Source organism: Yoonia sp. I 8.24, from assembly GCF_022096995.1.
Taxonomy (GTDB): domain Bacteria; phylum Pseudomonadota; class Alphaproteobacteria; order Rhodobacterales; family Rhodobacteraceae; genus Yoonia.
Genome location: NZ_JACXGQ010000005.1, coordinates 1 through 57,671 on the forward strand (window position 1 = coordinate 1; position 57,671 = coordinate 57,671).

The window sequence follows — 57,671 nt, forward strand, 5'->3', positions numbered from 1 at the left end:
TCAGGGTCGTCTTGCCGTGGTCAACGTGGCCAATTGTACCAATGTTAACGTGCGGTTTTGTACGTTCAAACTTTTCCTTAGCCATGATGGCCTCCTTGGATATTCAAATTATTGTATGCCCCGGGCGCAAACCCGGGGCGCCTAACCCAAAAGGGTTAGGCGTATTTCTTTTGGATCTCGTCAGACAGGTTCTGCGGCACCGCTTCGTAGTGCCCGAACTGCATCGTAAAGTTGGCGCGGCCCGAAGACATAGAGCGCAACGTGTTGATGTAGCCGAACATGTTTGCCAGTGGCACAAAGCAGTCAATCGCAATCGCGTTGCCGCGTGTGTCTTGACCCTGAACCATGCCCCGACGTGATGTCAGGTCACCGATGATACCACCTGTATATTCTTCAGGTGTAATCACTTCGACTTTCATGATTGGCTCAAGCAGTTTCGCGCCAGCTTTGCGCATCCCTTCACGCATACACATACGTGCAGCGATTTCGAATGCGAGGATGCTGGAGTCAACATCGTGGAATTTACCGTCAAGCAGTTCCACCTTAAAGTCGATCACAGGGAAGCCAGCCAAGGGGCCGCTGTCCATGACAGATTTGATGCCTTTTTCAACACCGGGGATGTATTCCTTAGGAACGGCACCACCAACGATCTTAGATTCAAACGAGAAGCCTTCACCAGGTTCCGTCGGCATGATGCTCAACTTCACTTCACCGAACTGACCAGAACCACCGGACTGTTTCTTATGAGTGTAGCTGTGCTCAACCGCGTGACCAATGGTTTCACGGTAGGCCACTTGTGGTGCGCCAATGTTCGCCTCAACTTTAAATTCACGACGCATACGGTCGACAAGAATATCAAGGTGAAGTTCGCCCATGCCTTTCATGATGGTCTGACCAGATTCGAGGTCAGTTTCCACGCGGAAAGACGGATCTTCGGCGGACAAGCGTTGGAGAGCAAGGCCCATCTTTTCTTGGTCGCCTTTGGTTTTAGGCTCAACGGCGATCTCGATCACAGGATCGGGGAACGTCATTGTTTCAAGAACAACAGGTTCAGCGATAGAACAAAGCGTATCACCGGTAGTTGTATCTTTCAGACCACCAAGCGCGATAATGTCACCAGAGAATGCTTCGCTGATTTCATCACGGTCGTTAGAGTGCATGATCATCATGCGGCCAACGCGCTCTTTTTTGCCTTTGGTCGAGTTCAGGAAGTTGTCGCCTTTTTCCAATTTACCGGAGTAGATCCGTGTAAATGTCAGCGAGCCCACGAATGGGTCATTCCAGATTTTGAACGCAAGCGCAGAGAACGCCATGTCATCATCCGCACGGCGTGCGATGTCACGAACCTCGTCTTCGTCGCCGGGTTTAAAGCCCATGTAGTCAACAACGTCGAGCGGGCTTGGCAGATAGTCAACAACAGCGTTCAACAGTGGCTGAACACCTTTGTTTTTAAACGCTGAACCACCCAAAACCGGCACGAATGACATAGACAAGCAACCCTTGCGGATCAGCGTGCGCAGTGTTGGAACGTCAGGCTCGTTGCCTTCGAGGTATTCCATCATCGCGTCGTCGTCCATTTCGACGGCGGCTTCGATCAGCTTACCGCGCCATTCGTTTGCCATGTCTTGCAGGCTTTCACGAATAGGGGCTTTGATCCAAGATGCACCAAGGTCTTCACCCTGCCACAGCCATTCTTCCATAGTGACGAGGTCAAGCTGGCCTTCGAGCTCAGTCTCGGCACCAATTGGGATCGCAACCGGAATAGCGCGCGCACCAGTACGGTCTTCAACCATGTGAACACAGTTAAAGAAGTCCGCGCCGATTTTGTCCATTTTATTGACAAAAACCATACGCGGCACTTTGTAGCGGTCAGCCTGACGCCAAACAGTTTCTGTTTGCGGCTCAACACCAGCGTTGGCGTCAAGAACACAGACAGCACCATCAAGAACCGCAAGCGAACGCTCAACTTCAATTGTGAAGTCAACGTGGCCGGGGGTGTCAATGATGTTCAAGCGGTGCTTAGGGCTGTCAGCAGTTTCACCGTCTTCAGTGCGTTCCCAGAATGTGGTTGTCGCAGCAGAGGTAATGGTAATTCCGCGCTCTTGCTCTTGTTCCATGTGGTCCATGGTTGCAGCGCCATCGTGCACTTCGCCGATGTTATGTTCTTTACCTGTATAGTACAGGATACGTTCGGAACATGTGGTTTTACCGGCATCAATATGCGCCATGATACCAAAGTTCCGGTATAGATCGAGAGGATACTCGCGTGCCATTTCAGGTGCTTCCTATTACCAGCGGTAGTGGCTGAATGCTTTGTTCGCATCGGCCATTTTATGGGTGTCTTCGCGCTTCTTGACGGCTGTACCGCGACCATTCACGGCATCGACCAGCTCGCCTGCAAGGCGTTCTTCCATTGTGTTTTCGTTGCGTGATTTCGCAGCTTTGATCAACCAACGGATGGCCAATGCTTCACGGCGCTCTGGGCGCACTTCAACGGGAACTTGGTATGTCGCACCACCGACGCGGCGCGAACGCACTTCGACGGATGGTTTGATGTTTTCAAGCGCTTCGTGGAACACTTCCACTGGGGCTTTTTTCAGCTTGTCTTCAACGCGATCGAATGCGTTGTAAACGATGCGTTCAGCTACAGATTTCTTACCATCAATCATGAGGTTGTTCATGAATTTGGTCAGGATGATATCGCCAAACTTTGCGTCTGGCAGTACTTCGCGTTTTTCAGCGGCGTGACGACGTGACATCTATAGTATTCCTTACTTAGGACGCTTCGCGCCGTACTTCGAACGGCGTTGCTTACGGTCTTTGACACCTTGGGTATCAAGCACACCGCGCAGAATGTGGTAACGCACACCTGGCAAATCTTTTACACGGCCGCCGCGGATCAGAACCACTGAGTGTTCCTGAAGGTTGTGGCTTTCACCGGGGATGTAAGAGATGACTTCGAAACCGTTTGTCAGGCGCACTTTGGCAACCTTACGCATCGCAGAGTTTGGTTTCTTTGGTGTCGTTGTATAAACGCGCGTACAGACGCCGCGCTTTTGCGGGCAGCCTTCCATATGCAGCGATTTGGATCGTGTAACTTTTGGCTGGCGCGGCTTGCGGATCAGCTGCTGAATCGTTGGCATCGTTTGATGTTCCCATCTATTCACATGTGTGCCCCCTTGTGAGAGGCGGTTTCAAAATACTTTTCGTCTTCGAAAAGCACAAAAATTCCGCAGTCGAACCCTTACCGGAGGTTCGGTGCGGTTGGGCTACAGAGGAACAAAACAATAGGCGTTCGGTTCTTGACCACTCAACTTAGATATCGGGACAAAAAAGGGTATTCCCCTGGCCCGGATGTGCGGCGTATAGGCGGAGTCGCTGAAGCTGTCAACAGGCGCAAACCCAGTGTTAACGCGGTGATACCACAGGGTTACGGGGCACATGCAATCGGCTTTCGCGGTAAAGCGTGAACAGCCCCGTTGCCACCACGACAGCCGCGCCGATCAACGTCAGCATATTGGGCCATTCACCAAAGACCACGACACCCAAAATCAGGGCAACAACGAGACTGGTATAGCGGAACGGAGCCACAAAACTAATCTCACCCCAGCGCATTGCTGTGACAGAAAAGATGTAGCCGCAGATCAAAAACCCGGTCGCGCCAAACAATTGCAAAGATGCTTTTGGTGACAGGGCAACGGGTTCAATAAACAGGGTACCAACGGCGCCGAGCATGGTCACACCTACCGCTGCAATCAGCGCGACAAACACCGATGGCACATCACGCGACATGCGCCGCACCACAATATCGCGCAGCGTGACGCAGGCCACGGCGCAAAGCGCATACAGACTATAGTGGTTAAAATCAGCGCCGCCCGGCTGGATAATCAGTAAAACGCCCGCAAATCCCACGCTAATCGCGGCCATCCTGCGCCATCCCAAGGGTTCATGCAAAAAGACCATCGCGCTCAGGCTCACTGCCAGCGGCAACGATTGTAAAATCGCGCTGACATTGGCAATTGGCATGTTGAACAGTGCTGTCAAAAAGAAATACGTGCCGCCAACCTCGCCCAGAGTGCGCACAATGATCAACCCCCAATCCCGGCGCGGCAGGTTAAACCGCAATTGGCCCAACAGCTTGCACATGATCGCTAAACAAATAATCGCGCCAATGCCCCGGATGAGCACCGCCTCAAACAGTGGCACCTCATCCGCCAAGGACTTCATAAACGCGTCATTGAGCGTATAGGCACACATCCCCCCCATCATGAGACCCGCGCCGCGTAGGTTTTCTGAAAAGGGTGTCATTCCTAAATGCTTATCACAACTGTTAGCGGCTCAGGTACATAAACAGACTGAATCCATCCGAAATGCGGCACGCCTAGTCTCTTGGTGTTAATCTTTGATCACCCACTATTCTTTGCGTTCAAAGCAGCCTTGATTTGCAACCGAATTCTGCGCGGTGCTTCTCGTAAGGCTTTGCGCAAACGGTGCCGAGAATAGTTTTTTTACCCGTTATTATTCGCTCTAGTATGAGGTCTAAGGGAATGGTTGGGTGAACGACCGACTGGTTTGCCTCCGCGGTCGGCATCGCTTCGTAGAGATGTGGCGGGTTTGTTTTAAAATAGTTCGGAGAAAACAGGTCTGGTAATGAGTGGAACAAGTCTTCGAACGATAGAACGTTGGAAATCAGCGCTCCCGCCATGACAGCTTCGTCGTTAATACGGCAATGACCTGCACGTTGCGCCTGCGTACGCAACGAAAGCATTTTATCAATGACATGATCACGGATGCAGGTAGCCGCAAAAATGCATCCGCAGTGTGACGTAATTCCGAGATGTTCAAGATCTTTGGAATAGATCTTCGGGGCGTCGGTGTGCCCCAGCGAACAAGCAAGTGCATCAGCGTCGCTCTGCGACGCAAGCCCTTGCGCCGCGTCAAGGGTCACGAAGACATCGCTTTCGATCAAGACATACCAACTTGCGTCGGGTGCTTCCGCGCGTGCCGCATAGTAACAAAAATCACCGCACAGCCAGCCCCAGTCTTTCGGCAAAGATACGATCTCCCAAGATCACACCAACGCCTCAGTCAACGATATTTTTTGGTAGCCTTCTGTCGGAATTGGACCTTACCGTTCATCAGCGATCATGATTACCTCCGAGCCAAAGCCTTCGGTCAATGTAGAAGCAAGCTGCGCAACTTGCGGTGTGAACGCATGAGTGCGGATGAATACAGCAATCTTGTTGTTACGCATATCTTCACCTCCAGATGTGTCGGTGCAGTCGTATTCAGACGTTATGCTTCGTACCAGATGACGCGTTGAACCGCCCTACAAAAAAGGCCCCCGCGATGAACGGGGGCCTTTTCTATTTTTCTGTTGCGCTGCTTACGCGTCGTCGCCTTCTGGCGTTGCGAATACGTCGTCTTCGCTTGGCGCAGTCGGGGCTGCAAGCGCTGCTGCTTGCTCTGCCTCGATCCGCCGCGCTTCGAGCACGACGTTATCGCGATCAACCGCAACTTTGCGCATTTGCTGCGTCGCGCCGCCGGTACCTGCTGGGATCAAACGACCCACGATGACGTTTTCCTTGAGACCGATCAGTTTGTCACGTTTGCCCTGAACCGAAGATTCGGTCAGCACGCGTGTGGTTTCCTGGAACGACGCCGCAGAGATGAACGACCGGGTTTGCAGCGATGCCTTGGTGATCCCCAAGAGGATCGGCTCACCGGTTGCCGGACGGTCACCGCGCTTTTCAGCTTTGGCGTTTGCCTCATCGAATTCTGCCTTGTCGACGTTTTCGCCTTTGAGCAGAACAGTGTCACCGCTGTCTTGGATTTCCCATTTCTGGAGCATCTGACGCACGATAACTTCGATGTGCTTATCGTTGATCTTAACACCCTGCAGACGATAAACGTCTTGGACTTCGTCGATCATATAGTCAGCCAAGGCTTCGACACCCATTACCGCAAGAATATCGTGCGGCGCAGGGTTACCATCCATGATGTAATCGCCCTTTTGGACAAAATCACCTTCCACAACCGGGATGTGCTTACCCTTAGGCACCATGTATTCGACCTTGATGTCTGCATCATCAGCAGATTCAATCGCGATGCGGCGTTTGTTCTTATAGTCCTTACCAAAGCGCACGTAGCCATCGATTTCAGCGATGATTGCGTGGTCTTTTGGACGGCGGGCTTCGAACAGTTCAGCCACACGTGGCAGACCACCGGTAATGTCCTTGGTTTTCGCACCTTCACGTGGAATGCGCGCAACAACGTCACCAGCTTTGACTTCTTCGCCGTCTTCAACAGACAGAACCGCATCAACAGACATGCCATAGGAAACAGGGTTGCCGTCATCTTTTGAGATGACTTCGCCATCTTCACCGACAACGATGATCTTTGGTGCAAGCTCATTACCTTTAGGTGCAGCACGCCAGTCAGCAACAATACGCTGGGTCATACCCGTCGCATCATCGGTATCTTCGCGTACGGCAATCCCGTTCACCAGGTCGACGTATTTCGCCTTACCGGATTTTTCAGCAATGATCGGCAGCGTATATGGATCCCATTCGAACAGCTTGTCGCCGCGCAAAATATCCTGCCCGTCCGTGACAAAGACCTTAGAGCCATACCCAACCTTATGGTTGGCAAGCTCTGCGCCTTCGGCATCGGTGATCGACAGGGTCATATTCCGTCCCATCACTACCATTTCGCCGGCGGCATTTTCGAGCAACGTGGCGTTGTCGAACCGAACTTTACCTGGCTGTGACGCCTCTTGGAACGATTGTTGGCCACCTTGAGCAACACCACCAATGTGGAACGTCCGCATGGTCAGCTGTGTACCAGGCTCACCAATCGACTGCGCCGCGATGATGCCGACGGCCTCACCGATGTTGACGCGTGTACCGCGTGCAAGGTCACGACCATAGCACATTGCACAAACGCCATCTTCGGCTTCACAGGTCAGCGGGCTGCGGATACGCATTTTAGCGATGCCGGCGATGTCGATCATGTCAGCCTTGCGTTCGTCGATGAGTTCACCAGCTTCGACGATAACTTCGTCTGTGCCCGGCTTGAGAACATCATCAGCAGAGACACGACCAAGAACACGTTCAGCCAAGGACGATACGACCTCACCATCGTTGACGGCGGCTTCGGCGGTGATCGCGCGTTCAGTGCCACAATCAATTTCGCGGACGATGCAATCTTGGGCAACATCAACCAAACGACGTGTCAGGTAACCAGAGTTCGCAGTTTTCAAAGCGGTATCTGACAGACCCTTACGGGCACCGTGCGTCGAGTTAAAGTACTCGAGAACGGTCAGACCTTCTTTAAAGTTCGAGATGATCGGTGTTTCGATGATTTCGCCGTTTGGCTTTGCCATCAAACCGCGCATACCGCCCAGCTGTTTCATCTGCGTGACCGAGCCACGCGCACCAGAGTGGGCCATCATGTAAACAGAGTTCGGCTCGTTTTCAGCGCCAGCCGTATCGTGGCCAGAATCCGAAATTGTTGACATCATCGCATCGGTGACTTTGTCGTTACACTTTGACCATGCATCAACAACTTTGTTGTACTTTTCGCCCTGTGTAATCAGGCCGTCCATGTACTGCTGTTCAAAGTCTTTCACGAGATCGCGTGTTTCTTCGACCAACGGCCACTTGGTGTCAGGCACAACCATGTCGTCCTTACCGAACGAGATGCCAGCCTTAAACGCTTCGCGAAAGCCCATGGTCATGATCTGGTCACAGAAGATAACCGATTCCTTCTGACCACAGTAGCGGTAGACGGTATCAATGATCTGCTGCACTTCTTTCTTACGCAGCAAACGGTTGACCAAAGCAAATGGTGCTTTTGCGTTCATCGGCAGAAGACCACCAAGACGCATCCGGCCCGGTGTTGTTTCGAAGCGAACCATCACTTCGTTACCTTCTTCGTCGATTTGCGGCATACGCGCGCTGATTTTGGCATGCAGATGCACTTCACCAGCGTTCAAAGCATGTTCGACTTCTTCGATGTCTTTGAACTCCATACCTTCGCCCTTCATGCCTTCGCGCATGATGGTCGTGTAGTAGAGACCCAAAATCATATCCTGTGACGGCACGATAATCGGTGCACCGTTGGCAGGGGACAGAACGTTGTTTGTCGACATCATCAAGACGCGGGCTTCAAGCTGCGCCTCAAGTGAAAGTGGCACGTGAACCGCCATTTGGTCGCCGTCAAAGTCAGCGTTAAACGCAGAACAAACAAGCGGGTGTAGCTGAATGGCCTTACCTTCGATCAAAGTGGGTTCGAACGCCTGAATGCCCAAACGGTGCAGCGTTGGCGCACGGTTGAGGAACACAGGGTGTTCGCGGATCACCTCGTCCAAGATATCCCAGACTTCGGGACGCTCTTTTTCGACCAGCTTTTTCGCCTGTTTCACTGTTGACGACAGACCTTTGGCTTCGAGACGCGAATAGATGAACGGCTTGAACAGTTCGAGAGCCATCTTTTTCGGCAAACCACATTGGTGCAGCTTCAGCTCGGGACCCGTCACAATGACCGACCGGCCAGAGAAGTCGACGCGTTTCCCCAAAAGGTTTTGACGGAAGCGACCTTGCTTACCTTTCAGCATGTCGGACAGTGATTTCAACGGACGCTTGTTGGCGCCAGTGATCACGCGGCCACGACGGCCGTTGTCGAACAGCGCATCCACAGATTCCTGCAACATCCGCTTTTCGTTACGAACGATGATGTCAGGTGCGCGCAATTCGATCAGACGCTTCAAACGGTTGTTCCGGTTGATCACGCGGCGATACAGATCGTTCAGATCAGAGGTCGCAAAACGACCGCCGTCCAGCGGCACCAGCGGGCGCAGCTCTGGCGGGATCACAGGAATCACGGTCATGACCATCCATTCCGGACGGTTGCCAGATTCGAGGAAGCTTTCGACGATCTTCAAACGCTTGATGATCTTCTTGGGCTTCAATTCGCCAGTGGCTTCTTTGAGGTCCGCACGCAGCTGTTCCGCTTCACCGTCCAGATCAATCTGGGACAGCATTTCGCGGATCGCTTCAGCACCGATGTTGGCTTGGAACGCGTCCATGCCGTACAGATCCTGCGCGTCGTTGTATTCTTCTTCGGTCATCAACTGGCCATAGGTCAGGTCAGTCAGGCCGGGCTCGATCACAACGTAGTTTTCAAAGTACAGGATGCGCTCAAGATCACGCAATGTCATGTCGAGCATCAGACCGATGCGAGATGGCAGTGATTTCAAGAACCAGATGTGCGCAACGGGCGCAGCCAGTTCGATGTGACCCATACGTTCGCGACGTACTTTTTGCAGCGTGACTTCGACGCCACATTTTTCGCAGACCACGCCGCGATATTTCATGCGCTTATATTTGCCGCACAGGCATTCGTAATCTTTGATCGGGCCAAAGATACGCGCGCAGAACAGACCGTCACGCTCTGGCTTGAACGTCCGGTAGTTGATGGTTTCGGGCTTCTTAATCTCACCGAACGACCATGAAAGGATGCGTTCCGGAGATGCCAAAGACACCTTGATTTCGTCAAACGTTTTCGCCGGTGTGAGCGGGTTAAACGGGTTGTTTGTCAGTTCCTGGTTCATCTTCAATTCCTTGAATTGGGTGCGTTAGAGGGTGGGGGAGTAAGGCGCGCGGCCCTACTCCTCATCCTCCGCATCCAGGAGTTCCATGTTGAGGCCGAGGCCCCGGACTTCTTTCACGAGCACGTTGAACGACTCTGGGACGCCTGCCTCAAAGTTGTCTTCGCCTTTGACGATGCTTTCGTAGACTTTCGTCCGGCCAGCAACATCATCAGACTTGACTGTCAGCATCTCTTGCAGCGTGTAAGCCGCGCCATATGCTTCAAGCGCCCAGACTTCCATTTCCCCGAAACGCTGACCACCAAACTGGGCTTTACCACCCAGCGGCTGTTGCGTGACAAGGCTGTAAGGCCCGGTAGACCGTGCGTGGATCTTGTCGTCGACCAAGTGGTGCAGTTTCAGCAGGTATTTCACACCCACAGTAACCTTACGGCTAAACTGTTCACCGGTACGGCCATCAAACAGAACCGATTGACCAGATGTATCGAACCCTGCGCGTGTCAGCGCATCGTTCACATCCAGTTCTTTCGCACCGTCAAAGACAGGTGTCGCAATCGGCACACCGCGGACAACGTTGCCAGCAGCTTCGACAATTTGACCCTCGTCCATGCCTTCGATGCCTTCGTCATAGACGTTATCGCCATAGACGATTTTCATCGCATCGCGCACAGGTGTCAGATCACCAGAGCGACGGTATTCACCAAGCGCATCATCAATCTGGATACCCAGACCGCGTGCGGCCCAGCCCATGTGACACTCAAGAATCTGACCGACGTTCATCCGTGAAGGCACACCCAGCGGGTTCAGACAGAAATCAACCGGCGTACCATCGGCAAGGAACGGCATGTCTTCCATTGGTACAACCTTGGAAATAACACCTTTGTTCCCGTGACGACCCGCCATCTTATCGCCCGGTTGCAGCTTACGCTTCACCGCGACGAAGACTTTGACCATCTTCATCACACCCGGTGGCAAATCATCGCCACGGCGGACTTTTTCGACTTTGTCTTCGAACCGTGCGTCCATTGCCTTCTTCTGGATTTCATACTGTTCGTTCAGGGCTTCGACCACCTGTGCGTCAGCTTCATCCTTCAGGGCAACCTGCCACCATTGACCACGGCTCAGATCGGCCAAGGATTCTTCGGTCACAATTGAGTTCGGCTTAAAGCCACGTGGACCTTTGACAGCTTCTTTGCCAATGATCATCGACTTCAGGCGCGCATAGATGTTCCGGTCAAGGATGACCATTTCATCGTCACGGTCACGTGCCAGACGTTCGACTTCTTCACGCTCAATTTGCAGCGCACGTTCGTCTTTTTCCACTCCGTGGCGGTTAAAGACGCGTACTTCAACAACAGTCCCGAAATCACCTGGCTTCACGCGCAGTGATGTATCACGCACGTCGGATGCTTTCTCACCAAAGATGGCGCGCAGAAGCTTTTCTTCTGGTGTCATCGGGCTTTCGCCTTTTGGTGTGATCTTACCAACCAGAATGTCACCCGGCTCTACTTCGGCGCCGATGTACACGATGCCAGCCTCGTCGAGGTTACGCAGCGCTTCTTCACCAACGTTCGGAATATCGCGTGTGATTTCTTCTGGCCCAAGCTTTGTATCACGGGCGGCGACTTCGAATTCTTCGATGTGGATCGAAGTGAAGACGTCATCACGTGTAATCCGCTCTGAAATCAGGATCGAATCTTCGTAGTTGTAGCCGTTCCAAGGCATAAACGCGACGACCACGTTTTTACCCAACGCCAATTCACCGATGTCCGTAGATGGACCATCGGCAATAACTTCGCCTTTCAGAACCGTATCACCAACCTTCACCAGCGGACGCTGGTTGATGCAGGTATTTTGGTTAGAACGTTGGAATTTACGCATGCGGTAAATGTCTACGCCTGCGTCGCCCAGTTCCAGATCATGCGTCGCACGAATAACGATACGCTGCGCATCAACTTGGTCGATGATACCCGCGCGTTTCGCCATGATCGCCGCACCTGAATCGCGTGCAACCACTTCTTCGATACCAGTACCCACCAATGGGGCCTCGGCCTGAAGCAATGGCACAGCCTGACGCATCATGTTCGATCCCATCAGGGCCCGGTTCGCATCGTCGTTTTCAAGGAATGGGATCAAAGAGGCCGCAACAGAGACCAGCTGCTTTGGTGACACGTCGATCAAGTCAACGTTTTCACGTGGGGCAAGCGTGTAGTCACCGTTCATACGCGTCGATACGAGATCGTTGTTGAACCCGCCATCTTCGTTCAAGTTCGCGTTGGCCTGCGCAACAGTGTGGCGCATTTCTTCGGTCGCGGACATGTATTGCACATCATCCGTCACCTTGCCGTCGACAACCTTGCGGTATGGTGTTTCGATAAAGCCGTATTTGTTCACACGCGCAAATGTCGCGAGTGAGTTGATCAGACCAATGTTCGGCCCTTCGGGCGTTTCAATCGGACACATACGACCGTAGTGGGTTGGGTGAACGTCACGGACTTCAAAGCCAGCACGTTCACGGGTCAAACCGCCGGGCCCAAGCGCAGACAGACGACGCTTGTGCGTGACTTCTGACAGTGGGTTAGTTTGGTCCATGAACTGTGACAATTGGCTAGAGCCAAAGAATTCACGCACAGCGGCAGCCGCAGGTTTCGCGTTGATCAAATCTTGTGGCATCACCGTGTCGATTTCGACAGATGACATACGTTCTTTGATCGCGCGCTCCATGCGAAGCAAACCAACACGGTATTGGTTTTCCATCAGCTCGCCAACAGAACGCACACGACGGTTGCCGAGGTGGTCAATATCGTCCACGTCGCCTTTGCCATCGCGCAGTTCAACCAGCGCTTTGATACAAGACACAATATCTTCTTTGCGCAGGGTGCGCATGGTGTCTTCGGCATCCAGATCAAGACGCATGTTCATCTTCACACGACCAACAGCAGATAGGTCGTAGCGCTCTGAATCAAAGAACAACGTGTCGAACAGGGATGATGCTGATTCAACGGTCGGTGGCTCACCCGGACGCATCACGCGGTAGATATCCATGAGCGCAGTTTCGCGGTTCATGTTTTTATCAGACGCCATCGTGTTACGCATGTAAGCGCCAACATTGACGTTATCGATATCAAGCACGGGGATCGTGGTGATGCCCGCATCAACCAGATCTTTCAATGTGCCGCCAATAACGTCGCCCGCTTTGTCAACTTCGACAGTCAACTCATCACCGGCTTCGACGTAAATCGCACCCGTTTCTTCGTTGATGATGTCCGTCGACACGAACTTGCCGATGATGTTTTCGTAAGGGACCAGCAGATCAGTAACTTCGCCAGCGTCGATCAGTTTTTTGACTGAACGTGGAGTAACTTTTTCACCAGCTTTTGCGATCACTTCGCCCGTTTTCGCATCAACAAGATCAAACGCAGGGCGGGTGCCGCGCACACGCTCTGGGAAGAACTTTGTCTGCCACGCCATCGCTTTGGCATCGAGGTGATATTCGACGGTGTCGTAATAGGCATCCATGATGCCTTCTTGGTCCAGACCCAGCGCATAGAGCAGGGTTGTCACAGGCAGTTTGCGGCGACGGTCAATCCGGCAGAACACAAGGTCCTTGGCGTCGAATTCAAAGTCAAGCCAGCTGCCGCGGTATGGGATAATGCGGCAAGCAAACAGCAGTTTACCTGATGAATGGGTTTTCCCTTTGTCGTGATCAAAGAACACGCCGGGCGAACGGTGCATTTGGGACACGATCACGCGCTCTGTGCCGTTCACGACAAATGTGCCGTTCGGGGTCATCAAAGGCATATCGCCCATGAACACGTCTTGTTCTTTGATATCTTTGACAGACTTGTTGCCTGTGTCTTCGTCCACATCAAACACGATCAAACGCAGCGTCACCTTCAATGGGGCGCTATACGTCATGTCGCGCTGCATGCACTCTTCGACATCGTATTTTGGCTTTTCAAGTTCGTATTTCACGAACTCAAGCAAAGCGGTTTCGTTGAAATCTTTGATCGGGAACACCGACTGGAAGACACCTTTGATGCCTTCACCGTCAAGCGGTGTGTCACTGTCGCCAGAGCGCAGGAATAGATCGTAAGAAGATTTCTGAACCTCAATGAGGTTCGGCATTTCAAGCACTTCACGGATTTTGCCGTAGTACTTGCGCAGGCGTTTCTGACCAAGGAAAGTAGAAGCCATAAGCGGTGTCACCTTTTGTTTGTCTCTCGAATGCTGCATCGCCCGGGCCGCGACACATCACCCATTTGACCGGGGGTTTGATGTCTATTCGTGGCTGCCGTCCCACCGGCACCCTCCCGACATCTCAAACCTACCCAAGGGGTCGGTCAGCGTTGGCCGACCTCTAAGACAGGTTCGGCTGGACGCGCATTTCTGCGCGCCCAGCCATAATTATAGGGCAAGGGAACCCTTGCCTAGAACAGGCTTAGGCCAGTTCAACCTCAGCGCCAACAGCTTCAAGCTTCGCTTTGACTTCTTCAGCTTCAGACTTAGCAACGCCTTCTTTGATCTTGCCGCCAGCTTCAACCAAGTCTTTGGCTTCTTTCAGGCCAAGACCTGTCAGGCCGCGAACTTCTTTGATCACGTTGATTTTAGAAGCGCCGGCGTTCTTCAGAACGACGTCGAATTCAGTTTTCTCAGCAGCAGCTTCGCCACCAGCGTCTGCGCCACCAGCAACCATTACGGCGCCACCAGCAGCTGGCTCGATGCCGTACTCGTCTTTGAGGATAGTTTTCAGTTCTTGTGCTTCGAGAAGGGTAAGACCAACAATCTCTTCAGCTAGTTTTTTCAGATCAGCCATTTTATGCTTTCCGTTCGTTTTAAGTGTGTTCCAACGTCAGGGCATCGCCCCAAGTCAATTCAGATGCTTTATGCAGCTTTCTCTTCGATAGTAGAGAGAACGCTTGCGATGTTCGAAGCAGGCGCGCCAATGGCCCCAGCGATGTTCGAAGCAGGTGCACCAATGCAGCCAGCGATAGAAGCAATAAGCTCCTCGCGAGACGGCATACCGGCAACGGCTTTAACACCAGCAGGATCAAGAGCTGTGTCACCCATAGCACCACCAAGAACAACAAGCTTGTCGTTCTCTTTGGTGTATTTATCCACGACCTTCGCAGCAGCGACAGGGTCTTCGGAATAGGCGATTACAGTCATACCCTCGAGGTATTCCGCGATGCTTGCGCATGGCTTACCCTCAAGAGCGATTTTGGCGAGCTTGTTCTTGGCAACGCGTACGGAACCGCCCGCTTCACGCATGTTCGCGCGCAGGTCCTGCATTTCAGCAACTGTCATGCCTTCGTAGTGGGCAACCACTACGACGCCAGAGCTTTCAAAGATCTGGCCGAGATCGTCGACCAGCTGTTCTTTTTGTGCTCTATCCACAGTTTTACTCCAAGTTTGGCGCTGGATTAGGCCCAGCACCGGCTCTAATTTTGTCACACGGCAAGCCGCCCGACAGTCTACAGTCCATGTAAACGGGGCGCTCAAATTGCCGAGGCGAGCCTCAAAAATCTGATCTATCCCGCCTCAGGCAGGAATTAGCGGCAAAACTGCCAACCCACCGTCTCGGACGAAACAAAACAGCGCGCGACGAATCGCACGCTGGTTTGCAAAAGTGTTTCTATGATGCGCAAAGCCGAATGCCAACCCCAAAATGCACGCCACTCTCCCTCACAGTGTTTTGCAAAATATTTCACTAGGGATCGCCCAGAAATACCCTAAGTTGTAACTACTAACACACAACACGGAGCCCCCCGATGACTTTAATCACACGCCGCACCGCCCTATTTTCAGGCGCCGCTGTCCCATTTGCGATTGCCGCAGCCCCGCAGATGGCCGCAGCCGCCGGTCACAGCGCAGCACAAAATGCCGTTCAAAACACATTTGATCTTGGCGAATTCCAAGTATCTACGCTTCTGGCAGGCACACGCGCTGTCGAAGATGTTCAAACAATCTTCGGTATGAACGTATCCGAAGAAGAGTTTGCGGCAGTCAGCGCCGAGAACTTTATCCCTTCCGACAAGGCGCAGTTCTTCTTTACGCCCACAGTGGTGCGCGCCGCTGGCGAAGTTGTCCTATTTGACACTGGCCTATCCGCTGCGGGGACAACAGCCGCACTTGCGGCCGCAGGTATCGCGCCAACAGAAGTGACCATCGTTGTCATTACCCACATGCACGGCGACCATATCGGCGGTTTGACCGACGAAAACGGTGCAGAGACATATCCGAATGCCCGCTATGTCACCGGTCAGGTCGAATATGATCATTGGGCCGCCGCCGGTAACGAAGGGTTTGATGCAAAGATGCGGCCACTTGCGGAAAAAACCAGCTTTATCGGTGACGGTGCATCTGTGGTTTCAGGCATCACCAGCGTTGCGGCCTATGGGCACACACCCGGTCATATGGGCTACATGCTTGAAAGCAATGGCGAGCAAGTCATGCTGATGGTTGATGCTGCGAACCACTATGTTTGGTCTCTGGCCTACCCCGAATGGGAAGTCCGCTTTGACGCTGACAAAGAAGCCGCCGCCAACACGCGTAAGCAAATTCTTGGCATGGCTGCCGCGGACCGGTTCCCGCTTATCGGGTATCATATGCCGTTCCCCGGCATGGGCTATGTTGAAGAAGTAGACGCAGGGCGCTTCCGCTATGTCCCCGCATCTTACCAGCACATCCTGTAGGAAACTCTGAACCTTGAGAAATGCAAAAGGCGCGCCCAAATGGACGCGCCTTTTTTCGTACAAACGTCAAACTTGCGACTTAGGCGTTGCCTGTCGCACTTTCTACGCTGATCGACACGCCTGGGCCCATTGTAGAGCTGACAGCGATCTTTTTCATGTATGTGCCTTTGGCGCCAGTTGGGCGGGCTTTGCTGACCGCTTCAACGAATGCCAGCATGTTTTCTTCCAATTGCTTGGCAGAGAAAGATGCTTTGCCGATACCAGCGTGAACAACACCAGCTTTTTCAGCTTTGAACTGCACTTCGCCGCCTTTGGCAGCTTCAACAGCGGCTTTAACGTCCATTGTTACAGTACCAACGCGTGGGTTTGGCATCAGGTTGCGTGGGCCAAGAACTTTACCCAGACGACCAACAACACCCATCATGTCAGGTGTGGCGATGCAACGATCAAAGTCGATTGTGCCGCCTTGAACAGTTTCCATCAGATCTTCTGCACCGATGATGTCTGCGCCAGCTGCTTTTGCTTCGTCTGCTTTTTCGCCACGTGCGAAAACCGCAACGCGTACAGTTTTACCAGTGCCGTTTGGCAGGTTCACTGTGCCGCGCACCATTTGGTCAGCGTGACGTGGGTCAACACCAAGCTGCATTGCGATTTCGACAGTTTCGTCGAATTTCGCTTTTGCGTTGTCTTTGACCAGCGCGACAGCCTCGGTGACTGTGACGTTTTGCTTGCCTTCGAATGCTGCGCGGGCGGCTGTTGTGCGCTTACCGAATTTTGCCATTACTTGACCTCCACACCCATAGAGCGGGCAGAACCCGCGATGATCAGCATTGCGCCTTCGATGGACGTCGCGTTGAGGTCCTTCATTTTGGCTTCTGCGATTTCACGTACTTGCTTACCTGTGATCGAACCAGCAACTGCTTTACCCGGTGTTTGTGAACCAGACTTCAGTTTTGCGGCTTTCTTGATGTAATAGGACGCAGGTGGCGTCTTGATTTCCATCGAGAATGATTTGTCCGCGTAATACGTGATCACGGTCGGGCAAGGGGCACCGTTTTCCATGTCAGCTGTTTTCGCGTTAAACGCTTTACAGAATTCCATGATGTTGATGCCGCGCTGACCCAATGCGGGGCCGACGGGTGGGGATGGGTTTGCTGCGCCTGCAGGAACCTGCAGTTTCAGTTGTCCAACAACTTTTTTGGCCATGGGGCCTCTCCTTATTCCAACTCCCGGTACGGCGCGCCGCCCGAGACCTAATGTTGTGCGGTCAGGCCAGATCACGCGCGCGCGTCTCGCCTCCCACGGGGAATCCTCCCTATACGGGTGGATTGGGCGTGCAGGTAGTGGACTAAATCAATCTATGCAAGCCTTTTGCGCATTTTTCGACCGATAGGAGAATTCTCTTCGTCAGAAACCGTCATAATCCACGTATAAGATGACAAGCGCCGAAAGAGAGCTAATCTTTCGGGTAGGCAACCTAAGAGTTCAGGCAGCACCAATGAAATATTCACGCGCGCAAATCGTCTATCACTGGTTAACGGCGCTACTGATTCTCGCAATGGTATTGACTGGGCTCGCGTTTCGCTTTGACTGGACGGGGGCGTGGGTCATCCGGGCGCACCAAGTGATCGGGCAAAGCCTTATCTTGGTTCTAGGATTACGAATCGCATCAAGGGTTATGCACCGCGCGCACCACCCAAGCGCCCACAAGCTTTGGGAGCGGATTACGTCCCACGCCACGCATGCGGCCCTTTATCTCTGTATGATCGCGCTTGTCGTTACCGGCTATGTGTCCGCATCTGGCTTAAACACCCCCTATTTGCTTTGGCCCGTTGATCAAACCTTCGCCCGCTCGGACATGGGCGAGACGCTGTTAGATTGGCATTATTCCCTAAAGTGGATGCTTTTAGCTCTTGTCACGTTGCATATCCTAGGCGCGCTCAAACACCTGCTCTGGGACAAAGACGATACTTTCACACACATGACACCCATATCCCGAAAGGACTAAATACGATGCATAAAATGACCCGTCGCCAGGTAATCGCCATGATCCCAAGCAGCACGGTTCTTCTTTGCCCGGCTATCTTGAACGCGCAAACGAATATCGATGCCGATTGGGCGGACATTGCAACTACGGCCCCCATCGGTGAAAATTACCTTATCGAGGTTCCAGCAGGCCCCGCCGAGGTTGACGTGACCGCGCTTTTGCCCGGTGAGGTCACAGTGATCGCCCGACCAACCGATGACGAAACTTACGGATCAACGGGTATGATCCAATATATCGCGGTGCATCGCCGCACAGATGAACAAATTGCCTTTGGCGCGGCCAACGACCGTGCAGGCACAGTTCAAAACCCGGCCTATTTTGTCGCAAATCTTGTTTGCACACACCGCGGTAAAGCCATCGGTATCACGGGCAACCCAGATGCACCCTTTGCCTGCACGGATCGGGGCGACCGTCATAGTTCAGTTTATGACGCGGCGGGGTTTGGCGTTTCGGGCGCGTCCGAGGATGAATACCTTTCGATCCCCGACTATACACTTACGGTTACAGATGGCGCCGTCGTGATCCAACTGACTTAAACGAAAAAAGGGGGCGCATCAGCACCCCCTTCACAATCTCTTATCCGCAGTTGAATTACTGCTTAGTAACCTGCGTGAATTCCAGTTCGACTGGGGTCGCGCGACCAAAGATCGATACGGTCACTTTCAGGCGCTGGTTCTCGTCGTCGACTTCTTCAACCATACCGTCGAAGTCTTCGAACGGACCTTCGTTGACTTTGACTTTCTCGCCAATGTCGAAGTGGATCAATGTACGTGGGGCGTCTTCGCCCTCTTGAACGCGGCCCAAGATCGCTTGCACTTCGGCGTCACGCATTGGCATCGGGCGACCTTGCGGCCCCAAGAAACCAGTGACGCGGTTGATAGAGTTAATCAGGTGATACCCTTCATCCGACATTTCCATGTGGACAAGCACGTAACCGGGCATAAAACGACGCTCGGTCGTGACTTTCTTGTTGCGACGAATTTCGATGACTTCTTCGGTTGGCACCAATACTTCGCCGATTTGCTCGGTAAGGCCTTGCTCTTCCGCTTTAGTCATAATCGCCTCAGCGATTTTCTTCTCGAAGTTTGAGAGAACGCTTACGGAGTACCAACGTTTCGCCATGTGTCAAAGCACCTTGTCGTCGCAGGCCCAGATGGGCCGCATGTTCAAATTTATCGCGGCGGATCATCCGCCAGTCCCGAAAATAAAAGCGGCGTGAAGCTCGATTCGCCGCACGCCAATTTCAGGGGTTTGTGGCTCTTACCGCTGACACCCGCTATTTTCAAGAGGTGCCGCGTAATTTCCACGCATGATTAGCTGCCAAAGTAATCCAACACGCCCGTCAATCCGGCACGGATCGCCATATCAACAAGCGAGAAAAAGATCGCGGCAAGCGCTGCAAGGATAAATACCATGATCGTGGTCAATACGACCTCGCGGCGGGTTGGCCATACGACCTTTGAGACCTCTGAGCGGACCTCTTGGAAAAACTTGACGGGGTTGGCGATGGCCATGACATATCGTCCTTTGTGGAAACACCCTGCGACATACGGCCTTCGAGGCATGATTTCAAGCCCGCAACCGGATCAATCCGCCGCAGGCGACAAGAGGGTCACACCGGGCATTTCACTGATTGCATCAACCTGCGCGCGGTAGGCCATATCGGCAAAGTCGTGTTCGCGATCCGAAAACCCATCAAAGCGGGCGAACCCGTTTTCAACAGGAAATGCATTGGCGGCGTCTTTGGCCAGTTCACCCTGCATTCCGGCGTCATTCTGGGCGAGAATTTGCGCGACCGCCTGCGCTGACAGACGTGGGTTCACATGGTGCGCGACAGGGGTGATCTGCGTGCCCAGCATCGCAAGGCAGATGTCATCGAACAGCGCTGAGTAGTCTTCGTAAGCCCAAACGACCAAACGCCCCACACCAGGCGTTTCGCGCAAACGTGTCACCAGATCGGCCCAATCGCCACGCGTCATTGGGACCATTGCTTTGAAGTCCTCAAAATCGATGATTTTGTTGCCCCGTAAAAGCTGCGAATAGACCGAATTGATCATCGCGGTCGGGTTACGGACACTGAGAAACAGATCAATTGGTTTGCCCAGCGCCCGTGACAGCCGCGCGATTTTAATATTTGCATTCGGGTAACCAAATTCGATATCTTGGCTGATCGTATGGGCAAGCGTGCCGATAAAATTCTCTTCGCTAAACACAATCCGATCCGCGCCTTTACGCATCAGCGCGAGCTGATCTTGAGGCGGGCGCTTGGCACGGCGCTCTCGCAGCCCAAACAATGCCGAAAGCGTGCGCCCTGGCAGACGAAAATGATCGGGCCCGTAGTAGCGCACTCCTTGCTCTACCAATGCATCCGACGCCCGCAACAGTGACCGCTGCAAGTGCGAGGTCGCGGTCTTGTGCGCCCCAATATGGAACGCGATGCGAAAATCATCTGATGACATGGTGTTTTTGATCCTCCGGCACGGCGGCGCTGATCTGGTCTGGCAGGGGCATGGAGACTCGAACTCCAGACCTACGGTTTTGGAGACCGTCGCTCTACCAACTGAGCTATACCCCTAGGACCGGGTGTCGGACTAGTCCGAAATTCACCCCGGATCAAGAGGCAACCCGCACCAGACTTGTCTTCACGTGCAGAAATGTGGAAACAACACAGAGTAATCAGCGAAAAAGGCCGCGCACCCGGTGTCACTACGTCGAAAGATCGAAAAGTCAAACTGGCTTGCCGCGCGGATCGCGACCTTGGCGGGGTGGTATTTGGGGCGCTGTAACAGGCGGATTTCTTGGAAAACCGAAGGTCTGTCAGAATTACAGGCCGCATTGGCCGATGGCCCCGTTCTTTTGGTGATGTGGCACAGCAGATCAATCATGGGGGCGCTGCATTGGCCCGTTGCAGACGGCCCGCTCTCAAGTTTGCACGACAGTTCGCCCGTTGGGCGGGTTTCAGGCGCGCTCCAACGCCGGGTCGGGCTACAACCGATCCGCATGTCGCGCAAAAAAGCGAATCGCGCTGCATCGCGCATGGTGCTCAAGCGCGTCAAAGAGGGTGTCAGCATCGGGATGACCGGGGATGGCCCGCTTGGCCCCGCGCTTTCGGTCAAAGATGCCTCGCTCGATTGGGCGCGCGCCACGGGCATGCCTGTGTTTTGCTATGCGTTTTCTGTCACAAAAGGACGGCGCCTGAAATCATGGGACCAAATGCTTGTCCCTCACCCCAGTGGCAAAGGTGCCTATGTCTTTGCGCAGCTTGACGGAAAAGCTTCGCGCAAAATGACGCCCGAAGAAATTGAAGTGTTGCGCGCCCAGATGCACCAGTTGATGGTCGACACAACCGCGCGCGCGGATAGGTTAGTCGGACTGGACCCCGGGCCCTAGACGCCCCAGCTCTGCGGCCATATCGCGAGCGATGTCCTGCGCCTGACCGGGAGCACGCGCCGCAAGTACGCGCAGCCCCAAAAGGTCTGACTGATAGCGCCGCGCCAGTGTTTCAGGATCATAGTGCACGGCGACGTCACCGTTCACCTGCGCTGACCGGAACAAATCCGCGAATTTTTTTTCAATCATCACCAAAAGATCGTTCGCGACCTCAGCCAAAGCATGATCTTGACCTTTCAACTCTAGAAAGGTTTTGGCCAACATACAGGCATGACCTCCCATTGTGGGATCTTCGACCAAAATGCGCGGATAGGCCTGAAGTGCGCCCAATGGCCCGCGCTCAACGCAAAGCGCGTCTATTTTTTCAGCCCCTTCTTGCGCGTATTTGTTCAAAGTCAGCTTGTATAGCGCCTCCTTCGATCCAAATGCGGCATAAAAGCTGCCCGGGCGGGTGTCCAACGCGGCCTCAAGATCCTTGAGCGACGTGCCTGCCCATCCGCGTTTCCAAAACACTGTCTTGGCGCGTTTGATCAGATCTTCACGGTCGTAGGTTGCAGTGCGGGCCATAGCGAATCTCATTTTTGAGTGATTGTTCATTTATATACTTGAATGATCACTCAAAAAAGACCAACACTCAGGAATCATCAACTGAAAGCGAAAATAATGACTGATTTCCCATCTCACGACCTCGACAGCGCACCAGCTGAATCAAAGCCACTACTTGAAAAGTCGCAAAAAGCGTTCGGTCGCCTGCCTGGCCTGCACAAAGTGATGGCGGAAAGCCCACAGATGCTCGAAGGCTACCAAGTTCTGCACCACCTGTTCACACAAACTGCATTTGATGCCGATGAAATGACCGTGGTTTGGCAGACAATTAACGTCGAAAACGAGTGTCATTACTGCGTGCCAGCGCACACGGGCATTGCGAAAATGATGAAAATTGACGACGCGCTATCTACGGCCCTGCGCGAAGAAGCTCCGCTCGCGGATCCGAAACTCGAAGCACTGCGCACATTCACCCTGCGCATGTTGCGCGGTCGCGGCAATGTTTCAGACGCCGAAATGCAAGAATTCTTTGCAGCAGGCTATGGTCACCGCGCGGTGCTAGATGTCGTCTTGGGGCTGGCTCAAAAAACCATGTCCAACTACGTCAACCACGTCGCACAGACACCTGTCGACGCACCGATGCAACAATTCGGATGGGAGCGCAAAGGCGCACCATTGACTGTTTAATCGCTGCGACACTTCACCCAAGGGCAGCATTCCCATGCTGCCCTGACTTTGTTTGCAGCGCACCATCACGCCATGCGCCCATCCAATTTGCCCGTGCAAAATTTTGTTCTCTCTGGCAGTCGTCTGCCTTTGGTTTAATCCTCTCATCAGCCCAACCCAATTTTTCCTGATATTAAACAATTTTTCTTGTTGGGTATATTGCCTTCCTGTGCAAAACTCTTTCATGTGGGCAGACAGGCGCGGATTCGTCGCCGGTTTTCACATTGATTTCGAAGGGGTTTCAAAATGCGGTACTCTGGATTACGGGTCATCAAAGAGGCGCTCAGCGGCCACAAGGGATGGACCCCTGCGTGGCGCGAACCCGATCCCGCGGCGCATTATGATATTGTCATCATCGGTGGCGGCGGACATGGGTTGGCGACGGCCCATTATCTCGCCCAAGAGTTTGGACAAGCGCGGGTAGCGGTGATCGAAAAAGGGTGGATCGGCGGCGGCAACGTCGGGCGCAATACCACCATCATCCGCTCTAACTATCTGCTCGATGGGAATGAACCCTTCTACGAGATGTCCCTAAAGCTATGGGAAGGTCTAGAACAGGACCTTAACTACAACGCAATGGTCAGCCAACGCGGTATTCTGAACTTGATCCATTCGGACGGCCAACGGGATGCATTCATTCGGCGCGGAAACGCGATGATACTGAATGGGGCGGATGCTGATTTGCTCAGTACGGCTGACATCAAAAAACGCTATCCGTTCCTCAACACCCATGATGCGCGTTTTCCGATCAAAGGCGGTCTAGCACAGCATCGCGGCGGGACTGTGCGGCATGATGCTGTTGCCTGGGGCTATGCCCGCAGTGCGGACAAGCACGGTGTGGACATCATCCAAAATTGCGAGGTCACAGGGTTCCGTATCGAGGATGGCGTTTGCAAAGGCGTAGAAACATCGCGTGGGTTTATCGGCGCAGGTAAGGTCGCCTGTGCGGTGGCGGGCAATTCTTCGCGGTTAATGAGCTTGGCCAATATGCGCCTGCCAATCGAAAGCCATGTATTGCAGGCCTTTGTTTCAGAAGGATTAAAACCCGTCCTACCCGGTGTAATCACTTTTGGCGCTGGCCACTTTTATTGCAGCCAATCCGACAAGGGCGGGTTAGTGTTTGGCGGTGATCTCGACGGCTATAATTCCTATGCCCAGCGCGGCAACCTGCCCACTGTCGAAGACGTCTGCGAAGGCGCGGTGGCAATTTTCCCGATGCTGGGTCGGGCACGTCTTTTGCGGATGTGGGGGGGGATCATGGACATGTCGATGGACGGCTCTCCGATCATCGATAAAACCCATATCGATGGCCTCTATTTCAATGGCGGCTGGTGCTATGGCGGGTTCAAGGCCACCCCTGCAAGCGGCTTTGCCTTTGCCCATCTGCTCGCCAAAGACGCGCCACACCCCACCGCTGCGGCCTACCGATTTGATCGGTTCGAAAAAGGCCTGATGATCGACGAAAAAGGGATGGGCAATCAGCCCAATTTGCACTGATGATTATTGACCACCCCCTGCTTGGCCCCCGCGACAGCGCCGAATTCACCTATATGGGTGATGCACGCCTGATTGAACGCCCATCCCCGGATAGCCCAGATGCGGCAGCGGCATTTTACGACTATGCTTACCTGCGCGATAACCCAGCGGGCTGGCACCGCGAACTGTGGTTCCATGAAGCGGGCGACCGGTCGTGGCTTGTGGTGACGCGCAACACCGTCACCCACGAGATATCAAAGGTTGAATTCGCTAGCGATGTCGCCCGTGCAAAGGGGCGATCCAAATGACCCAGAAAAACCGGATCACAGGCGGTCAGATCGACCGCAACACGACATGTAAATTTACCTTTGATGGCCGCACTTATGCGGGTCATGCGGGTGATACGTTGGCTTCTGCCTTGCTTGCCAATGGCGTTCGGCTCATGGGGCGCAGCTTTAAATATCACCGCCCCCGTGGCCCGATGACCGCAGGTTCTGATGAACCGAACGCACTGGTGCACTTGCGCAGCGGCGCGCGTACAGAACCAAATACCCGCGCCACAACCACTGAATTGTTTGACGGGCTGACCGCGACAAGCCAAAACCGCCTTGGATCGCTTTCCTTTGATCTTCTGGCGGTCAATGACCGCCTATCGACCTTCCTGACGGCGGGTTTTTATTACAAGACATTCATGTGGCCTGCGGCGTTCTGGGAGAAGGTCTATGAACCAATCATCCGCCGCGCCGCCGGCCTTGGCGCACTTTCGTTTGAGGATGATCCAGACGTTTACGACAAGGGGTTCTTGCATTGTGATCTGCTGATCATCGGCGCGGGCCCGGCCGGCCTGATGGCCGCATTAACCGCCGCACGCAGCGGCGCAGAGGTGATCCTCGCCGACGAAGATTTCCGCATGGGCGGGCGCTTGAACAGCGAAACCTACGCAATAGACGATGCGGCGGGCGCAGATTGGGCCGCAGCGTTGGTTTCCGAACTGGCCAACATGCCGAACGTGCGTTTGCTGCCGCGCACGACTGTCATCGGCGCGTTTGATCACGGAATCTATGGCGCTCTCGAAAGGGTCAGCGATCACGTCGCAACGCCAGACGCAGGCAAACCACGCCAGATTCTATGGCGTATCTATACGCAAAAAACCATTTTGGCGGCGGGCGCAATCGAACGCCCGATTGCGTTCAACAACAACGACCGTCCCGGCATTATGACGGCCAGCGCCTTGCGATCTTATGCCAATCGGTTTGGCGTTGCTGTGGGCCAACGCACGGCGATATTTACGAACAATGATGACGGGCACCGCACCGCCGCTGATCTGCACGCGAAAGGCGTCAAAGTCATCGTGATCGACCCCCGCGCAGACGCGCCGCGTGCGCGCGATTACGAGGTTCTTGCAGGCGCCCAAGTGGTCGACACGATGGGTCGGCTGGGGCTGACCTTTGCAAAGGTATGTCTTGCAGACGGGACTGAACGGATCATTGAATGTGGGGCCCTGGGCACATCCGGCGGCTGGAACCCGAATGTGCATTTGACCTGCCACCAGCGCGGGCGTCCCTCGTGGAATGAGACGCTCGCCGCCTTTGTTCCTGACGGCTTGCCAGCAGGGATGACTGTCGCAGGCGCGGCCAAAGGCGACATGTCGACAGCGGGTGCATTAGCAGGCGGCGCCCAGGCCGCGCACAGCGCACTAGATTTAAAGGGACGAATGCTTGCAATGCCGAAGGCCGAAGATGCACCGGTAAACATCACCCCATTCTGGTATGTTGAAGGCGCAAGCCGCGCATGGGTTGATCAGCAAAATGACGTGACCGTTAAAGACGTCAAGCTAAGCCACCAAGAAGGGTTTCGTTCGGTTGAACACCTAAAACGGTATACGACCCTTGGCATGGGGACTGATCAGGGGAAAACCGCCAATATAGGCGGGCTTGCGATCATGGCAGAGCTGGCGGGAAAAACCATTCCCGAAGTTGGCACAACCATGTTCCGTCCGCCTTATACGCCCGTTGCGATCGGGGCCTTTGGCGGGCGGCACCGCGGGCAAGACTTCCATCCCAAACGGCTTACCCCCTCGCACAAATGGGCCGAAGAGCAAGGTGCGGTCTTTGTTGAGGTTGGCAATTGGATGCGGGCGCAATGGTTCCCACGCGAGGGTGAAACCACATGGCGCGAAAGCGTGGACCGCGAAGTTCTTGCAACGCGTAACTCGGTCGGTGTTTGCGATGTCACGACGCTTGGCAAGGCCGATGTGCAGGGCGCGGATGCGGCGGCTTTTCTTAATCTAATCTATTGCAATGGTTTTGCGAAACTGCCCGTGGGCAAAGCCCGTTATGGGCTAATGCTGCGCGAAGATGGGATCGCCATGGATGACGGTACAGCCGCGCGCATGGCCCACGATCATTTCGTTGTCACCACCACCACCGCCAATGCCCTCTCCGTATACCGCCACATGGAATTCGTGCGGCAATGCCTCGTGCCGGATTTAGACGTGCAGTTGATTTCGACCACCGAAAGCTGGGCGCAATATGCCGTCGCTGGGCCAAACGCGCGTCGCGTATTGGAAAAAATCGTTGACCAAGATATTTCAAACGCGGCCTTCCCGTTTATGGCCTGCGCCAATATCACCGTCTGCGGCGGTTTGCGGGCGCGTCTGTTTCGGATTTCGTTCAGTGGCGAGCTTGCTTTTGAAATTGCGGTTCCTACCGCCTATGGCGACGCGCTGATACGCCGGATCATGGCGGCGGGGGCGGAATTTGACATCACCCCATATGGCACCGAAGCATTAGGTGTGATGCGCATCGAAAAAGGCCATGCGACCGGCAATGAATTGAACGGAACAACAACTGCGGCAAACCTTGGTATGGGACGAATGGTGAGCGATAAGAAAGACAGTATCGGTTCTGTGCTATCGCGTCGCGAAGGGTTGAACCGTGCCGATGACCTACGAGCCGTAGGGGTGAAACCCGTCGACCCGACGCAGCCCGTGCCAGCTGGGGCGCATCTGATGATATCTGACGGACCCGTGAATGCCGCCCATGATCAGGGGTATGTGACCTCGGCCTGCTATTCCCCCAATCTGGGGCATCACATTGCGCTGGCGTTTTTGAAAAATGGCGACGACCGGATCGGCGAAACCATGCGCCTTGTCAGCCCGCTGACTGACGTCGACGTGCAGGTCGAAATTTGCAGCGCCCACTTCATTGACCCCAAGGGGGAACGGCTTCGTGCATGATTTAATACCAACACCGGCGCTGGGCGTCGCGACCCAAACCATCGGTACGATCACCATCGCAGAAAACGCTGGTGTCGCGCTGGCCTCGGTCGCTGCGCGCAACGGGCAGACAGACATCTGCGCAGATGTCCTTAAGTCGATCCTTGGGGCTGTACCGGACGTCGGCAAGGCCGTGCTCCACGACCCAGAGGCCGGGTTTTGGATGGCAGCAGGTCAATGGATGATCGGCGCACCGATGGACACGCACGAAGACCTTGCCGATCTGCTCAAAGCAAAGCTAGGCGATGCCGCATCCGTGACCGAGCAATCAGGCGGCTGGGTTGTGTTTGATGTCACTGGCGCTGCGATGCCTGATTTGTGTGAAATCCTATGCAATGTCCCAATCCGCAAAATGGCGGCTGGCGACGTACAGCGCACGGTGATTCACCAATTGGGCTGCTTTGTTATCCGTCGCGCCGCTGATGACCATATCCGCATCCTTGGTCCGCGTGCCTCGGCCGGGTCACTGCTTCACGCATTGATCACGGCAGCTACCGCCGTGGCGTAACACGCGCCTAGGAACCAAATCGGCACGCGCCGCTTGACCAACCCTTTGAAAGATTTAGAACGGATAGGACATTTAGCAAAGTGAACATCAAAACCATGGCCACAACACCATTATCCCAAGATCCCCACGGCGCCAGCGAGGTACGTGAAAAAGTTCTTGAGGTGGCCATTGGTCGCGAAGTCCGCGCGCACCGGCGCAAACAGAATATCACCGTCGCGGACCTGTCCGAGAACACAGGCTTGTCCATCGGCATGTTGTCTAAAATCGAAAACGGCAATACGTCGCCGTCGCTGACCACGTTGCAAACTTTGGCCAATGCCCTGTCGGTGCCGATCACATCATTCTTTCGTGGCTTTGAAGAGGGTCGATCAGCGGTGCACACCAAAGCTGGCGAAGGCGTTGAGCTTGAACGCGCAGGCACCCGTGCGAACCACCAATACAACCTTTTGGGACACATTGGGTCAAACACCAGCGGCGTGATCGTCGAGCCTTATATGATTACGCTGAACGAAAAATCTGACGTTTTTCCCACGTTTCAACACGGCGGGATCGAGACAATCTACATGCTTGAAGGCGAAGTTGATTATCGCCATGGTGACCAGATCTACCCGTTAAAACCGGGTGATACCCTGTTTTTTGACGCGGATGCCCCCCACGGACCAGAGATTCTGGTGAAGCTCCCGTCGCGTTACCTTTCAATCATTAGCTATCCGCAAAAAGCCTGACCTGATCAGGTCTTTAGCGGTGGCTCGGTTTCCGGTTCTGGGAAGATGCCAGGGCTAGTGGGCAAACCGTCATCAAATTTCGACAGATAGTCGATCATCAGCGGGCGGTTGTCGATAAATCCCTTATAGGTCGCCAATTCTACGGGTAGATCGCGCACAACGCGGTGCAGCCGCCGCCCCCATTTTGGCATGGTCATAAGGTCCTGAAAACTGCACAGATAGCACCGGATCGGAAACGCGAGCGCGTTGGAGCGCGGCAAGCGATAGAATGTTTGCAGTTCAACCCGCAAATGCTGTTTCGCCCCGATATTTTCGGGAGTCAAAGTCGTCTTTTGAATACCCCATTTATGATAGTTTTCCGGTGACGTATCGAGCAATGGATTCACCGTCATCGTCCAATTTAGACGCCGTCCCGGTGACCCTTGCGGGATATTAAGGAGAAACTTCAACGCCCGCTTAAAGATGCCCATCTCATTCGCCAAAGGCACAGGTCCATGCCATTCGATAAAGTTCATGCCGATATTGAAATCCAGCGACCAATCAGCTTGGGTTGTAACCATACCTGCATCCATCCACAGGTTTTCGTCACGCTGATCCAGCAACGCGAAATCGCCTTGTGACTGACGGGTAATATATTCCATCGGTCCGTAGGGCAGCGTGCTTTCATCTAGAAAGGTAAACGTATCATCAATGCCCAGCGGCTTATTCACCCAGCGCCATTGGTCGCCGTCGCGGTGCAATTCGAATAGGTCAGGGTAGTCTTCGGATTTGCTGACCATGATCAATTCCAGCAAATCCCAGCCTGCCAATGTCATATGCGGCAGCGACTGACAGCGCAGCGGATCTTCGGACAGAACCTTGGCACGGTCTTGCATTTCTGAGACGTAATGTTCGTCCACATCAAAACGGTTTTCGTAGACCGATCCATCTGGCCCGCCGCGATGTTGTTCAGCGTTCATCGAATACATGTAGCTGTCTTCGTGGAACGGAAATGGAAACCGTCTTATTGCCCACTCGGAATTATGGAACGAATAATCATCGCGGAAGGTTTCGTCGTTGAACTGGATGGTCATCGGTCAAGCTCCAAAGTTGTGCCGACAAAACGGCTGACACAGGGCATAATTTTTTTACCACTGGCGCGATCATCATCGTCCAACCAGTGATCGCGGTGAATAAAGCCGCCGTCGGCGCTGACGACATTGGTTTCGCATTGTCCGCACGACCCGCCCCGACACAAAAACGGTGCGTCAACGCCTTCGCGCTCCATTGCTTCCAACAGGCTTTCATGTTCGCCCACTGTGATCGTCTTGTCTGACTTGCACAGGCGGACCTCAAACGGTGCCCCCGGTGCAGGGGCAAGGAATTCTTCGGAATGCACATTGCTATGGGGCCAACCGATGCCCGTTGCCGTATCGTGTACCAGATCGATCAAACCCGCTGGCCCACAGACATAGGCGTGGGTGCCAAGCGGTTGACCGCTCAGCAAGGACTCTAGCGGAATACGGACGCCTTGGCCGCTATAATAGACATGCACTTTGGTCGGAAACTTTGCCAAAAGCATATCGGCATAGGCGGCACTTTCTGGTGTGCGGGCCGCATAATGCAACTCCCAGTTCCCGTTTGTCTGTTCCAATTGCCCAATCATCGCCAAAAATGGGGTAATCCCGATGCCGCCAGCAAAGAAGATGTGTTTTTTGGCGCGCCAATCCAGACCGAACAGGTTCACCGGGCAGGTGATCGTCATCGCATCACCCGGCGCGACTTGGCTGTGCATAAACGCCGATCCGCCGCGACCGGTATCTTCGCGGCGCACCGAAATGGCGTAATGCGACAGATCGGTTGGGTCAGACATCAGTGAATAGGGGTTCAACCGGGTCCGATCGCCGTCTTCCATAGACACGACCGTATGTGCGCCCCCAGAAAAGGGCGGGAAATCCGCGCCGTCTGTGCGGGTGAATTCGAAACGGGTGACATATTCAGTGACCGGAACAACTGCGCTTACGGTCACTGCAATTTTTTCTGCCCCAGCTTTCGCTTTTTGTGGCGCGCTCATTCGTATATCCCCTTTTGTGCGGGAACATTTCCGGGATCTTCTGCATCCACGCAGACACCTTGATAAGCAGCGAGCCGTCGCGAATAGTGATCGCGCACAAACAGGTTCAGCCCGCAGTGGCAGCACACGAAGGGATCAGTTTCCACCTCTTCAGTGAACCCTTTGCAATGCACACATTGCATCCGGCGCGCGGTTGACCCGCGATGTTCGGTTTGAATTGATTCAAAAGGCACCCCAGCTTGGGCGGCCTCGTTGGTCATTTGCCCCATCAGGCTTTCGGTTCCCGAAATATATACCTGAAGCCCCATCTTCGCGTCGCTTAAAACCCGTTTGATCCGTGACAACGCCGCGTCATAGCTTGGCCCTTCGTAAAATTGCGAAGGGTTCAACGCACGCAGTTTATCTGCGTAGTCAGTACCGCGGGTGATAAAGATGATATGCGCGGCAGCCATCAATTCAGGCGTCGCAACATCGAGAATTGCTTCGGCCCCTTGTGCATCCGCGACAAACAAATGTGCCTGCCCAACGCGCGGTTCTAAAGTGCCCCAAACTGGGCGACTTCCAATGCTAGGCGGGAATTCAAACTTTGACATGGAACCCCTACCTAACCTTTTGCCGTGCGAATAGCTTTGTCCTTGTCGTAGAACGGCATTTCTTCAGCGGTGGCTGCCAGTTCGGTTCCGTCGGGTTGTTTCACCACCAAAGCAGTTCCCGGAACGGCGGCATCTGGCGCAATCCGCGCGATAGCGACCGAATACCCGTTAAGCTCTGAAGACAGACCATAGGTGATGACACCAATGTCGACACCGTCGCGCAGCACGCGTGCATGCATCTCCATCTGCGCCATGCTGTCGGTCAATTGCACGCCATAAATCTTGAACCGCTCTTTGCCTTTCGCGGCATAATGGTTTTCTGATCCGATGAACCCTTCTTTGCCTGGTGACACAGTGAAGTCGAGCCCAAGTTCCCAGAGCGTGTCGCCACACGGCTCATCCGCAAAGGGGAATGTCTCGGAATTGTCGCCGGGGTAGAACAGCAGGTAGCTTTCGATGCGCAACATATCGAGTGTCGAGAACTGCACGGGGCGTACGCCCATGTCTTTTCCGGCCTCTAGAATACTATCCCAAAGATGTACGGCGTCCTTGGCGCGGCAGAAAATCTCGTATCCGCGTTCACCCGTGTAGCCTGTCCGCGATATCATGACATCGCGGCCGTAAAGACGGGTCTGAATCAGGCCAAAATAAGCCAAATTGCGAATGCTCGGAATTTCCTGTGCGAGCAGATCAACAGCGACTGGCCCTTGCAGTGACATGTCGTGCAGATCGTCGTCAAACAAGATCTCACAGTTTTTACCCGCCGCCACAGAAGCCAGCTGTTCCATACCCGTTCCAGTGCCATGCACAACGAGCCAAGAATTCACCGCGATGTGGTAGATGATACAATCATCAATGAACTTACCCTCGCTGTTGAGGATTGACGCATAGGTCGACCGACCCGGCGCGATTTTTTCGACATTGCGCGTGGTGACCCGGTCAATGACATAGGCGGCATCCGCCCCCACGACATGAACTTTCTTTAGCCCAGAGACATCCATAAGCCCCGCCTTGGTGCGGATTGCTTCGTAATCAGCTTTGGCGCGTTCTGGGGTGTCGTCGTAGAACCAAGCGGTTCCCATGCCGTTCCAATCTTCCAATTCGCCGCCAATTTCAGCGTGGCGATGCGCAAGCGCGGATGCTCTCCAAAGAATAGCCATTTTTGTCCCCTGTCGGTATTTGTTTAATCAGATTGAGACTCAGCCCTATCCAAAAATCAAGACTGATATTAAAATAAGTTTCCTATCAGGCAAAAAGGGCCCGCGTAACGGGCCCCTTGCATCTTTATTCAGCGACTTACTTATACTTCGCGTATTTCGCAGCTTCGGCCTTTTGACCAATCACCAAGGCAGCGATGCACAAAATGATCGAGATGACAGTGAAAATGCCTGGCATGGCGCTCCCGTATCCCATGAAGATTGGACCGGAAACACCGTCCCATGTCGCGTTTTCAAATGGAAATCCCATAGATTTTCTCCTTTGTTAGATTTCAAGTTTAGCTTGCAGCAGGGGCAGATACTGGAATGCCCTCTGGGTAGGCTTGAGCAGGTACTTTGACCGTATCCAAACCAGCGATTTCAGCGGCTTCTGGAACGCGCAACATGCCGAACATCTTCAGAATGAAGGATGTGACATAGCCCGTACCAAGGCCGAGTGCGATAAAGACAACGGAGCCGACAAATTGACCAATAAGGTTAATAGTCGGGGCGTCTGGACCGCCCAATGCAGGGTAACCAGCGGCTGTAACGCCAAGGATCAGCATGCCGTAAATGCCGACAGTCCCGTGCACCGTAACCGCGCCAACAGCGTCATCAATGCCGAATTTCTCGAGCACTGTAGCAGCCGGTTTCAGCAATACACCCGCGCCAACAGCGATGATGAATGCAAGACCGGGCCAGTAAAGGTCCAAGCCAGACGCCGTCGAAATGATCCCGGCCAAAGCGCCAGACATCATCCAGAACGGATCCTTCGTAAATACCCAAGCGCCAATGATACCGCCACCGATGGCCATTAAGACGTTGAATGCCAAAGCGCCAAGATTTGTTGGCGTGCCATAGATCGTTGAGTAGTTTCCACCCCACGACCAAGCTTCGCCACCAACAACGACGCAGCCCATCAAGAAGCCCCAGAAACCGACAATGATGATCATCAGACCAGTTGCGGTTAGTGGCATGTTGTGCCCCGGAAGATCGTTCGCGGTGCCGTCTTCGTTAAATTTCCCGATCCGTGGCCCAAGGTTGATAAGGACACCCAACGCAAAGAAAGCAGCAACCGCGTGCACGAGACCGGCCGCGCCAAAGTCATGCACGCCCCATTGCTGAACCAACCAGCCATCAGCATGCCAAGCCCAAGCGGCAGCAATCGTCCAGCTAAAGCCGCCCAACACGATTGCGCAGATCACAAAGCCAACAGTCTGGATGCGTTCAATCACCGCACCTGACATGATTGACGCAGTTGTCGCGGCGAACAGTGCAAACGCGCCCCAGAAAACACCGTCAATCTGGTCTTCGGTGTTTGGCCCCATGTAGGCAGCACTTTCACCCCAGCCCCATGCGATGGCATTGGCATATGCCGCACCGGAAATCCCGTTCGGTCCTTCGGATAAAGTCAGACCTGTTGGGAAACCCCAATAGACCCACCAACCAAAGAAGTAGAATGCCGGAATAACAAACGCAAAAGCGAGAATGTTTTTTACACCCGACGACAGCGCGTTCTTGGCACGTGATGCGCCCATCTCATAGGCCAGAAAGCCGGCGTGAATGATGATCATCAGCGGGATGGTTAAGTAATAGTAAAGCTCTGCGAACATCGTGTTCGTCAGATTGCCTTTCGTTTCTATGGCAGCGACCTGCGCTGCAAGTTCGGCGAGTTGTTCTTCCACGGTTTCGTTCCCTTGTCGGTTCATGTTGCATTTTATCGGCCTCTTACAGGCGGGCCGCTTCTTAAAATGAACCACGCCATTTTTAATCTGACCAGATATTTTTTACCTGTAGTGAAAATTAGTTTCCCAACAGTTGATCCCCCTGTAACGTGATGTTAGCGTCGGATTCGATCAACCTGCGCTGTGCAGGACATTAAACAAGGGTGGCAATATGTGTGGAATTGTCGGGTTATTCCTGAAAGACAAAGCGCTTGAACCGCAACTCGGTTCTTTGCTGACGAAAATGCTCATCACGATGACAGATCGTGGACCAGATAGCGCGGGCATCGCAATTTATTCTGATAATTCAATAGGTAATGCAAAACTTGTCGTGCAATCAGACACGCCAGAATTGGACTTTGCAGGGCTGACTGACGCCCTAATTGAGGCCATCGGCGCGCCTGTGACGATGAAAATCGCAAGCACCCATGCGGTTTTAAATGTCCCGCAAAGCGCGCTTGAAACTGCGCGCGCTGCACTCAAAACAATTAATCCTGCACTTCGGATTATGAGTCGCGGTGGTTCACTTGAGATTTATAAAGAGGTTGGCCTGCCTAAAGATGTGGCAGCTCGCTTTGAGATTGGGCAGATGTCAGGCAGTCACGGGATTGGTCACACGCGTATGGCCACAGAATCAGCTGTCACAACAATGGGCGCGCACCCCTTTAATACAGGTGATGACCAATGCCTTGTTCACAACGGATCTTTGTCAAACCACGCCAGTCTACGTCGCAAATTGCGTCGTGAAGGCATCCACATCGAAACAGAAAACGACACCGAAGTTGGCGCTGCCTATTTGACGTGGCAAATGCAAAACGGCGCGACCTTAGGGGAAGCCTTGGAAAGCAGTCTCGACGATCTTGATGGTTTTTTCACCTTCGTCGTCGGCACCAAAGACGGCTTTGGCGTCGTGCGCGATCCAATTGCCTGCAAGCCCGCTGTCATGGCGGAAACAGATCAATACGTGGCTTTCGGATCTGAATACCGCGCGTTGGTTGACCTGCCCGGTATCGAAGACGCCCGCGTTTGGGAACCCGAACCAGCAACAGTCTATTTCTGGAGCCACGCCGACCAGCCAACACAAGAGAAAGCAGCGTAGATGCAAACACTAGATATGGCGGACATCGCGCTACGCGAGATGAATGCAACCCTGCATGCGCAGGCGGAAACCACCAATCAGACCGCTTGGGAAATCGTAAATCCGAAAGGCGCACATGCGATCGCATGTGGTTTAGACGCCCCGATCGAAGTCACCGTAAAAGGGTCAACCGGGTACTATTGCGCCGGCATGAACAAGCAAGCGACGATCAATATCAAAGGGTCTGCGGGACCCGGCGTCGCTGAAAACATGATGAGCGGCACCGTCGTCATTGATGGGGACGCAAGCCAATATGCTGGGGCAACAGGCCACGGCGGATTGCTGGTAATCAAAGGCAACGCATCATCGCGCTGCGGTATTTCGATGAAAGGCATCGATATTGTCGTGCATGGCAACATCGGGCACATGTCCGCCTTTATGGCGCAATCTGGCAACCTTGTGGTTTGCGGTGACGCTGGCGACGCCTTGGGCGATAGTCTTTATGAGGCGCGGTTGTTTGTGCGCGGGTCTGTCAAATCCCTCGGTGCGGATTGCATCGAAAAAGAGATGCGCCCCGAACACCTCGCGATCCTTGCCAATCTGCTGGAACAGGCAGGCGCGGACGCCAAACCCGAAGAGTTCAAACGCTACGGATCGGCCCGCGAACTTTATACCTTCAAGATCGACAATGCGTACTAAGGAACAGCCATGACTGACACATCAAACGGCGCTCCCCTAACTGCGCCCATTCAATCCGCCACTTTTTCAAACCCCATCAACGCTGAAATTCGCCGCGCGGCGGCGACCGGCATCTATGACATTCGCGGCGGCGGCGCAAAACGCAAAGTACCGCATTTCGATGATCTGCTATTTTTGGGGGCGTCGATCTCGCGCTATCCTCTCGAAGGGTACCGCGAAAAATGCGAAACCTCCGTAAGCCTTGGCACGCGTTTTGCTAAGAACCCCATTGAACTGGATATTCCGATCACGATCGCGGGCATGTCTTTTGGTGCGCTTTCGGGCGCCGCAAAAGAGGCTCTAGGACGCGGCGCCACGCTTGCGGGCACATCAACCACCACGGGCGATGGCGGCATGACAAGCGAAGAACGCGGCCATTCCAATAAATTGGTCTATCAATATCTCCCGTCGCGTTACGGCATGAACCCCGACGACCTACGCCGCGCCGACGCGATTGAAATCGTTGTTGGCCAAGGTGCGAAACCCGGTGGCGGGGGTATGTTGCTTGGTCAAAAGATCAGCGACCGCGTTGCTGAAATGCGCAACCTCCCGAAAGGCATCGATCAACGGTCTGCCTGCCGCCACCCGGATTGGACCGGCCCTGATGATCTTGAAATCAAAATCCTTGAACTGCGCGAAATTACCAGCTGGAAGGTCCCAATCTATATCAAAGTCGGCGGCGCACGCCCCTATTTTGACACGACGCTGGCCGTGAAAGCAGGCGCGGATGTCGTTGTGCTTGATGGAATGCAAGGCGGGACGGCCGCAACACAAGATGTATTCATTGAAAACGTCGGCCAACCGATTTTGGCCTGTATCCGCGAATCCGTTCGCGCGCTGCAAGACCTCGGCATGCACCGCGAAGTGCAGCTTGTTGTGTCAGGCGGCATCCGCACCGGCGCGGATGTGGCCAAGGCCATGGCAATGGGCGCTGATGCCGTCGCCATCGGCACCGCGGCCCTGATTGCCTTGGGCGATAACGACCCAAAATGGGAAGCCGAGTATAATGTACTAGGCACCACCGCCGGCGCCTATGATGATTGGCACGAAGGACGCGATCCGGCAGGCATCACCACCCAAGACCCCGAACTGATGAAACGGTTCGATCCGATTGAAGGTGGTCGACGTTTGAATAACTACCTTAAAGTGATGACGCTTGAAGCCCAGACAATCGCACGCGCCTGCGGTAAAAACCACTTGCACAACCTAGAACCAGAAGACCTTTGCGCGCTGACAATGGAAGCTGCCGCAATGGCAAAAATCCCACTTGCTGGCACCGACTGGTATCCGGGCAAACCGGGTACTGGCTACTAATTACGAATAGGGCGCGGCCAATCATGGCACGCGCCCTTCTTTATAAAATGACGACAGGGAATAACACGATGGCAACAGACCTCGCAAAATTCGCCGAAGACAACGGCGTCAAATACTTCATGATTAGTTTCACCGACCTATTCGGCGGCCAAAGGGCCAAGTTGGTGCCCGCACGGGCCATCGCAGACATGCAAGAAGACGGTGCTGGGTTTGCAGGGTTCGCCACATGGCTTGACCTGACCCCTGCGCACCCAGACATGCTGGCCGTTCCTGATCCAGAGGCGGTGATTATCCTACCGTGGAACCGCGAAATTGCGTGGGTGCCCGCCGATTGCGTCATGGAAGGCGAACCCGTTGCCCAAGCCCCCCGCAATGTTTTGCGCCGTTTGATTAATGAGGCCGCCGAAGAAGGCATGCGTGTCAAAACCGGCATCGAGGCTGAGTTCTTTTTGCTCACACCCGATGGCGAACAGATCAGCGACCCCTTCGATACCGCGGCCAAACCTTGCTATGATCAACAAGCCTTTATGCGCCGCCTTGAAGTGATCCAAGAGATCAGCGATCACATGCTGGAACTTGGATGGAACCCCTATCAAAACGACCACGAAGACGCGAACGGTCAGTGGGAAATGAACTGGGATTACGACGACGCGCTGGCTACGGCGGACAAGCACAGCTTCTTTAAGTTCATGGTCAAAACCGTTGCCGAAAAATACGGCTACCGTGCGACGTTTATGCCCAAACCTGTAGAGGGTCTGACAGGCAATGGCTGTCACGCGCATATTTCAGTGTGGGATCTGGACGGCAAAACCAACGTCTTCGCGATTGAACCCAACGACAGCAGCCAAACCGCTGAACTTGGGCTATCTGAGCAAGGACGGTATTTCCTTGGCGGGATCATGAAGCATGCAAGTGCGCTGCCCGCAATCACCAACCCAACCGTCAACAGCTACAAGCGGATCAACGCGCCGCGTACAACGTCTGGCGCGACTTGGGCCCCCAATACCGTCACATGGACAGGCAACAACCGCACGCACATGGTCCGTGTTCCCGGTCCTGGCCGTTTTGAATTGCGGCTGCCCGACGGCGCGGTGAACCCTTATCTTTTGCAGGCGGTCATCATTGCAGCAGGCCTGTCAGGTGTCCGTAGCGAAGCCGATCCGGGCAAACGCTATGACATCGACATGTACGCCGAAGGCTACAAAGTACGCGGGGCACCAAAACTGCCACTGAACATGCTGGATGCATTGCGCGCTTTTGACAAAGACAAAGGTCTTAAGGCTGCAATGGGCGCGGAATTCTCAACATCCTTCATCAAAATGAAGATACAGGAATGGGATAGTTTCGTAGGTTACTTCAGCCAATGGGAAAAACAGAACACATTGGACATCTGATCTAATATCATAAACGAAGGCGGTTGGCGCAAATACGCCAACCGCGATCCTAGCGCAGCCAACCGCGAGTCCGTGATGCGACCGAAAGCCAAAGCAAAATAGCCGCCACCACGCCCGACACACCCGTGCTCAAAATAGCTTCGCTCGCAAGACCGAGCGCCATCACACCGTACACAAACGTCGCCAGCGCCCCGACCAAAGCAAGGCCAAGAACCTGCACCGCGACCGCGCGGCGCAGCAACAACAAGATGCACCCGACAGCGCCACCAAACACGGCAACAGCAAAGCTTGCCGTCGCCCAAACGGGCCGCTGCATGACTAAATCATGATAGCGGTCGGGTAATTGCGCTACGAAATCAGCGTCAGTTTGCATGATGAAATTCAGGCAGCCCATCAAGCTCCAGATCAACCCCATCACGGCGATCGACCAATAGCTCCACTTTGGTTTTTCCATCATGTGTCCTTTCCCAACTTCACTACCAGTAACGCAGCACAAACCGGGATCAAAGCAAATTTACGTTCACGAACTGCTTAAGTTTTGTTCACCCATAAGAATAATTATTGACTTAAGGTGATCATCGCGGTGCAATCTGACAAACGAAAAAAGGATTCCCAGATGCCCAAACGTATTGCCATTCTCGGTGCAGGCCCGTCCGGTCTTGCACAGCTTCGCGCTTTTCAGTCAGCCCAAGAAAAAGGTGCCGAAATCCCCGAAATCGTCTGCTTTGAAAAGCAATCAGACTGGGGTGGTCTATGGAACTACACATGGCGCACCGGGCTGGATCAATACGGTGAACCTGTGCACGGCTCGATGTATCGCTATCTTTGGTCAAATGGCCCGAAAGAAGGTCTAGAGTTCGCAGATTATTCGTTTGAAGAACATTTCGGCAAACAAATCGCGTCCTATCCACCGCGCGCCGTGCTGTTCGATTACATCCAAGGGCGCGTACAAAAGGCGGGCGTCCGCGACTGGATCCAGTTTGAAACCGCGGTGCGTTGGGTCAAAAAGGATGGCGACAAGTTTCAGGTGACCGTTTGTCACCTGCCCGAAGACCATACCTACACCGAAGAATTCGACCATGTCATCGTCTGTACCGGCCACTTTAGCACGCCAAATGTACCGGAATTTGACGGTTTCGAGTCGTTCAAAGGTCGCGTGTTGCACGCCCATGATTTCCGAGACGCGATGGAGTTCGCGGACAAAGATGTCCTGATCGTCGGCACATCTTATTCCGCTGAAGACATTGGGTCACAATGCTGGAAATATGGCGCGAAATCCATCACCGTCAGCCACCGCACCGCCGCGATGGGGTATGATTGGCCCGACAATTGGGCCGAAGTGCCGCTATTGACCCATATCGACGGCAAAACCGCCCACTTCAAAGACGGCACCAGCAAAGACATTGACGCTGTGATCTTGTGCACCGGCTACAAACACCACTTCCCATTCCTGCCTGACGACTTGCGTCTCAAAACGGCCAACCGGCTGGCGGCAGCGGACCTCTACAAAGGGGTCGCCTACGTTCCTGAACCTGCATTGTTCTATATTGGGATGCAGGACCAATGGTTCACCTTCAACATGTTCGACGCCCAAGCCTGGTATGTGCGCGACGTCATTATGGACCGCATTGCGCTCCCCGATGAAGCGGCGATGAAAGCCGATGTGGCTGACCGCATCGCACGCGAAGATGCTGGCGCAGATGACTATGACGCGATCTGGTATCAGGGCGATTACATCAAAGAACTGACCGCCGACACCGACTATCCGTCCTTTGACGTCGAAGGCGCGTGCAAAGCATTCAAAGAATGGAAAGGCCACAAAAAGAAAAACATCATGACCTTCCGCGACAACGGTTACAAATCGGTGATCACAGGCACGATGGCCCCCAAACACCACACACCCTGGAAAGACGCGCTTGATGATAGTCTAGAGGTGTACCTGCAAAACTGACCCAAACTGGGTTAATTAGAGGTTGTTCCGAAATCGGTCATTTTGGAACAACCTTAAATCATCCGCTCATCATACATTTCAGCGCTTAAGGCACATCCGTAGATCATTGTTAAAAAGGGTACGGTCAGAAATGGCGTGCGCAGCTTGGCAAATATGGACCTGTCACAAAACTACGTCAGCACTAGTCTTCGGCTGCTTGGGCACATACCCGCGCAGTATCGTTTGTCCAGCAATGGGCATCTTGGGTTAACGTGCCGAGCGGCCGCTCATCGGAGTCGGGATTAGATACTTCTTTTAAAATGGCTTCACCTGTACCTACATACACTGCGATCCCATACTCTGGGTCGCCCTCTTCGGCAGGATAAGGGTAAACTGTAAAATCGCCCGTGTCTTCATCAACGAACACATCACAAGAACCTTGTGCGATGGTCGCATTATCGATCTCGACATGACAGGTTCCGAAATAGGCGTCTGCTGATGCGGTTGATGCAACGCAGACGAAAGTCATCGCAGTAAGAAAACGGTATATCATTATTTTTCCTAAAATTGGTTCCGATTTAGATGGAGACACATAGCGGAAAAGTAATTGGTGTTATTGAACATTTCGGCGACTGTTCGCTTCAGTCTCTTAGAGTTATCTGCATGACGTTCCGAAAGCCGCCATTGGCCAGCTATTGCAGACGACGGCTTCACCCCGCATTGCAGATCTCCTTCCCTACTCACCTAAGACCATGGTTTTTCCCTTTTTTGGGATCGTACCCCGCCAAATCGGGGCGGATCGCTGTGGGGAAGCGCCTTTGATGCCCGTCCAGCTTGCCGGTTTCGACATGCATTCCAGGTTTTTTACGGGTTATCGTTGCACAATGGCATCAAGTAGAACAATTTTAAGAAGGGGTATGGCCATTTGCACACCCACGTGTCTGGGCGTGCTATACTTTTATTATTATTATCTTAGCAGATGGAAACATATTTATGAAACACTTCACAGCACCCAAAATGAGCATTGCCGCTTGTGCCGCTTTGCTAATCAGCAGCGCCCCCGCTTTCGCAGGCGGCTTGGGCGACGCGGTCGCCGAACCAGACCCAATCGTGCCGCCTCTTGCTGCCCCGCAGGCGAACAGCGACTATTATGTTTCTGTTTTTGCAGGGGCCAATATGCTGTCGGACATCGACACCGATTATTACGGCTCTGATTATTCCGTTGGATTTGATACCGGGTTTGTCGCAGGTGTCACCGTTGGCAAAAAGATAAGCGATACGCTCCGCGTTGAGGGCGAATTGTCCTTTGCACGCGCTGCAGCCTCTGACTATTCTTTTAGTTATGGCGGTTATACTTACGTTGATTCTGACCCTGCCGACGGCGATCTGGATGCGACATATCTATTGGTCAATCTTTGGTACGATTTCCCGTCGACTGGTCCAATGGGATACTATGTCGGTGGTGGCCTTGGTGGGGCCAAGGTAGAAGGCGACATTACCTTCAATGGTAACACCTTCGGCTATGGACCGGGTGAGACGAAGCTTGCGGGCCAAATCGGTGCCGGCTTGATGTACGACGTATCACAAACGCTGACTTTGGACGTAGGGTATCGATTTAAATACGTCGGTGACGTTGATTTTGACGATAGCGACGGAAGCGGCGTTTACACAGGTGGCGATGTACAGAGCCATAGCTTGCAAGCTGGGTTGATGTACAACTTCTAAACGGCACTCAAAATAATTGCGGGGTCCGTTTACTGCGGGCCCCGACCTACATATGATACGATCTGAAGCGATCCATATTAGAGGTTTGCGATATAGTGTCATCTGCACCTCCGACCAAAGAACACATTCTGCGTACGCTGCAAGTCGGCGTTGACCTTCAGCGTGACGGCAAATTTCTGGAAGCCGAACGCATATACCAATCCGTTCTGCGTGCTGACCCGCGACACCCAGATGCGCTCAATCTCATGGGCACCCTCGCAGTTGAAGCAAACGACGTTGACGTTGCATTAGACTATTTTGGAAAAGCGCTGCGGCGATCGCCGCGTAACGCTGTTTACCTAAATAATATGGGTAACCTGCTTTTGCGTATGAATCGGAATAAAGAAGCGCGCCAGAATTTACTTAAAGCCGTTCAAGCCCAGCCGAATTTTGTAGAGGCGCTATGCAACCTTGCCAAGGCGCACAAAGAGATGCTGAATGGTGTCGAGGCTGAAAAGCTGCTTAGAAGGGCGCTCTCAATTGACGCCGATAGCCTCAAGGCGCGGCTCGGGCTTGCTGATTTGCTGATCGACAACGGAAACTCTGACGGCGCCGCAGTACTGTATGAGGATATTCTGCGCCATCACCCCGACAGCGTCGAAGCCCTCTCAGGCCTTGCTGCTTCGCGCAAATTCGCGCCAGATGCGCCTGAAATTAACCTCGTTCTTCAACGGATCGCAATGCCGGATACATCCGATGACGGGTTGGTTCATCTTCACCATGCCGCAGGTAAGATCCTGAACGATCAGCGTCGTTATGATGACGCTATTCAGCATTTCTCCAAGGCGAAGACATATAGCAAAGGTGCGTTTGATTTAGATCGTCACCGGCAGTTTTATGGGTCGCTGATCGAAACGTTCACGCCAGAATTTTTTGCTGAAAGGACCGATTTTGGGAACGATTCTGAACGGCCTGTCTTTATCGTTGGGATGCCACGTTCGGGCACGACTCTGACAGAACAAATTTGCGCAAGCCATCCAGATGTCTATGGCGCAGGGGAGCTTTCTGAGCTGTACAAAATTGCACGTTCACTTGGCCATTCTGCCTCTGAACCAACGGCACTCGCCAAGGCTTTAGGTACAATGACCAAACGCGATTCTCAAAAATTGGCTGATCGCTATCTCTCTGCTTTGAAACGGCGCGATAGAAAGGCGCTTCGCGTTGTAGATAAGATGCCACACAACTACGAGTTCCTAGGTCTCATCACGCTGCTGTTTCCGAACGCCAAAATCATCAACTGCAATCGCGATCCGATGGACAACTGTCTGTCGTGTTTTATGCATCGCTTCGCTGAAAGCCACGGTTATAACGCAGATCTCGAAACTGTCGGATATTATTACCGCGAGTACAGAAAGCTAATGGATCACTGGCAAGACGTTTTACCAAGCCCCATCCTGCTCATGCAGTATGAAGAAACCGTCGCAGATTTGGAAACACGTGCGCGTGCACTTATCGACTTTGTGGCGTTACCTTGGGATCCGGCCTGCCTTGCCTTCCATGAAACTGAACGCACAGTCCGAACACCAAGCCGATGGCAAGTCCGCCAACCTATCTACACGACGTCGGTCAAACGCTGGACCCGCTATGGCGACGCAGTCGCGCCATTACAATCTGCACTTGGGGACCTGATCGTAGAGGACGGTGCGAATGAGAGCGCTTTGGCCACATAGCTACCGGCCGCTCTTAACCATCTAAGATCGTGGCTTTTCTTTTTGGGGATCATAACCCGCCAGATCGGGGCGGATCACAGCCGGAAGGCGTTTTTGGTGCCCGTCAAGCTTGCCGATCTCAACCTGCGTTCCGGCTGCGGCATGGGCGACATCGATCCGCGCCATCGCGATATTTTTACCCAAAAGCGGCGACCGCATCGACGAAGTGACTTCACCAATTTGCGCGCGCCCGATATGGATGCAATCCCCATGCCCCACTTCAACTTCGCTACCAATATCAAGACCAACCAGCTTTTTCATCGGGTGTTCTTTGCGACGGATCAACGCGTCGCGGCCAATGAAATCATCCGGTTTTGATTTGAGTGGAACAGTAAACCCGATGCCCGCTTCAAACGGATCCGTTTGGTCAGAAAAATCATAATCCGCAAATATAAGACCCGCTTCGATCCGCACCATATCCAAGGCTTCCAGCCCCATGGGGCGCAGCCCGTATTCTTGCCCAGCGCCCCAAATCGCATCAAATATCTCTGTGCAATGTTTGGGGTGGCACATGACCTCATACCCCAATTCACCCGTGTATCCGGTCCGCGAAATCACAAACGGTGTGCCTGCCTCATTGTGCAGGCGCGCAGGTGTAAACCGGAACCAAGCGAGCTGATCAAATTCAGGGTTATGCGGCGCAGTCCAAACCAAATCACGCAGCAAATCACGCGATTTTGGTCCTTGGACCGCGACGTTGTGCAGTTGGTCAGTCGAGGATCGGACCAGCACTTTGAGGCCCAGCTTTTCAGCCTGCTCACGAATCCATTCGCCGCCATATTCACTGCCGCCAATCCAACGGAAATTATCGCGTCCCAGACGGAATACGGTGCCGTCGTCAATCATGCCCCCGTGTTCGTAACACATCCCGGTATAGACCACGCCGCCCAGCGGCAGCGTTTTCATGTTGCGGGTGAACACATATTGGCACAGCGCTTCTGCATCGGGCCCTGTGATTTCAAACTTTCGCAGCGGCGACAGATCCATGATTGCCACATCTTGGCGGCAGGCGTGATATTCCGCGATTGGGCCTGCGTCAGCAAAACAATTGGGCAACCAATAGCCGTTGTATTCGACAAAGTTGCGCGTGTGTTTTGCGAAACATTCATGGAATCCAGTTTGTTTTGTCATCTTAGGCTCCGAATTGGGCGTCGCGCGTGTCGCGATGGATTTTTGAAAGATTTCTTTGCCAGAATAAGTCCGCACGTGAATATCCGTCGGGTTCCAACCGTTGGCAGCCGTCGTGTCATCTGGGCAAGCGCTGCTGACACAGACGATGTCCGTTAATGCCCGCAGCAGCACATAATCGCCCGGCCGCGACCAAGGTTCATCCGCGTACATGACCCCGTGATCATCGATGCGTGTGTTAAAGAAGAAATTGATCGCCATCCAACCGGGTCGCCCTGTGACGCCATATTCAGCCAGCGCGCCATTGAAATTGTCCGAACAATTCGCATGACCAGGATAGCCGATGTCATCATAGTATTTGGCGGCACAAGCCATCGCAAAGGCATCGTGGCGCCCGCAGGTGTCTTGGATAACTTCCACGAGCGGCACCATTTCCTGATCGTAGTATTTCGCATGTAGCCCCGGCATCGGATAGGCATGGCCCATCAAGGTACGCGTGGTTGTCACATCCAGCGCGTGCTCAATTCCCTTGTCCAGCTTACGCGCGCTGAAACATTCGAAATCTGTGCACTGCCTGCCGTCGACATCAAGAATTTGGATGTAGTCGCCCGCCTTCACAAAATAGGCCTCGGCGGTTTGGGTGTGGACTCGAATATCTTGCAATGGGTCGGCAAGCGGCGTGGGTAAAGCAAACCCCACAGGGGGCTTTATGACCGCCCGTTTTACCATGACAGTCAACGGTGTCGCCGTGTTCTGCGTTTCAAAATCCATTATGCCGCCGGGCGCCGCGATCACGACGCAACCGTCGCGCTGCACAGTCAAGCTAGCTTCGGTCTTGGCGGGTGTTGTAGCCTCAAACAGATGCACGGCATGCGCGCTAGCGACATCGATATTGCGCGCGTCTAACCCCATCCGAAGTCCGCGCAAAGAACGGTCGCTACTTTCCAACAATGATTGCAGGCCCAACGCGGGCCCTTGCGCTGTCGCGCCGACAATGTTCGGGTCAACATCGCCCTTTGGGTCACAGACCAACAGCTCGCAAGGTTGACCGCCTTCGTCGTTAATTACTGTGATCTTATCCCCGACAGAGATCGGCACAAGAACGGCGCCGCAGGCTTCGACCACATATCGTTCGGTCCCCGCAGGCAGCGAGAAAACGCGCGGCTCGTAGATCGCGCTCGGCTTTGGCGGGCCGGGGCGTATATTCAAAATTTCGTCCCGCATCATCGCCCCGCTTGTTGCATGAATGGAATATTTATTTAATATGATGAATATAATTGAATGCGACGCCTCGCAAACACAATCGACAGGGAACATGTGAATAATTACATCACGTTTTTGAAAACCTGCGCGCTGTGGTCCCTTTCCGCTACGGTAAACACCTGATGTCACTCGTTTTAGGGTTAATCGCAGCCGCCTGTTGGGGGCTTCATGATTTTTGCATCCGCATCATCAGTCAAAACGCCCCTGTAAGCGCCTGCTTGTTTGCCGTCATGGTGTTTGGACTGATCTTTCAGGCCGGGCTTTTGGTCACAACTGGCAGCTATGCCAGCATCCCGACCGCGAGCGTCGGGCCGTTGATCGGTGCTGGTGTCTCTTTTGCTGTTGCGAACATTGGGCTATATATCGCGTTTCAACGTGGTCCAGTCTGGCTTGCTGCGCCACTCGTGGCTTGTTTCAGCGTTTTTTCTGTCGGCATCGCCATGGCCGGAGGCACCGCCGTTTCATTAAAACAATGGGTTGCGATCGTGATGATCCTTGGCGGAATCACGATGATCGCAACCCTCGCGGATCGGGGTGACGCGCAGGATAATGGAAAATTTTGGACAGTCGTGAGCGCGCTCATCGCGGCGGCAGGGTTTTCAAGCACGTTTTACTTTGGGCAAACCGCCACGGAAATGACCAACGGGCTCGTGTCTGCCATGGTCACACGCATCGTTGCCATTGGCGTTTTCCTGACCGGGATTCTCGTATTGCGTCTGCCACTGTGGCCTAAATCAGACGCGCTCGGAGTGCTTATAATTATGGGGATCCTTGACGGTATTGCCATCTTGTCAATCATGACAGCAGGCAATCACCCGCACCCCGAATACGCCGCGGTCACAACGGCGATGTACGGGCTGCCAACCATATGGCTAGCCGCATTTTTCCTGAAAGAACGTATCAACCCCATGCAATGGTGGGGCTGCGTCATCGCGTTCTTTGGTGTCGGGTATCTGGCATTGTGACGCCCATGATGGTCTTGTTTCATCGGCGTCTTGTGGTTGGCCCGCACAAAAAAGACCCCGATGCTTTCGCACCGGGGCAGCTTGGGACAGGTCGAGGGTAGGTTCTTTAGCGGCGCATTGAAGCGCCAGTTGGATAACGAGGCTCATCCGTTGGGCGATGGGATGCCTCGCGGCGATCGTCGATTTCTTCCGGCTCTGAAAGAATTTCAAAGCGCAAGCTATAGGTTTCATCTTCGCGTTGGGTGGCAAAGATGCCCTTGATGTCAATTCCGCCAACGGAGTTTCCGAAGACTTCGTCGCAATCATCGAGACCGCTTGTTTGGCTACAATCTTGGTCGGGGAATGTTTCCGAACACCAATTGATGACGGCTTGGTAGCATTCGCCCAAGGTTGTAAATTCGGCGTGCGCTTGGATAGGCGCAAAAGTTGCTGTTGATATTAGTGCTGTAGAGATTGCAAATGTTTTGATAAAATTAGGCATAATATAGATCCAGTTTTTTATTTCGTAGCAGCAAATCATCTGCGCTACAGTTATAGGTCGCTGGAGGTCGGGAAATGGTTCAATGAAAATGCATGTTTTTTCAAAAATTAATTAATGCATTGAATTTATTATATTTTAACTCACTATTTTTATTTTTCTTCCCCCGAACCCCAACTTTATGGGCCGGAGGCAGCGGATCAATCTGTCAGCTCGCTCATGTGAACTATGCGATGTTCGCGGATCGAAATTTGCGCGGCCATGCCGATTAATACGGCGATTTTTCCATCGTTCAGCGATACATCAGGCTGGTCACGGTGCCCGCGCACCAGTTCAAGGAACCCTTGGTGCTGGTAATAGGTCGAACCATTATGATCGCCTGCGTCAAGCAAGGCTGGGTCAACGGGGATGTCTTTGTGGACCGGGCCTTTGGGGGTACGCGGGCTGACGATCAGTTGCGGCACGGGGGCTTCACCCAAATGATCTGGCCAAAAGCGGCCGGGGCCGGGCACCAAAGCTTCGACCTTACCGTTTGGACCAACTGCGGATATTTCCTCTTGGTATTCGGCGCCCTCGGCAAACATGCATAGTTCCAGCATGGCACGGCTCCCATTCGCAAAATCCACGATGACATAGCCATTGTCCAGAATATCCGGCTGTTCCCCATTATACCGTTCGTCAATGTGGTTCGCATCTTGGCCGCCAGAGGCCATGACCCGGATCGGCTCAGATTTCAAAACCAACCGCATCAGATCAAAGAAGTGACAGCATTTTTCGACAAAGGTCCCGCCTGAATAGCGATCAAACCGGTTCCAATCGCCGACTTTTTCTAAGAACGGAAAGCGGTGTTCGCGAATTGTCAGCATTTTGATCCCGCCGGTGACGTCATCCGCGCAATTCAAAAGCGCTGTGATGGGCGGCATGTAGCGGTATTCCATCGCGACCCAAACCGGCGAAGGGTACGTGTTTGCAAATGTGTTGATACGTTCGATTTGCTCAATGTCGGTAAATAGCGGTTTTTCTACCAACACCGGCAGATGCCGTTTTGTGGCCAGTAATTCAAGCTGTTCGACGTGCCGGAAGTTTGGGCTGACAATCAGAATGCAATCCAATTTAGGCAGGTCCAACAACGCATCGATGCTTGCAACCATTTGGGCGTCAGGCGCAATTGATTGGGCGATCCTCGCCATTTCCTTATCAGGTTCAAAGACCCCGGCAACGCGCGCATTATCCAACAACGCGATGTTGCGCATGTGTTCATGGCCCATCATGCCGCAGCCGATGATGCCGTAGTTTGTGGTGTTTGACATATTTCCTCCCTAACGCAGGCGCTGCACATAGCGGGCGCGCTGCGGGTCAAACCAAGTTCTTGAAAACTCAACCGAACCATGTTGTTCGGTGTGGCTTATCCGCTCAATAAACCCGACAGCTTCGCCGGGTTTTGGCGTGAATTCTGTGGGGGCCCAATCGGGGACCTGTCCGATCGACACATAGTCTTCGGCGTGTGTGATCCAAAACCCAAGTCGCATTTTGTAATAGCGGTACAGCGAATCAGATAGGTCTGCGGGCACGATTTCCCCCGCGCAACTGTCGAGCCAAATTTCTTCGACAGCGATAGGTTCGTGATTCAAAAATCGCAACCGCTTTATCCGCGTGCCCCGTTCCGACTGCCCGAATTGCGGCAGATCGTCGGGCTTTTTCAATTCATCAACAGCCAGAATTTTTGCCGTTGGCAGCCCGCCACCGCGCAGCAATTCCAGCCGGAACATCGAATAGACGCTGGCAACATCAGGGGTCTTTCGGACATAGTTTCCCGACCCTTGAATACTTTCGATCAGGCCGTTTTTTTCAAGTATTGCGAGCGCTTTGCGCAAGGTCCGTACGGTCGTATCATGCTGTTTTGCAAGCGTACGCTCTGGTGGCAATCGTTCCCCGTCCAGCAATTGGCCAGACGCGATTTCGCGGATCAAGACCTCACTGATCTGCACATAGAGCGGCAGTGAAGTTGCTGTTTCGCTTTTAACATACATCGCGGGGAGGGTTGCTTTCGAAAATAATTGATACACCATTGATCCAGATCATAGACACTGCTAGCCGTAAAGAAAGTCAAGCGGTTTTCTCAGAGAGAAATCTAGAAAACCACACCAGGGAGGATGACAAAAATGACCGTCGTGCCGGTAACGTCTGCTGATCTTGATGCCGCCGAGGTGTCGTGGTTTGCGGCCCTTTGTTCAGATGACTATCAATTTTTGGGGCAACCCGATGGGGCGCTTCGGTCATCGTGGGATCATTGTTCTGGCATCGTAAAAATGGCTGAAAAGCAGGGATTTCGGAATATCCTATGCCCGTCATCCTATCAGGTTGGCCAAGATACGCTAAGCTTTGTGGCGGGCTGTGCGCCGATCACATCGGACATCAATATGCTGGCCGCCGTGCGTTGCGGGGAAATGCAACCGATCATGCTGGCCCGCACGATTGCGACGCTTGATCACATGTTAAACGGGCGTTTGACCGTGAATATCATCAGCTCTGATTTTCCCGGGCAGGTCGAAGACAGCAATTACCGGTACCAGCGTTCACGCGAGGTCGTTGAGATCTTAAAACAAGCGTGGACCAAAGACGAAATCAACCACAAAGGTGAGATTTACAATTTCTCAGGCCTGACCACGGACCCCGTGCGCCCCTATCAAACAGGCGGGCCGCTGTTGTATTTTGGCGGTTATTCCCCTGCCGCGCTGGAACTGTGCGGTGAACATTGCGATGTTTACCTCATGTGGCCTGAAAAGGTCGAAGAATTGGCTGGCCGTATGAAGGCTGTGAATGCGGTTGCCGAAAAATACGACCGCACATTGGATTACGGGCTACGCGTACACGTGATCGTGCGCGATACAGAGGCCGAGGCGCGCGAATATGCGGATTATATCGTGTCGAAACTGGATGATGATCAAGGCGACGCGATCCGCAACCGTGCGCAGGATGCGAAGTCACTTGGTGTTAGTCATCAGGCAAAGAACCGTGAAATCGCGGATAATTCCGGCTATATTGAACCCAACCTGTGGACAGGCGTTGGCCGCGCACGGTCTGGCTGTGGTGCGGCACTTGTTGGATCAACAGATCAGGTCTTGTCGAAACTTGAAGCCTATCAAAAAATGGGTATCCGTGCGTTTATCTTGTCAGGTTATCCGCATATGGATGAAGCCGAACATTTTGGAACACGCGTCTTGCCACAAATGAAAACCTGTTCATTGCCCCAAGAATATGGGCGCGTGCCTGCCGATGTGCCTGCAACCCCACTTGGAAACGGAGACCGCCGCTAATGATGCCGCGTATTGATATCACCCCTGACCTTTCGTTTAGTCAGCTCGTTTATGGCATGTGGCGGATCGGCGATGACGCTGACACATCTGTCGCGCATATCGAAGCTAAAATTCAAAGCTGTCTTGCGCAGGGAATTACGACATTTGACCAGGCTGACATCTATGGGGGCTATGCTGCCGAAGACATTTTGGGCACCGCATTAAAGGCGAATCCCGCGCTCCGCCCGCAAATGGAGATCGTCACCAAATGCGACATCGTCGCGCCAATGGGCCGTTATGAAGACGCGAAATGCAAACATTACGACACTTCACGTGCGCATATCACGTCATCTGTTGACTATTCGCTTGCGGCGATGGGGATTGAACAAATTGACCTGCTGCTTATTCACCGCCCAGACCCGCTGATGGATCACCGCGAAACAGGCGCCGCGCTGGACGAGATGGTAAAATCTGGCAAAGTGCGCGCTGTTGGCGTGTCCAATTTTCGGCCCTTCGACTGGGAATTGCTGCAATCGGGTATGACCAACAAGCTGGTGACGAACCAAATTGAAATCTCAGCCTCTGCGATCACCCCATTCACCAATGGCGATATCGCATTTCACCAACGCCATGATCACCCAATGATGGCGTGGTCCCCGTTGGGTGGCGGCGATTTGATGACAGGGCAAAGCGCGCTAACGGACCGTATGGATGAAATCGCCAAAGATCAGGGCGTAGACCGGGCGGCCGTTGCCGTTGCGTTTTTGCTGCGCCACCCGGCCAAAATATTACCGGTATTGGGGACAAATAACCTTGATCGAATTGACCGCCTGTCAGATGCTCTTTCTGTTACAATGAGCCGTCAAGACTGGTTCTATCTTTACGAATCCGCATTGGGTACCGAAGTCGCATGATCGCAACCGAAACAATCGCAACCGAGACATCATTTGTCCCTGACCCGCGCAACCCGCGCCAATTACGGGATGCATTTGGGCGGTTTGCGACTGGCGTGACGATTGTGACAGTCGCCACGCAAGATGGTCCAATGGCTATCACGGCGAATAGCTTTTCGTCGCTATCCTTGGATCCGCCGCTGGTGTTGTGGGCGCCGGATAAGTCGTCGCGGCGTTTTGTGCATTTCGCGCAAGCGGAACACTTTGCGATCCATATCTTAGCGTCCGATCAAGAAGACCTGTGTTGGCGGGTTGCCCGCGATGGGGCCGGATTGCTGGCAAGTGAACTGACCACGAACGCCGAAGATGTACCCGTTTTGGCGGGATGTCTCGCGCGGTTCGAATGCCGTCGCTACGCATCATATGACGGCGGGGATCATGACATCATTGTGGGGCAGGTTATTCGCGCTGCACAACGTGACGATGGTGAGGCACTCACGTTTTTTAAAGGAAAAATGGCTGGTCACATCGCGCGATAACGCGGTGTAAATGGAGGCAGCCAACAACAAGAATTAAAGTTGAAATTCGAGTGTCTGGAGAGGACACCATGAAGGTGAAATCAAATATTTTACCTTCATGGTATTGATGCTGTCAGGCGCATCTAGCGCGTATGCGGACGAAGTATCGTTCCCTTGTTATCATGACAGCGACGAATACGATGTGATCGTAGACATGCTGCCAACATTCAACGAAAATACGGGTTACACTGTTAAGCTGGAAACCGTCGCCTATGACGCTATCCGGGATCAGCTTGAAAACCAGTTGGAGACAGACGCTGCCCATGATGTGGCGCGCGGGACCAATGTCGGCGGTTTGAACCACTATTATCTTGATCTCGCCCCCTATGTGGATGGCGCAGCTTAGGAAACCAGCTATGGTGCCACATTGCCGTGGTTTCGCACACCCGGTGGCGAAGATGCAGGCATTTACAGCTGGATGACGCAGCTAACCGTGACCGGCCCTTATGTGAACGTGACGCCTTTTGAAGGCGCCGTCGTTGATATGCCCGGCGGTGCGGCGATGGCTGCACTTAATTCAATAGGCATGCCAGAAGCGGCAGCTGCCCTGATTGATTTCCTTGCGGGGGAAGAAAACACTGCCAGCTTTGCGGCCGCGACACGCAACACCACGGCGCACCAAGACCTGCAGGCATCCAGCACTGGCCGCGCCTTGGAACACATTGATTTGCGTCACCCATGATCACGTCGAAGCCATGACAATGGCCGATAAGTTCGCAGTTCTGTGGGCCGGTAAGGTTGAACAATTTGAAACCCCCTTGGACCTGTTAAACCATCGCAATAATCTCTTTGTTGAAGGGTTTATCGGATCTCCTGCGATGAATTTCTTGCAAGGCAAGGTCAGTCCGCAGGGATTTTTTTGGATGATGAAACGGTGGTCGTAGTTGATCCGGCACGGTTACAAGGACCCGAAGACACGCCTGTTGAATTGGGTGTCCTGTCGCGCGACTTGATCATCGGTCCGACTGGACTGGTCAATTTGTCGAATTTGGACGTTGAGCAACTGGGCGCTGAAAGCTATCTGTTCGCAATGCTTTCAACAGGAGAATATATCGTGGTGCACCAACCCGGTCAAATGGATGTCAAAATAGGTGACGGGCTCCGCGTTGCTGTGAATCCTGACGCTCTGTTCGTATTCGAAAAGGCGAGCGGGCAAGCATGGTACTAAACGTTAGGGCCGTTTTTCCGGGCCTCTTATTCGCGGCCATGGTCGCGATGGCCGCGCAATTCTTGTCAGAACACTACGGCGCTCCGGTCATGTTGATGGCCATTCTGCTAGGCATTCCGTTTCAATTTCTATCAACCGAAGAACGCACCTCGGTCGGGATCGCCTTTGCGTCACGCCGCGTGTTGCGGATCGGCGTGGCATTGTTGGGAGTGCGCGTCAGCGTTGATATGGTTGCCGAAATTGGTTTTGCCAATGTGGCGCTCGTTGCATCTGGGGTGGCACTAACCATTCTCTTGGGTTTAGTGCTTGCCCCGCTCTTTGGCCGGAGCCGGTCATTTGGCTTCTTGGTCGGTGGTTCGGTCGCAATTTGCGGCGCATCAGCGGCAATGGCGATCGCGTCCTTGTTGCCCAAGGGCGAGAATACAGAACGCGATGTGACCTTTACTGTGGTATCAGTGACGCTCGCCTCAACCGTGGCGATGATCGCTTATCCGATATTGATCAGCGCTATGGGCATGGATAGCCAATCTGCGGGGGTTTTCTTGGGTGGCACCATCCATGATGTCGCACAGGTTGTCGGAGCCGGGTATTCCGTGTCGGAAGAAACGGGCGACATTTCTACTTTGGTCAAACTGTTCCGCGTCGGCATGCTTGCGCCTGTGGTTTTCATCGGTGCGTTGTTCTTGCGTCAATCCGGTCAAGGTGCAGAAGGCGTGCCGCTTGTCCCGGGATTTGTGATCGGGTTCTTAGTGCTGGCAGGGATGAATTCATTTGGGTGGCTCCCAGACCTTGCCATCCAGACTGCCGACAGCGTTTCACGCGCGTGTCTCGTGACTGCGGTCGCTGCTGTGGGGATGAAAACATCGTTTGAAGATTTGCGAACCGTGGGCAGATCCGCGCCACTGATGATCTTAATCTTGACGATCGCGCTTGCCGGTTATGTTTTAATTGGGCAGCATATCCTGCTTTGATTTCAGCCCGAAGGATGGGCTTCAACACAGGATTTACGTTCTTATGATGTCGGGGCATAGCGGCACCGAATTGATCAGCCCTAGGTATTGGAAACCGACTGCGGTGATCAACATCAAATAGGACATTAGTGCGATTGCAGTGTACGCCAGGTTTTAGCCCAGACCTACTGCGTTTCAGGGGGGTGATGTGAGAATTTCAGGAGGATTTGCCGTCACAACATTGATCGTATGGTCAAGCGTATTGATTTGGTAATGTGTCAATTTTCCGGGAAAATCTGACGTCGCCCAAGTACTTCGTTCTACAAAATCCAAGAAGAAGGATTTTGAGAAAACTCTGAGCCAAACGCCCAAAGAAGTCTCTTGGTCGCTTTGCTGAACAAACATTTCCTCAGTCACTGAATATGATACAAATTCGGAAAAACTTATCCTCACTACGTCGCTTTCTGGTTTTATTTCAAGGGGGTATACGTCGCGAATTCCATGGACTGTTTCCGACTGAGAACCACGTATTGCAGTGGCGATATCCACGACTAAAAGGCGCTGATTGATTGCTTCAATCTGCTTGGTTAGCCAGTTTTCACCAGCATTCACCCACGTAACAATTGGGTGCTCAGTGTTTTCCCATACGTCAGCCATTCGTACTCTTCTTCGCTAGACAGCTATTTGTCGTTCTAGAACCTAGTACCTAACGCGTGCGACAAGCAACGGCAGCTTTGTCCACATAGTACCCCGACCTACGCTGTATTGAAGGTCCGCTTTGGGTGTCGGTTGCAATGGTTCGCCCTGATGAAAGTCAGTGATCAAGGGTGATGGGTTGGCTGGTTGCCTGCAGTCGGGTACACATTCGCTCCAAACACCAGAGGAAAACCAATGAAACGACCGCTTTGTAATCAAGACGGTGCTCACCAACATTGGCTGCAAGACACGGTGCATCGCAGCTACTTGGAGGCGGATGCGCAGCGACAGTGCGACTTTTTTCGCCCAAGTGTGCGGTCTGGCGGCGGGTTTTATGTGATTGATCTGGACGGCGCGCCGTTGGACAGCACCCTACAGGAACTGCACACGACTGCGCGGATGGTTCATTCCTTTGCGCTTGGGCAGATGGCGGGGTTCGCGGGTTGTGCCGCGGTGGTTGATCACGGTTTGAAATATCTCAACAGCCACCACCGTGATGCGAAATTCGGCGGCTATGTCTGGGCGTTAGATGGCGACGACATCCACGACGGACGCAAGCTTGCTTATGGGCATGTGTTTGTTTTGCTGGCCGCGTCATCCGCGCATATGGCGGGGCATCCGGATGCGCTTGCGCTCATTGATGATGTAACACAAGTGCTTGAAACGAAGTTCTGGGAAGACGATCACGGCTTGTTCGCGGATGAATGGAACCGCGACTGGACCCCGTTTTCGACTTATCGTGGCATGAACGCCAATATGCACGGGGTCGAAGCCTTGTTGACTGCATATGAAGCGACGGGTCGTACCGCCTACTTGGACAAAGCGGGCCGCATTTTGGATTTCTTTGTCGGGCAAATTGCCCCGGCGAACAAATGGCGCTTGGCCGAGCATTACACCCAAGATTGGCAGATCGACTGGGCCTATTCTGAGAACCCGATGTTCCGCCCAGCGGGCACCACGCCGGGGCATTCGTTTGAATTGGCGCGCCTGTCGCTCCAATACTGGGATCTGCGCGGGCGGCCAGCTGGCGGCGTAGTGAATGCCGCGCGTAACCTCATGCAAGCGGCACTTGATGACGCATGGGACCCTGAACGCGGCGGGTTGATCTACACGCTAAACCACGACGGAACCCCTGCAATCAAAGACCGGTATTGGTGGCCCGTGACCGAAGCCATCGGCGTATTGGCAACCTTGATCAAGCTGGACCCAACCCCGGATGACGAAACCTGGTATCGCAAGCTGTGGCAGTTCGCGGATAGCCATTTCATCGATCACACGCGTGGCGGTTGGTATCCGGAAATTGACGTCACAGGCGCGCCAACAGATGCCCAGTTCAAAGGCAAACCTGATATTTACCACGCGGTGCAGGCGTCACTTTTTGCATTGGCGCCGGGCATTTCGAACATGGCAAAACCGGCAACGTAACCAAAAACGGCGCCCCACAACCTATGGAGCGCCGTCAATTCTTAAACTGTATTCGCCGTTACAGGATAGACGGCAACCAAAGCGAAACTGCGGGTACATAAGTGACCAAAATCAGTGCGCCAAGGATCGCGATATAGAACGGCCAGATCGATTTGAGCGCTTCTTCGATTTTGATCTTGCCTACGGCGCAGCCCACAAACAGACAAGTTCCGACCGGCGGCGTACACAGCCCCAGCCCAAGGTTCATCAGCATCATGATGCCGAACTGGGTTGGATCCATGCCAAGGCCTTTGGCAATTGGTAGGAAGATCGGTGTGCAAATCAGGATCAGCGCGGCC

Annotated in this window: 57 protein-coding genes and 1 tRNA gene (1 of these 58 running past the window's edge); 26 read left to right on the forward strand and 32 right to left on the reverse strand. The window is 53.6% G+C overall.

Features of this window, described 5'->3' with window-relative positions; genetic code table 11:
* From Yoon_RS10830 to rplJ, 11 genes are all read right to left on the reverse strand, one after another.
* On the reverse strand, positions 1-85 hold an 85-nt coding region (locus tag Yoon_RS10830; RefSeq protein ID WP_170377556.1), incomplete at its 3' end, for a GTP-binding protein.
* Positions 86-155: 70 nt separating this feature from the next.
* Positions 156-2,273, reverse strand: coding sequence for an elongation factor G (gene fusA / locus Yoon_RS10835; RefSeq protein WP_238112234.1), 2,118 nt, complete (start codon positions 2,271-2,273; stop codon positions 156-158).
* 15 nt (positions 2,274-2,288) lie between these two features.
* Complete coding sequence (gene rpsG / locus Yoon_RS10840) at positions 2,289-2,759, reverse strand: 30S ribosomal protein S7 (RefSeq protein WP_238112236.1); 471 nt, start codon at positions 2,757-2,759, stop codon at positions 2,289-2,291.
* Between the two features lie 12 nt (positions 2,760-2,771).
* Complete coding sequence (gene rpsL / locus Yoon_RS10845; protein WP_072901927.1) at positions 2,772-3,143, reverse strand: 30S ribosomal protein S12; 372 nt, start codon at positions 3,141-3,143, stop codon at positions 2,772-2,774.
* Positions 3,144-3,408: 265 nt separating this feature from the next.
* Positions 3,409-4,308: a DMT family transporter gene (locus tag Yoon_RS10850; RefSeq protein WP_238112238.1), complete on the reverse strand. Its 900-nt coding sequence runs from the start codon at positions 4,306-4,308 to the stop codon at positions 3,409-3,411.
* A 118-nt stretch (positions 4,309-4,426) separates the two neighbouring features.
* The gene (locus Yoon_RS10855) at positions 4,427-5,053 is read right to left on the reverse strand and encodes a hypothetical protein (RefSeq protein ID WP_238112239.1); all 627 of its coding nucleotides are present in this window, start codon (positions 5,051-5,053) and stop codon (positions 4,427-4,429) included.
* A 75-nt stretch (positions 5,054-5,128) separates the two neighbouring features.
* Positions 5,129-5,254, reverse strand: coding sequence for a hypothetical protein (locus Yoon_RS17930; protein WP_255698801.1), 126 nt, complete (start codon positions 5,252-5,254; stop codon positions 5,129-5,131).
* A gap of 132 nt (positions 5,255-5,386) precedes the next feature.
* Positions 5,387-9,613 (reverse strand): DNA-directed RNA polymerase subunit beta', encoded by a 4,227-nt coding sequence (gene rpoC, locus Yoon_RS10860; RefSeq protein ID WP_238112240.1) that lies wholly within the window; start codon positions 9,611-9,613, stop codon positions 5,387-5,389.
* A gap of 54 nt (positions 9,614-9,667) precedes the next feature.
* Positions 9,668-13,807, reverse strand: a complete 4,140-nt coding sequence (gene rpoB / locus Yoon_RS10865) for a DNA-directed RNA polymerase subunit beta (RefSeq protein WP_238112241.1) — start codon at positions 13,805-13,807, stop codon at positions 9,668-9,670.
* Positions 13,808-14,051: 244 nt separating this feature from the next.
* Positions 14,052-14,426, reverse strand: a complete 375-nt coding sequence (gene rplL, locus Yoon_RS10870) for a 50S ribosomal protein L7/L12 (RefSeq protein ID WP_238112242.1) — start codon at positions 14,424-14,426, stop codon at positions 14,052-14,054.
* A 68-nt stretch (positions 14,427-14,494) separates the two neighbouring features.
* Entirely contained in the window at positions 14,495-15,007 is a 513-nt protein-coding gene (rplJ, locus tag Yoon_RS10875) for a 50S ribosomal protein L10 (RefSeq protein ID WP_238112243.1), read from the reverse strand.
* Positions 15,008-15,381: 374 nt separating this feature from the next.
* On the opposite strand from rplJ, the gene Yoon_RS10880 reads away from it, so the two are divergent.
* Positions 15,382-16,305, forward strand: coding sequence for an MBL fold metallo-hydrolase (locus tag Yoon_RS10880; RefSeq protein WP_238112244.1), 924 nt, complete (start codon positions 15,382-15,384; stop codon positions 16,303-16,305).
* A gap of 79 nt (positions 16,306-16,384) precedes the next feature.
* Here the strand turns inward: Yoon_RS10880 and rplA are convergent, their stop codons facing one another.
* Positions 16,385-17,086 (reverse strand): 50S ribosomal protein L1, encoded by a 702-nt coding sequence (rplA, locus tag Yoon_RS10885; protein ID WP_238112245.1) that lies wholly within the window; start codon positions 17,084-17,086, stop codon positions 16,385-16,387.
* Complete coding sequence (rplK, locus tag Yoon_RS10890) at positions 17,086-17,511, reverse strand: 50S ribosomal protein L11 (RefSeq protein ID WP_113778104.1); 426 nt, start codon at positions 17,509-17,511, stop codon at positions 17,086-17,088. Before rplK ends, rplA begins: the two co-directional genes overlap by 1 nt.
* Before the next feature lie 292 nt (positions 17,512-17,803).
* On the opposite strand from rplK, the gene Yoon_RS10895 reads away from it, so the two are divergent.
* Positions 17,804-18,313 carry a cytochrome b gene (locus Yoon_RS10895; RefSeq protein WP_238112246.1) on the forward strand — a complete coding sequence of 170 codons (510 nt, stop codon included), beginning with the start codon at positions 17,804-17,806 and terminating at the stop codon, positions 18,311-18,313.
* Between the two features lie 5 nt (positions 18,314-18,318).
* Positions 18,319-18,888 (forward strand): hypothetical protein, encoded by a 570-nt coding sequence (locus Yoon_RS10900; protein ID WP_238112247.1) that lies wholly within the window; start codon positions 18,319-18,321, stop codon positions 18,886-18,888.
* Between the two features lie 55 nt (positions 18,889-18,943).
* Here Yoon_RS10900 and nusG read toward each other — a convergent pair whose 3' ends face one another.
* The 4 genes from nusG to Yoon_RS10920 form a co-directional block, all read right to left on the reverse strand.
* The gene (gene nusG, locus Yoon_RS10905) at positions 18,944-19,474 is read right to left on the reverse strand and encodes a transcription termination/antitermination protein NusG (RefSeq protein ID WP_238112248.1); all 531 of its coding nucleotides are present in this window, start codon (positions 19,472-19,474) and stop codon (positions 18,944-18,946) included.
* A 191-nt stretch (positions 19,475-19,665) separates the two neighbouring features.
* On the reverse strand, positions 19,666-19,866 hold the full coding sequence (gene secE / locus Yoon_RS10910; RefSeq protein ID WP_238112249.1) for a preprotein translocase subunit SecE: 201 nt from the start codon (positions 19,864-19,866) through the stop codon (positions 19,666-19,668).
* 72 nt (positions 19,867-19,938) lie between these two features.
* A complete protein-coding gene (locus tag Yoon_RS10915; protein WP_238112250.1) occupies positions 19,939-20,811 on the reverse strand; it encodes a hypothetical protein in 873 nt (290 codons plus the stop codon).
* A gap of 40 nt (positions 20,812-20,851) precedes the next feature.
* Positions 20,852-20,927: transfer RNA gene (locus Yoon_RS10920), tRNA-Trp, on the reverse strand.
* A 125-nt stretch (positions 20,928-21,052) separates the two neighbouring features.
* Here Yoon_RS10920 and Yoon_RS10925 point away from each other — a divergent pair.
* Positions 21,053-21,742: a DUF374 domain-containing protein gene (locus Yoon_RS10925; RefSeq protein ID WP_238112251.1), complete on the forward strand. Its 690-nt coding sequence runs from the start codon at positions 21,053-21,055 to the stop codon at positions 21,740-21,742.
* On the opposite strand, the gene Yoon_RS10930 is transcribed toward Yoon_RS10925, so the two are convergent.
* Positions 21,716-22,309 carry a TetR/AcrR family transcriptional regulator gene (locus tag Yoon_RS10930; RefSeq protein WP_238112253.1) on the reverse strand — a complete coding sequence of 198 codons (594 nt, stop codon included), beginning with the start codon at positions 22,307-22,309 and terminating at the stop codon, positions 21,716-21,718. The two genes, Yoon_RS10925 and Yoon_RS10930, sit on opposite strands and share 27 nt — an antisense overlap.
* 96 nt (positions 22,310-22,405) lie before the next feature.
* Between Yoon_RS10930 and Yoon_RS10935 the strand changes: the two genes are divergently transcribed.
* The 6 genes from Yoon_RS10935 (at position 22,406) to Yoon_RS10960 (ending at position 29,000) form a co-directional block, all read left to right on the forward strand.
* The gene (locus tag Yoon_RS10935; protein WP_238112254.1) at positions 22,406-22,975 is read left to right on the forward strand and encodes a carboxymuconolactone decarboxylase family protein; all 570 of its coding nucleotides are present in this window, start codon (positions 22,406-22,408) and stop codon (positions 22,973-22,975) included.
* A gap of 285 nt (positions 22,976-23,260) precedes the next feature.
* A complete protein-coding gene (locus Yoon_RS10940) occupies positions 23,261-24,511 on the forward strand; it encodes a sarcosine oxidase subunit beta family protein (RefSeq protein WP_238112255.1) in 1,251 nt (416 codons plus the stop codon).
* The gene (locus Yoon_RS10945) at positions 24,511-24,798 is read left to right on the forward strand and encodes a sarcosine oxidase subunit delta (protein WP_113778112.1); all 288 of its coding nucleotides are present in this window, start codon (positions 24,511-24,513) and stop codon (positions 24,796-24,798) included. The genes Yoon_RS10940 and Yoon_RS10945 overlap by 1 nt, the downstream gene beginning before the upstream one ends.
* Positions 24,795-27,728: a sarcosine oxidase subunit alpha family protein gene (locus Yoon_RS10950; RefSeq protein WP_238112256.1), complete on the forward strand. Its 2,934-nt coding sequence runs from the start codon at positions 24,795-24,797 to the stop codon at positions 27,726-27,728. The genes Yoon_RS10945 and Yoon_RS10950 overlap by 4 nt, the downstream gene beginning before the upstream one ends.
* The gene (locus Yoon_RS10955; protein ID WP_238112257.1) at positions 27,721-28,275 is read left to right on the forward strand and encodes a sarcosine oxidase subunit gamma; all 555 of its coding nucleotides are present in this window, start codon (positions 27,721-27,723) and stop codon (positions 28,273-28,275) included. Before Yoon_RS10950 ends, Yoon_RS10955 begins: the two co-directional genes overlap by 8 nt.
* A gap of 95 nt (positions 28,276-28,370) precedes the next feature.
* The gene (locus Yoon_RS10960; protein ID WP_238112643.1) at positions 28,371-29,000 is read left to right on the forward strand and encodes an XRE family transcriptional regulator; all 630 of its coding nucleotides are present in this window, start codon (positions 28,371-28,373) and stop codon (positions 28,998-29,000) included.
* 5 nt (positions 29,001-29,005) lie between these two features.
* Here the strand turns inward: Yoon_RS10960 and Yoon_RS10965 are convergent, their stop codons facing one another.
* From Yoon_RS10965 to Yoon_RS10990, 6 genes are all read right to left on the reverse strand, one after another.
* A complete protein-coding gene (locus Yoon_RS10965) occupies positions 29,006-30,073 on the reverse strand; it encodes a DUF3445 domain-containing protein (protein WP_238112258.1) in 1,068 nt (355 codons plus the stop codon).
* Positions 30,070-31,053 carry a PDR/VanB family oxidoreductase gene (locus Yoon_RS10970; RefSeq protein ID WP_238112259.1) on the reverse strand — a complete coding sequence of 328 codons (984 nt, stop codon included), beginning with the start codon at positions 31,051-31,053 and terminating at the stop codon, positions 30,070-30,072. The genes Yoon_RS10965 and Yoon_RS10970 overlap by 4 nt, the downstream gene beginning before the upstream one ends.
* Positions 31,050-31,646, reverse strand: a complete 597-nt coding sequence (locus tag Yoon_RS10975) for a dimethylamine monooxygenase subunit DmmA family protein (RefSeq protein WP_238112260.1) — start codon at positions 31,644-31,646, stop codon at positions 31,050-31,052. The genes Yoon_RS10970 and Yoon_RS10975 overlap by 4 nt, the downstream gene beginning before the upstream one ends.
* Before the next feature lie 11 nt (positions 31,647-31,657).
* Positions 31,658-32,806 (reverse strand): aminomethyltransferase family protein, encoded by a 1,149-nt coding sequence (locus tag Yoon_RS10980; protein ID WP_238112262.1) that lies wholly within the window; start codon positions 32,804-32,806, stop codon positions 31,658-31,660.
* 136 nt (positions 32,807-32,942) lie between these two features.
* Positions 32,943-33,113: a hypothetical protein gene (locus Yoon_RS10985; RefSeq protein WP_181820918.1), complete on the reverse strand. Its 171-nt coding sequence runs from the start codon at positions 33,111-33,113 to the stop codon at positions 32,943-32,945.
* Positions 33,114-33,141: 28 nt separating this feature from the next.
* Positions 33,142-34,527: an ammonium transporter gene (locus Yoon_RS10990; RefSeq protein ID WP_238112263.1), complete on the reverse strand. Its 1,386-nt coding sequence runs from the start codon at positions 34,525-34,527 to the stop codon at positions 33,142-33,144.
* A gap of 211 nt (positions 34,528-34,738) precedes the next feature.
* On the opposite strand from Yoon_RS10990, the gene Yoon_RS10995 reads away from it, so the two are divergent.
* From Yoon_RS10995 to glnT, 4 genes are all read left to right on the forward strand, one after another.
* Positions 34,739-35,665: a glutamine amidotransferase family protein gene (locus Yoon_RS10995; protein WP_238112264.1), complete on the forward strand. Its 927-nt coding sequence runs from the start codon at positions 34,739-34,741 to the stop codon at positions 35,663-35,665.
* Positions 35,666-36,343, forward strand: a complete 678-nt coding sequence (locus tag Yoon_RS11000; RefSeq protein ID WP_238112265.1) for a GXGXG domain-containing protein — start codon at positions 35,666-35,668, stop codon at positions 36,341-36,343. It abuts the gene before it with no gap.
* 9 nt (positions 36,344-36,352) lie between these two features.
* On the forward strand, positions 36,353-37,696 hold the full coding sequence (locus tag Yoon_RS11005) for an FMN-binding glutamate synthase family protein (protein WP_238112266.1): 1,344 nt from the start codon (positions 36,353-36,355) through the stop codon (positions 37,694-37,696).
* Between the two features lie 68 nt (positions 37,697-37,764).
* On the forward strand, positions 37,765-39,090 hold the full coding sequence (glnT, locus tag Yoon_RS11010; protein ID WP_238112267.1) for a type III glutamate--ammonia ligase: 1,326 nt from the start codon (positions 37,765-37,767) through the stop codon (positions 39,088-39,090).
* 49 nt (positions 39,091-39,139) lie between these two features.
* On the opposite strand, the gene Yoon_RS11015 is transcribed toward glnT, so the two are convergent.
* Positions 39,140-39,547, reverse strand: coding sequence for a hypothetical protein (locus Yoon_RS11015; protein WP_238112268.1), 408 nt, complete (start codon positions 39,545-39,547; stop codon positions 39,140-39,142).
* 159 nt (positions 39,548-39,706) lie between these two features.
* Here Yoon_RS11015 and Yoon_RS11020 point away from each other — a divergent pair, with 159 nt between their 5' ends.
* Complete coding sequence (locus tag Yoon_RS11020) at positions 39,707-41,041, forward strand: NAD(P)-binding domain-containing protein (RefSeq protein ID WP_238112269.1); 1,335 nt, start codon at positions 39,707-39,709, stop codon at positions 41,039-41,041.
* Positions 41,042-41,222: 181 nt separating this feature from the next.
* On the opposite strand, the gene Yoon_RS11025 is transcribed toward Yoon_RS11020, so the two are convergent.
* On the reverse strand, positions 41,223-41,573 hold the full coding sequence (locus tag Yoon_RS11025; RefSeq protein ID WP_238112271.1) for a hypothetical protein: 351 nt from the start codon (positions 41,571-41,573) through the stop codon (positions 41,223-41,225).
* Between the two features lie 440 nt (positions 41,574-42,013).
* On the opposite strand from Yoon_RS11025, the gene Yoon_RS11030 reads away from it, so the two are divergent.
* Together Yoon_RS11030 and Yoon_RS11035 are read left to right on the forward strand one after the other, a co-directional pair.
* Positions 42,014-42,745: an outer membrane protein gene (locus tag Yoon_RS11030; RefSeq protein ID WP_238112273.1), complete on the forward strand. Its 732-nt coding sequence runs from the start codon at positions 42,014-42,016 to the stop codon at positions 42,743-42,745.
* Positions 42,746-42,840: 95 nt separating this feature from the next.
* The gene (locus Yoon_RS11035; protein ID WP_238112275.1) at positions 42,841-44,454 is read left to right on the forward strand and encodes a sulfotransferase; all 1,614 of its coding nucleotides are present in this window, start codon (positions 42,841-42,843) and stop codon (positions 44,452-44,454) included.
* Between the two features lie 21 nt (positions 44,455-44,475).
* Here the strand turns inward: Yoon_RS11035 and Yoon_RS11040 are convergent, their stop codons facing one another.
* Complete coding sequence (locus tag Yoon_RS11040; RefSeq protein ID WP_370642169.1) at positions 44,476-46,845, reverse strand: DUF1989 domain-containing protein; 2,370 nt, start codon at positions 46,843-46,845, stop codon at positions 44,476-44,478.
* A gap of 161 nt (positions 46,846-47,006) precedes the next feature.
* Here Yoon_RS11040 and Yoon_RS11045 point away from each other — a divergent pair, with 161 nt between their 5' ends.
* Entirely contained in the window at positions 47,007-47,849 is an 843-nt protein-coding gene (locus Yoon_RS11045) for a DMT family transporter (protein WP_238112279.1), read from the forward strand.
* Positions 47,850-47,955: 106 nt separating this feature from the next.
* On the opposite strand, the gene Yoon_RS11050 is transcribed toward Yoon_RS11045, so the two are convergent.
* The 3 genes from Yoon_RS11050 to Yoon_RS11060 all read right to left on the reverse strand — a co-directional run bounded on the left by Yoon_RS11050 (position 47,956) and on the right by Yoon_RS11060 (position 50,357).
* On the reverse strand, positions 47,956-48,330 hold the full coding sequence (locus Yoon_RS11050; protein WP_238112280.1) for a hypothetical protein: 375 nt from the start codon (positions 48,328-48,330) through the stop codon (positions 47,956-47,958).
* Between the two features lie 197 nt (positions 48,331-48,527).
* Positions 48,528-49,637 carry a Gfo/Idh/MocA family protein gene (locus tag Yoon_RS11055; RefSeq protein WP_238112281.1) on the reverse strand — a complete coding sequence of 370 codons (1,110 nt, stop codon included), beginning with the start codon at positions 49,635-49,637 and terminating at the stop codon, positions 48,528-48,530.
* A gap of 9 nt (positions 49,638-49,646) precedes the next feature.
* On the reverse strand, positions 49,647-50,357 hold the full coding sequence (locus Yoon_RS11060; protein WP_238112282.1) for a GntR family transcriptional regulator: 711 nt from the start codon (positions 50,355-50,357) through the stop codon (positions 49,647-49,649).
* Positions 50,358-50,489: 132 nt separating this feature from the next.
* Between Yoon_RS11060 and Yoon_RS11065 the strand changes: the two genes are divergently transcribed.
* The 7 genes from Yoon_RS11065 (at position 50,490) to Yoon_RS11095 (ending at position 55,233) form a co-directional block, all read left to right on the forward strand.
* Positions 50,490-51,644, forward strand: coding sequence for an LLM class flavin-dependent oxidoreductase (locus Yoon_RS11065; protein ID WP_238112283.1), 1,155 nt, complete (start codon positions 50,490-50,492; stop codon positions 51,642-51,644).
* Positions 51,645-51,646: 2 nt separating this feature from the next.
* Positions 51,647-52,537, forward strand: coding sequence for an aldo/keto reductase family oxidoreductase (locus Yoon_RS11070; RefSeq protein WP_238112644.1), 891 nt, complete (start codon positions 51,647-51,649; stop codon positions 52,535-52,537).
* The gene (locus Yoon_RS11075) at positions 52,534-53,055 is read left to right on the forward strand and encodes a flavin reductase family protein (RefSeq protein ID WP_238112284.1); all 522 of its coding nucleotides are present in this window, start codon (positions 52,534-52,536) and stop codon (positions 53,053-53,055) included. Before Yoon_RS11070 ends, Yoon_RS11075 begins: the two co-directional genes overlap by 4 nt.
* A gap of 106 nt (positions 53,056-53,161) precedes the next feature.
* Positions 53,162-53,440, forward strand: a complete 279-nt coding sequence (locus tag Yoon_RS11080; protein ID WP_238112285.1) for a hypothetical protein — start codon at positions 53,162-53,164, stop codon at positions 53,438-53,440.
* 21 nt (positions 53,441-53,461) lie between these two features.
* Positions 53,462-53,776, forward strand: coding sequence for a hypothetical protein (locus Yoon_RS11085; protein ID WP_238112286.1), 315 nt, complete (start codon positions 53,462-53,464; stop codon positions 53,774-53,776).
* A gap of 177 nt (positions 53,777-53,953) precedes the next feature.
* Complete coding sequence (locus tag Yoon_RS11090) at positions 53,954-54,262, forward strand: hypothetical protein (protein WP_238112287.1); 309 nt, start codon at positions 53,954-53,956, stop codon at positions 54,260-54,262.
* Positions 54,253-55,233, forward strand: coding sequence for a YeiH family protein (locus Yoon_RS11095; protein WP_238112288.1), 981 nt, complete (start codon positions 54,253-54,255; stop codon positions 55,231-55,233). Before Yoon_RS11090 ends, Yoon_RS11095 begins: the two co-directional genes overlap by 10 nt.
* A 174-nt stretch (positions 55,234-55,407) precedes the next feature.
* Here Yoon_RS11095 and Yoon_RS11100 read toward each other — a convergent pair whose 3' ends face one another.
* Positions 55,408-55,869 (reverse strand): hypothetical protein, encoded by a 462-nt coding sequence (locus Yoon_RS11100; protein WP_238112291.1) that lies wholly within the window; start codon positions 55,867-55,869, stop codon positions 55,408-55,410.
* A gap of 234 nt (positions 55,870-56,103) precedes the next feature.
* Here Yoon_RS11100 and Yoon_RS11105 point away from each other — a divergent pair, with 234 nt between their 5' ends.
* Complete coding sequence (locus tag Yoon_RS11105; protein ID WP_238112292.1) at positions 56,104-57,333, forward strand: AGE family epimerase/isomerase; 1,230 nt, start codon at positions 56,104-56,106, stop codon at positions 57,331-57,333.
* A 58-nt stretch (positions 57,334-57,391) separates the two neighbouring features.
* On the opposite strand, the gene Yoon_RS11110 is transcribed toward Yoon_RS11105, so the two are convergent.
* Positions 57,392-57,671, reverse strand: partial view of a TRAP transporter large permease gene (locus tag Yoon_RS11110; protein WP_238112293.1) — the 3' portion only. 998 nt of this gene lie beyond the right edge of the window; only the last 280 of its 1,278 coding nucleotides appear in the window; the start codon falls outside the window, past its right edge — the gene reads right to left on this strand; its stop codon occupies positions 57,392-57,394.

Coding starts and splice junctions, on each gene's coding strand:
- Yoon_RS10850 (WP_238112238.1), bottom strand. CDS start 4,308: ATGACACCCTTTTCAGAAAACCTACGCGGCGCGGGTCTCATGATGGGG.
- Yoon_RS11070 (WP_238112644.1), top strand. CDS start 51,647: ATGCCGCGTATTGATATCACCCCTGACCTTTCGTTTAGTCAGCTCGTT.
- rpoC (WP_238112240.1), bottom strand. CDS start 9,613: ATGAACCAGGAACTGACAAACAACCCGTTTAACCCGCTCACACCGGCG.
- Yoon_RS11005 (WP_238112266.1), top strand. CDS start 36,353: ATGACTGACACATCAAACGGCGCTCCCCTAACTGCGCCCATTCAATCC.
- rplK (WP_113778104.1), bottom strand. CDS start 17,511: ATGGCCAAAAAAGTTGTTGGACAACTGAAACTGCAGGTTCCTGCAGGC.
- Yoon_RS11060 (WP_238112282.1), bottom strand. CDS start 50,357: ATGTATGTTAAAAGCGAAACAGCAACTTCACTGCCGCTCTATGTGCAG.
- Yoon_RS10940 (WP_238112255.1), top strand. CDS start 23,261: ATGCGGTACTCTGGATTACGGGTCATCAAAGAGGCGCTCAGCGGCCAC.
- Yoon_RS11100 (WP_238112291.1), bottom strand. CDS start 55,869: ATGGCTGACGTATGGGAAAACACTGAGCACCCAATTGTTACGTGGGTG.
- Yoon_RS10895 (WP_238112246.1), top strand. CDS start 17,804: ATGAAATATTCACGCGCGCAAATCGTCTATCACTGGTTAACGGCGCTA.
- fusA (WP_238112234.1), bottom strand. CDS start 2,273: ATGGCACGCGAGTATCCTCTCGATCTATACCGGAACTTTGGTATCATG.
- Yoon_RS10975 (WP_238112260.1), bottom strand. CDS start 31,646: ATGTCAAAGTTTGAATTCCCGCCTAGCATTGGAAGTCGCCCAGTTTGG.
- Yoon_RS10965 (WP_238112258.1), bottom strand. CDS start 30,073: ATGACCATCCAGTTCAACGACGAAACCTTCCGCGATGATTATTCGTTC.
- Yoon_RS10900 (WP_238112247.1), top strand. CDS start 18,319: ATGCATAAAATGACCCGTCGCCAGGTAATCGCCATGATCCCAAGCAGC.
- Yoon_RS11105 (WP_238112292.1), top strand. CDS start 56,104: ATGAAACGACCGCTTTGTAATCAAGACGGTGCTCACCAACATTGGCTG.
- secE (WP_238112249.1), bottom strand. CDS start 19,866: ATGGCCATCGCCAACCCCGTCAAGTTTTTCCAAGAGGTCCGCTCAGAG.
- Yoon_RS10970 (WP_238112259.1), bottom strand. CDS start 31,053: ATGAGCGCGCCACAAAAAGCGAAAGCTGGGGCAGAAAAAATTGCAGTG.
- Yoon_RS10935 (WP_238112254.1), top strand. CDS start 22,406: ATGACTGATTTCCCATCTCACGACCTCGACAGCGCACCAGCTGAATCA.
- nusG (WP_238112248.1), bottom strand. CDS start 19,474: ATGGCGAAACGTTGGTACTCCGTAAGCGTTCTCTCAAACTTCGAGAAG.
- Yoon_RS11000 (WP_238112265.1), top strand. CDS start 35,666: ATGCAAACACTAGATATGGCGGACATCGCGCTACGCGAGATGAATGCA.
- Yoon_RS10995 (WP_238112264.1), top strand. CDS start 34,739: ATGTGTGGAATTGTCGGGTTATTCCTGAAAGACAAAGCGCTTGAACCG.
- Yoon_RS10880 (WP_238112244.1), top strand. CDS start 15,382: ATGACTTTAATCACACGCCGCACCGCCCTATTTTCAGGCGCCGCTGTC.
- Yoon_RS11030 (WP_238112273.1), top strand. CDS start 42,014: ATGAAACACTTCACAGCACCCAAAATGAGCATTGCCGCTTGTGCCGCT.
- Yoon_RS10960 (WP_238112643.1), top strand. CDS start 28,371: ATGGCCACAACACCATTATCCCAAGATCCCCACGGCGCCAGCGAGGTA.
- Yoon_RS11045 (WP_238112279.1), top strand. CDS start 47,007: ATGTCACTCGTTTTAGGGTTAATCGCAGCCGCCTGTTGGGGGCTTCAT.
- Yoon_RS10915 (WP_238112250.1), bottom strand. CDS start 20,811: ATGTCATCAGATGATTTTCGCATCGCGTTCCATATTGGGGCGCACAAG.
- Yoon_RS10980 (WP_238112262.1), bottom strand. CDS start 32,806: ATGGCTATTCTTTGGAGAGCATCCGCGCTTGCGCATCGCCACGCTGAA.
- rpsG (WP_238112236.1), bottom strand. CDS start 2,759: ATGTCACGTCGTCACGCCGCTGAAAAACGCGAAGTACTGCCAGACGCA.
- Yoon_RS10945 (WP_113778112.1), top strand. CDS start 24,511: ATGATTATTGACCACCCCCTGCTTGGCCCCCGCGACAGCGCCGAATTC.
- rpoB (WP_238112241.1), bottom strand. CDS start 13,807: ATGGCTTCTACTTTCCTTGGTCAGAAACGCCTGCGCAAGTACTACGGC.
- Yoon_RS10930 (WP_238112253.1), bottom strand. CDS start 22,309: ATGGCCCGCACTGCAACCTACGACCGTGAAGATCTGATCAAACGCGCC.
- Yoon_RS11025 (WP_238112271.1), bottom strand. CDS start 41,573: ATGATATACCGTTTTCTTACTGCGATGACTTTCGTCTGCGTTGCATCA.
- rplA (WP_238112245.1), bottom strand. CDS start 17,086: ATGGCAAAATTCGGTAAGCGCACAACAGCCGCCCGCGCAGCATTCGAA.
- Yoon_RS11015 (WP_238112268.1), bottom strand. CDS start 39,547: ATGATGGAAAAACCAAAGTGGAGCTATTGGTCGATCGCCGTGATGGGG.
- rpsL (WP_072901927.1), bottom strand. CDS start 3,143: ATGCCAACGATTCAGCAGCTGATCCGCAAGCCGCGCCAGCCAAAAGTT.
- Yoon_RS11050 (WP_238112280.1), bottom strand. CDS start 48,330: ATGCCTAATTTTATCAAAACATTTGCAATCTCTACAGCACTAATATCA.
- Yoon_RS11055 (WP_238112281.1), bottom strand. CDS start 49,637: ATGTCAAACACCACAAACTACGGCATCATCGGCTGCGGCATGATGGGC.
- Yoon_RS11065 (WP_238112283.1), top strand. CDS start 50,490: ATGACCGTCGTGCCGGTAACGTCTGCTGATCTTGATGCCGCCGAGGTG.
- glnT (WP_238112267.1), top strand. CDS start 37,765: ATGGCAACAGACCTCGCAAAATTCGCCGAAGACAACGGCGTCAAATAC.
- Yoon_RS11080 (WP_238112285.1), top strand. CDS start 53,162: ATGCTGTCAGGCGCATCTAGCGCGTATGCGGACGAAGTATCGTTCCCT.
- Yoon_RS11075 (WP_238112284.1), top strand. CDS start 52,534: ATGATCGCAACCGAAACAATCGCAACCGAGACATCATTTGTCCCTGAC.
- Yoon_RS10950 (WP_238112256.1), top strand. CDS start 24,795: ATGACCCAGAAAAACCGGATCACAGGCGGTCAGATCGACCGCAACACG.
- Yoon_RS11095 (WP_238112288.1), top strand. CDS start 54,253: ATGGTACTAAACGTTAGGGCCGTTTTTCCGGGCCTCTTATTCGCGGCC.
- Yoon_RS17930 (WP_255698801.1), bottom strand. CDS start 5,254: ATGCGTAACAACAAGATTGCTGTATTCATCCGCACTCATGCGTTCACA.
- rplL (WP_238112242.1), bottom strand. CDS start 14,426: ATGGCTGATCTGAAAAAACTAGCTGAAGAGATTGTTGGTCTTACCCTT.
- Yoon_RS11040 (WP_370642169.1), bottom strand. CDS start 46,845: ATGCGGGACGAAATTTTGAATATACGCCCCGGCCCGCCAAAGCCGAGC.
- Yoon_RS11020 (WP_238112269.1), top strand. CDS start 39,707: ATGCCCAAACGTATTGCCATTCTCGGTGCAGGCCCGTCCGGTCTTGCA.
- Yoon_RS10985 (WP_181820918.1), bottom strand. CDS start 33,113: ATGGGATTTCCATTTGAAAACGCGACATGGGACGGTGTTTCCGGTCCA.